The 57,671-nt window shown below is 45.5% G+C and carries 67 protein-coding genes (2 of these 67 running past the window's edge); 66 read left to right on the top strand and 1 reads right to left on the bottom strand.

Annotated elements, in window-relative coordinates; translation table 11 throughout:
• The 49 genes from ypeB to BLW49_RS07875 all read left to right on the top strand — a co-directional run.
• Positions 1 to 180, top strand: the end of a protein-coding gene (gene ypeB / locus BLW49_RS07635; RefSeq protein WP_076312909.1) for a germination protein YpeB. Its footprint begins 1,164 nt before the window's first position; 180 of the gene's 1,344 nt are visible here — the last part of the coding sequence; the start codon falls outside the window, past its left edge; the stop codon is at positions 178 to 180.
• 121 nt (positions 181 to 301) lie between these two features.
• Positions 302 to 955, top strand: a complete 654-nt coding sequence (locus BLW49_RS07640) for a flagellar brake protein (RefSeq protein WP_090723957.1) — start codon at positions 302 to 304, stop codon at positions 953 to 955.
• 75 nt (positions 956 to 1,030) lie between these two features.
• The gene (locus tag BLW49_RS07645; RefSeq protein WP_090723958.1) at positions 1,031 to 1,264 is read left to right on the top strand and encodes a hypothetical protein; all 234 of its coding nucleotides are present in this window, start codon (positions 1,031 to 1,033) and stop codon (positions 1,262 to 1,264) included.
• 97 nt (positions 1,265 to 1,361) lie between these two features.
• On the top strand, positions 1,362 to 2,066 hold the full coding sequence (cmk, locus tag BLW49_RS07650) for a (d)CMP kinase (RefSeq protein ID WP_076312906.1): 705 nt from the start codon (positions 1,362 to 1,364) through the stop codon (positions 2,064 to 2,066).
• A complete protein-coding gene (locus tag BLW49_RS07655; protein ID WP_076312905.1) occupies positions 2,063 to 2,653 on the top strand; it encodes a lysophospholipid acyltransferase family protein in 591 nt (196 codons plus the stop codon). The genes cmk and BLW49_RS07655 overlap by 4 nt, the downstream gene beginning before the upstream one ends.
• A gap of 128 nt (positions 2,654 to 2,781) precedes the next feature.
• Positions 2,782 to 4,002, top strand: coding sequence for a 30S ribosomal protein S1 (rpsA, locus tag BLW49_RS07660; protein WP_090723959.1), 1,221 nt, complete (start codon positions 2,782 to 2,784; stop codon positions 4,000 to 4,002).
• 218 nt (positions 4,003 to 4,220) lie between these two features.
• Positions 4,221 to 5,543, top strand: coding sequence for a ribosome biogenesis GTPase Der (gene der / locus BLW49_RS07665; protein ID WP_076312903.1), 1,323 nt, complete (start codon positions 4,221 to 4,223; stop codon positions 5,541 to 5,543).
• A gap of 12 nt (positions 5,544 to 5,555) precedes the next feature.
• A complete protein-coding gene (gene plsY, locus BLW49_RS07670; RefSeq protein ID WP_076312902.1) occupies positions 5,556 to 6,176 on the top strand; it encodes a glycerol-3-phosphate 1-O-acyltransferase PlsY in 621 nt (206 codons plus the stop codon).
• Complete coding sequence (locus BLW49_RS07675) at positions 6,169 to 7,209, top strand: NAD(P)H-dependent glycerol-3-phosphate dehydrogenase (protein ID WP_076312901.1); 1,041 nt, start codon at positions 6,169 to 6,171, stop codon at positions 7,207 to 7,209. The genes plsY and BLW49_RS07675 overlap by 8 nt, the downstream gene beginning before the upstream one ends.
• Before the next feature lie 118 nt (positions 7,210 to 7,327).
• Positions 7,328 to 7,603: a stage VI sporulation protein F gene (locus BLW49_RS07680; RefSeq protein WP_047911123.1), complete on the top strand. Its 276-nt coding sequence runs from the start codon at positions 7,328 to 7,330 to the stop codon at positions 7,601 to 7,603.
• Between the two features lie 153 nt (positions 7,604 to 7,756).
• Positions 7,757 to 7,936 (top strand): DUF2768 family protein, encoded by a 180-nt coding sequence (locus BLW49_RS07685; RefSeq protein WP_047911124.1) that lies wholly within the window; start codon positions 7,757 to 7,759, stop codon positions 7,934 to 7,936.
• Positions 7,937 to 8,039: 103 nt separating this feature from the next.
• On the top strand, positions 8,040 to 8,654 hold the full coding sequence (locus BLW49_RS07690; protein ID WP_076312900.1) for a hypothetical protein: 615 nt from the start codon (positions 8,040 to 8,042) through the stop codon (positions 8,652 to 8,654).
• Between the two features lie 45 nt (positions 8,655 to 8,699).
• On the top strand, positions 8,700 to 9,053 hold the full coding sequence (locus tag BLW49_RS07695; protein WP_090724513.1) for a 2Fe-2S iron-sulfur cluster-binding protein: 354 nt from the start codon (positions 8,700 to 8,702) through the stop codon (positions 9,051 to 9,053).
• 58 nt (positions 9,054 to 9,111) lie between these two features.
• On the top strand, positions 9,112 to 9,873 hold the full coding sequence (locus tag BLW49_RS07700) for a hypothetical protein (RefSeq protein ID WP_090723961.1): 762 nt from the start codon (positions 9,112 to 9,114) through the stop codon (positions 9,871 to 9,873).
• Between the two features lie 871 nt (positions 9,874 to 10,744).
• Complete coding sequence (gene spoIVA / locus BLW49_RS07705; RefSeq protein WP_047911125.1) at positions 10,745 to 12,223, top strand: stage IV sporulation protein A; 1,479 nt, start codon at positions 10,745 to 10,747, stop codon at positions 12,221 to 12,223.
• A gap of 346 nt (positions 12,224 to 12,569) precedes the next feature.
• Positions 12,570 to 12,842, top strand: coding sequence for an HU family DNA-binding protein (locus BLW49_RS07710; protein WP_047911126.1), 273 nt, complete (start codon positions 12,570 to 12,572; stop codon positions 12,840 to 12,842).
• A gap of 83 nt (positions 12,843 to 12,925) precedes the next feature.
• The gene (mtrB, locus tag BLW49_RS07715; protein ID WP_047911127.1) at positions 12,926 to 13,150 is read left to right on the top strand and encodes a trp RNA-binding attenuation protein MtrB; all 225 of its coding nucleotides are present in this window, start codon (positions 12,926 to 12,928) and stop codon (positions 13,148 to 13,150) included.
• Between the two features lie 114 nt (positions 13,151 to 13,264).
• Entirely contained in the window at positions 13,265 to 13,804 is a 540-nt protein-coding gene (locus BLW49_RS07720; protein WP_090723962.1) for a hypothetical protein, read from the top strand.
• 134 nt (positions 13,805 to 13,938) lie between these two features.
• A complete protein-coding gene (locus BLW49_RS07725; protein WP_076312897.1) occupies positions 13,939 to 14,799 on the top strand; it encodes a heptaprenyl diphosphate synthase component 1 in 861 nt (286 codons plus the stop codon).
• 25 nt (positions 14,800 to 14,824) lie between these two features.
• On the top strand, positions 14,825 to 15,553 hold the full coding sequence (locus BLW49_RS07730; RefSeq protein WP_076312896.1) for a demethylmenaquinone methyltransferase: 729 nt from the start codon (positions 14,825 to 14,827) through the stop codon (positions 15,551 to 15,553).
• The gene (locus tag BLW49_RS07735) at positions 15,546 to 16,412 is read left to right on the top strand and encodes a UbiA-like polyprenyltransferase (protein WP_076312895.1); all 867 of its coding nucleotides are present in this window, start codon (positions 15,546 to 15,548) and stop codon (positions 16,410 to 16,412) included. The genes BLW49_RS07730 and BLW49_RS07735 overlap by 8 nt, the downstream gene beginning before the upstream one ends.
• Positions 16,413 to 16,415: 3 nt before the next feature.
• Positions 16,416 to 17,018, top strand: coding sequence for a UbiX family flavin prenyltransferase (locus BLW49_RS07740; protein ID WP_076312894.1), 603 nt, complete (start codon positions 16,416 to 16,418; stop codon positions 17,016 to 17,018).
• A gap of 56 nt (positions 17,019 to 17,074) precedes the next feature.
• Complete coding sequence (locus BLW49_RS07745) at positions 17,075 to 17,878, top strand: menaquinone biosynthetic enzyme MqnA/MqnD family protein (protein WP_256209704.1); 804 nt, start codon at positions 17,075 to 17,077, stop codon at positions 17,876 to 17,878.
• Positions 17,875 to 18,849: a polyprenyl synthetase family protein gene (locus tag BLW49_RS07750; RefSeq protein ID WP_090723965.1), complete on the top strand. Its 975-nt coding sequence runs from the start codon at positions 17,875 to 17,877 to the stop codon at positions 18,847 to 18,849. The genes BLW49_RS07745 and BLW49_RS07750 overlap by 4 nt, the downstream gene beginning before the upstream one ends.
• A 141-nt stretch (positions 18,850 to 18,990) precedes the next feature.
• On the top strand, positions 18,991 to 19,434 hold the full coding sequence (gene ndk / locus BLW49_RS07755) for a nucleoside-diphosphate kinase (RefSeq protein ID WP_047911134.1): 444 nt from the start codon (positions 18,991 to 18,993) through the stop codon (positions 19,432 to 19,434).
• A 36-nt stretch (positions 19,435 to 19,470) separates the two neighbouring features.
• A complete protein-coding gene (locus BLW49_RS07760; RefSeq protein WP_090723967.1) occupies positions 19,471 to 20,271 on the top strand; it encodes a CheR family methyltransferase in 801 nt (266 codons plus the stop codon).
• A gap of 67 nt (positions 20,272 to 20,338) precedes the next feature.
• Positions 20,339 to 20,518 carry a hypothetical protein gene (locus BLW49_RS07765; RefSeq protein WP_076312890.1) on the top strand — a complete coding sequence of 60 codons (180 nt, stop codon included), beginning with the start codon at positions 20,339 to 20,341 and terminating at the stop codon, positions 20,516 to 20,518.
• 184 nt (positions 20,519 to 20,702) lie between these two features.
• Positions 20,703 to 21,872 (top strand): chorismate synthase, encoded by a 1,170-nt coding sequence (aroC, locus tag BLW49_RS07770; RefSeq protein ID WP_090723969.1) that lies wholly within the window; start codon positions 20,703 to 20,705, stop codon positions 21,870 to 21,872.
• Positions 21,873 to 21,874: 2 nt separating this feature from the next.
• Positions 21,875 to 22,978, top strand: a complete 1,104-nt coding sequence (aroB, locus tag BLW49_RS07775; protein ID WP_090723970.1) for a 3-dehydroquinate synthase — start codon at positions 21,875 to 21,877, stop codon at positions 22,976 to 22,978.
• Complete coding sequence (gene aroH / locus BLW49_RS07780; protein WP_090724514.1) at positions 22,978 to 23,355, top strand: chorismate mutase; 378 nt, start codon at positions 22,978 to 22,980, stop codon at positions 23,353 to 23,355. The genes aroB and aroH overlap by 1 nt, the downstream gene beginning before the upstream one ends.
• 462 nt (positions 23,356 to 23,817) lie before the next feature.
• Positions 23,818 to 25,368 (top strand): anthranilate synthase component I, encoded by a 1,551-nt coding sequence (trpE, locus tag BLW49_RS07785; RefSeq protein WP_090723972.1) that lies wholly within the window; start codon positions 23,818 to 23,820, stop codon positions 25,366 to 25,368.
• Between the two features lie 16 nt (positions 25,369 to 25,384).
• On the top strand, positions 25,385 to 26,434 hold the full coding sequence (gene trpD / locus BLW49_RS07790) for an anthranilate phosphoribosyltransferase (RefSeq protein WP_076312885.1): 1,050 nt from the start codon (positions 25,385 to 25,387) through the stop codon (positions 26,432 to 26,434).
• Positions 26,424 to 27,227 carry an indole-3-glycerol phosphate synthase TrpC gene (gene trpC / locus BLW49_RS07795; RefSeq protein WP_076312884.1) on the top strand — a complete coding sequence of 268 codons (804 nt, stop codon included), beginning with the start codon at positions 26,424 to 26,426 and terminating at the stop codon, positions 27,225 to 27,227. The genes trpD and trpC overlap by 11 nt, the downstream gene beginning before the upstream one ends.
• Entirely contained in the window at positions 27,224 to 27,910 is a 687-nt protein-coding gene (locus BLW49_RS07800; protein ID WP_076312883.1) for a phosphoribosylanthranilate isomerase, read from the top strand. The genes trpC and BLW49_RS07800 overlap by 4 nt, the downstream gene beginning before the upstream one ends.
• Positions 27,907 to 29,103, top strand: a complete 1,197-nt coding sequence (gene trpB / locus BLW49_RS07805) for a tryptophan synthase subunit beta (RefSeq protein WP_090723973.1) — start codon at positions 27,907 to 27,909, stop codon at positions 29,101 to 29,103. The genes BLW49_RS07800 and trpB overlap by 4 nt, the downstream gene beginning before the upstream one ends.
• Positions 29,104 to 29,111: 8 nt before the next feature.
• Positions 29,112 to 29,918, top strand: a complete 807-nt coding sequence (trpA, locus tag BLW49_RS07810; protein WP_076313517.1) for a tryptophan synthase subunit alpha — start codon at positions 29,112 to 29,114, stop codon at positions 29,916 to 29,918.
• A 49-nt stretch (positions 29,919 to 29,967) separates the two neighbouring features.
• On the top strand, positions 29,968 to 31,065 hold the full coding sequence (gene hisC, locus BLW49_RS07815; protein WP_076312881.1) for a histidinol-phosphate transaminase: 1,098 nt from the start codon (positions 29,968 to 29,970) through the stop codon (positions 31,063 to 31,065).
• A gap of 9 nt (positions 31,066 to 31,074) precedes the next feature.
• Positions 31,075 to 32,187, top strand: coding sequence for a prephenate dehydrogenase (locus BLW49_RS07820; protein ID WP_090723975.1), 1,113 nt, complete (start codon positions 31,075 to 31,077; stop codon positions 32,185 to 32,187).
• 928 nt (positions 32,188 to 33,115) lie between these two features.
• A complete protein-coding gene (locus tag BLW49_RS07825) occupies positions 33,116 to 33,709 on the top strand; it encodes an RNA polymerase sigma factor (protein ID WP_076312879.1) in 594 nt (197 codons plus the stop codon).
• Positions 33,706 to 34,329, top strand: coding sequence for an anti-sigma factor family protein (locus BLW49_RS07830; protein WP_076312878.1), 624 nt, complete (start codon positions 33,706 to 33,708; stop codon positions 34,327 to 34,329). The genes BLW49_RS07825 and BLW49_RS07830 overlap by 4 nt, the downstream gene beginning before the upstream one ends.
• The gene (locus BLW49_RS07835; RefSeq protein WP_090723976.1) at positions 34,326 to 34,925 is read left to right on the top strand and encodes a histidine phosphatase family protein; all 600 of its coding nucleotides are present in this window, start codon (positions 34,326 to 34,328) and stop codon (positions 34,923 to 34,925) included. The genes BLW49_RS07830 and BLW49_RS07835 overlap by 4 nt, the downstream gene beginning before the upstream one ends.
• Before the next feature lie 107 nt (positions 34,926 to 35,032).
• Entirely contained in the window at positions 35,033 to 36,124 is a 1,092-nt protein-coding gene (locus tag BLW49_RS07840) for a hypothetical protein (RefSeq protein WP_090723978.1), read from the top strand.
• A gap of 44 nt (positions 36,125 to 36,168) precedes the next feature.
• Positions 36,169 to 36,348, top strand: coding sequence for an IDEAL domain-containing protein (locus BLW49_RS07845; RefSeq protein WP_047911150.1), 180 nt, complete (start codon positions 36,169 to 36,171; stop codon positions 36,346 to 36,348).
• Positions 36,349 to 36,563: 215 nt separating this feature from the next.
• Complete coding sequence (locus BLW49_RS07850; RefSeq protein WP_177178678.1) at positions 36,564 to 37,016, top strand: DUF2487 family protein; 453 nt, start codon at positions 36,564 to 36,566, stop codon at positions 37,014 to 37,016.
• 185 nt (positions 37,017 to 37,201) lie between these two features.
• Positions 37,202 to 37,744, top strand: coding sequence for a QcrA and Rieske domain-containing protein (locus BLW49_RS07855; protein WP_076312874.1), 543 nt, complete (start codon positions 37,202 to 37,204; stop codon positions 37,742 to 37,744).
• Between the two features lie 15 nt (positions 37,745 to 37,759).
• Positions 37,760 to 38,431, top strand: a complete 672-nt coding sequence (gene qcrB / locus BLW49_RS07860; protein WP_047911153.1) for a menaquinol-cytochrome c reductase cytochrome b subunit — start codon at positions 37,760 to 37,762, stop codon at positions 38,429 to 38,431.
• Between the two features lie 19 nt (positions 38,432 to 38,450).
• Complete coding sequence (locus tag BLW49_RS07865) at positions 38,451 to 39,329, top strand: menaquinol-cytochrome c reductase cytochrome b/c subunit (RefSeq protein WP_090723982.1); 879 nt, start codon at positions 38,451 to 38,453, stop codon at positions 39,327 to 39,329.
• A 153-nt stretch (positions 39,330 to 39,482) separates the two neighbouring features.
• Positions 39,483 to 40,073 (top strand): DUF1405 domain-containing protein, encoded by a 591-nt coding sequence (locus BLW49_RS07870; protein WP_076313516.1) that lies wholly within the window; start codon positions 39,483 to 39,485, stop codon positions 40,071 to 40,073.
• A 48-nt stretch (positions 40,074 to 40,121) separates the two neighbouring features.
• Positions 40,122 to 40,967, top strand: a complete 846-nt coding sequence (locus BLW49_RS07875; RefSeq protein WP_177178679.1) for a sporulation protein YpjB — start codon at positions 40,122 to 40,124, stop codon at positions 40,965 to 40,967.
• 90 nt (positions 40,968 to 41,057) lie between these two features.
• Here the strand turns inward: BLW49_RS07875 and BLW49_RS07880 are convergent, their stop codons facing one another.
• On the bottom strand, positions 41,058 to 41,927 hold the full coding sequence (locus BLW49_RS07880) for a YitT family protein (RefSeq protein WP_076312871.1): 870 nt from the start codon (positions 41,925 to 41,927) through the stop codon (positions 41,058 to 41,060).
• 196 nt (positions 41,928 to 42,123) lie between these two features.
• Between BLW49_RS07880 and BLW49_RS07885 the strand changes: the two genes are divergently transcribed.
• From BLW49_RS07885 to BLW49_RS07965, 17 genes are all read left to right on the top strand, one after another.
• Entirely contained in the window at positions 42,124 to 42,453 is a 330-nt protein-coding gene (locus tag BLW49_RS07885) for a nucleotide pyrophosphohydrolase (protein WP_076312870.1), read from the top strand.
• A 50-nt stretch (positions 42,454 to 42,503) separates the two neighbouring features.
• Complete coding sequence (locus BLW49_RS07890; RefSeq protein WP_076312869.1) at positions 42,504 to 43,022, top strand: tetratricopeptide repeat protein; 519 nt, start codon at positions 42,504 to 42,506, stop codon at positions 43,020 to 43,022.
• A 40-nt stretch (positions 43,023 to 43,062) separates the two neighbouring features.
• Entirely contained in the window at positions 43,063 to 43,866 is an 804-nt protein-coding gene (gene dapB, locus BLW49_RS07895) for a 4-hydroxy-tetrahydrodipicolinate reductase (RefSeq protein ID WP_076312868.1), read from the top strand.
• A 91-nt stretch (positions 43,867 to 43,957) separates the two neighbouring features.
• Entirely contained in the window at positions 43,958 to 44,386 is a 429-nt protein-coding gene (locus tag BLW49_RS07900) for a methylglyoxal synthase (RefSeq protein ID WP_047911160.1), read from the top strand.
• Between the two features lie 72 nt (positions 44,387 to 44,458).
• Positions 44,459 to 45,625: an N-acetyl-alpha-D-glucosaminyl L-malate synthase BshA gene (gene bshA, locus BLW49_RS07905; protein WP_090723986.1), complete on the top strand. Its 1,167-nt coding sequence runs from the start codon at positions 44,459 to 44,461 to the stop codon at positions 45,623 to 45,625.
• Positions 45,626 to 45,652: 27 nt separating this feature from the next.
• Positions 45,653 to 46,966: a CCA tRNA nucleotidyltransferase gene (locus tag BLW49_RS07910; RefSeq protein ID WP_076312866.1), complete on the top strand. Its 1,314-nt coding sequence runs from the start codon at positions 45,653 to 45,655 to the stop codon at positions 46,964 to 46,966.
• The gene (locus tag BLW49_RS07915) at positions 46,953 to 47,927 is read left to right on the top strand and encodes a biotin--[acetyl-CoA-carboxylase] ligase (protein ID WP_090723988.1); all 975 of its coding nucleotides are present in this window, start codon (positions 46,953 to 46,955) and stop codon (positions 47,925 to 47,927) included. The genes BLW49_RS07910 and BLW49_RS07915 overlap by 14 nt, the downstream gene beginning before the upstream one ends.
• A 448-nt stretch (positions 47,928 to 48,375) precedes the next feature.
• Positions 48,376 to 49,254 carry a 3-methyl-2-oxobutanoate hydroxymethyltransferase gene (panB, locus tag BLW49_RS07920; RefSeq protein WP_090723989.1) on the top strand — a complete coding sequence of 293 codons (879 nt, stop codon included), beginning with the start codon at positions 48,376 to 48,378 and terminating at the stop codon, positions 49,252 to 49,254.
• Positions 49,251 to 50,147: a pantoate--beta-alanine ligase gene (panC, locus tag BLW49_RS07925; RefSeq protein ID WP_076312863.1), complete on the top strand. Its 897-nt coding sequence runs from the start codon at positions 49,251 to 49,253 to the stop codon at positions 50,145 to 50,147. The genes panB and panC overlap by 4 nt, the downstream gene beginning before the upstream one ends.
• Positions 50,140 to 50,523 carry an aspartate 1-decarboxylase gene (panD, locus tag BLW49_RS07930; protein ID WP_076312862.1) on the top strand — a complete coding sequence of 128 codons (384 nt, stop codon included), beginning with the start codon at positions 50,140 to 50,142 and terminating at the stop codon, positions 50,521 to 50,523. The genes panC and panD overlap by 8 nt, the downstream gene beginning before the upstream one ends.
• A gap of 92 nt (positions 50,524 to 50,615) precedes the next feature.
• Complete coding sequence (locus tag BLW49_RS07935) at positions 50,616 to 51,245, top strand: hypothetical protein (protein ID WP_076312861.1); 630 nt, start codon at positions 50,616 to 50,618, stop codon at positions 51,243 to 51,245.
• Positions 51,246 to 51,378: 133 nt separating this feature from the next.
• A complete protein-coding gene (gene dinG, locus BLW49_RS07940) occupies positions 51,379 to 54,249 on the top strand; it encodes an ATP-dependent DNA helicase DinG (RefSeq protein ID WP_076312860.1) in 2,871 nt (956 codons plus the stop codon).
• Between the two features lie 44 nt (positions 54,250 to 54,293).
• Positions 54,294 to 54,950, top strand: a complete 657-nt coding sequence (locus BLW49_RS07945) for a redox-sensing transcriptional repressor Rex (RefSeq protein WP_090723991.1) — start codon at positions 54,294 to 54,296, stop codon at positions 54,948 to 54,950.
• Entirely contained in the window at positions 54,940 to 56,238 is a 1,299-nt protein-coding gene (locus BLW49_RS07950; protein ID WP_090723993.1) for an amidohydrolase, read from the top strand. The genes BLW49_RS07945 and BLW49_RS07950 overlap by 11 nt, the downstream gene beginning before the upstream one ends.
• Before the next feature lie 31 nt (positions 56,239 to 56,269).
• Positions 56,270 to 56,791, top strand: a complete 522-nt coding sequence (locus BLW49_RS07955; RefSeq protein ID WP_076312857.1) for a cell wall elongation regulator TseB-like domain-containing protein — start codon at positions 56,270 to 56,272, stop codon at positions 56,789 to 56,791.
• Positions 56,792 to 56,965: 174 nt separating this feature from the next.
• Positions 56,966 to 57,493 (top strand): hypothetical protein, encoded by a 528-nt coding sequence (locus tag BLW49_RS07960; RefSeq protein WP_177178680.1) that lies wholly within the window; start codon positions 56,966 to 56,968, stop codon positions 57,491 to 57,493.
• Positions 57,486 to 57,671, top strand: the start of a protein-coding gene (locus tag BLW49_RS07965; protein ID WP_090723995.1) for an AAA family ATPase. It continues 1,317 nt past the right edge of the window; the window shows 186 of its 1,503 coding nt (coding positions 1–186); its start codon is at positions 57,486 to 57,488; the stop codon falls past the right edge of the window. The genes BLW49_RS07960 and BLW49_RS07965 overlap by 8 nt, the downstream gene beginning before the upstream one ends.

Consider the following 57,671-nt stretch of genomic DNA (forward strand, 5'->3'; position numbering starts at 1 on the left):
CCTGACTTCAAAGTCAGCATGGTTCGTAAGGCGCTCATTAAAAATGAGTTCAGCGATGAAGTGATGTGCTATCAGTTTGTAGGCAAAATTAATGGTTCGCAGTATCGGATCTATCTGAACAGCGATACAGGTATAGAAGAAGCGGTAGAGGTTGTGCCAGGACAAACCAACCGTTTATAGTGTTACTAAGGTAAGCTTCTCTCTTGATAAGAGAGGAGCTTATTTGCATATACGTATGATCTTCATCACATGGTATAATATCCCTTAGTGTTATGAATAAGCTCTAAGGTGGAGATTGGCATTGAATCCGAAAGTAAATGAAGTTTTATATGTTCAAATTCCTTCAACAGAGGACAAAGAGAAGAAGCTGGAATACAAGTCAAGAGTAGCCGAGGTTGAAGAAGATTCGATTAGTATAGAAGTGCCCATGCTTGAGGGTAAGTATTTGCACCGATTGAGACTAGGAGATGAACTGGCGGCTAGTTTTGTGTCGGAAGGCGGAGTTAAGCATTTTTTTAATACATATGTCACAGGATTTAAAGAGGATGTTATTCGACTAATCAAGATACGCAGACCTTCTAAAGATGAAATATCTCAAGTTCAGCGCCGCAATTATTTACGCGTTCAGGCGAAGCTGGAGCTCGCTGTCAAATTCAAGCATGACTTCACAAGATTCTTAGCCTATACAGATGATGTAAGCGGGGGAGGACTTTCATTCTTTGAACACAACAGTTACAGTTTGGAACAAGGACAGAGCCTGTCGTGCTGGTTATTGCTTCCCTACAAAAATGGTGAGATTGAGCATGTCCCCTTTGAAGCTTCTGTCGTAAGAATTCAAGAGCTGGAAAGCGGAAGACGCTTAGTTATGTTAGAGTTTATAAGTATCACAGATATGGAGCGCCAAAAAGTAATTAAATACTGTTTTGAGCGTCAGTTGGATTTTCGCGGAAGATAAAAGAAGCCACAGAACAGAATAAGCTAGTCTCTCCCAGGGCATAATTTACCAAACTCTAAGTCGGAGGGACTGCAGATGAGCCGCGATCAGGAAGCAAGTCAGGAATATGAGAAGTTGTTCGCCGAATTCAGCAACAAAATAGAGCATGTTATCAAGCGGATCATAATCGGCCTAATAACCCTGCTGGTTATTATTCAAATACTGCTCCATATACCCGGGCTTGCCCCTTTATTATCCCCTGTATTCAACATGGAAGGAATTCCTCTTCAGCCCGCTTTACGATCTGAAATTAGGGGTAATGAAGAGTGAACGCTTTTGCATCAGCGTAGGTTGTGTGGTATAATTTTCACGTCGCAGGCAATGCCTGCTTTTTTCTTGAGGCTTAAGTTTGAGGAGGAATGGCCCGTTGACAAGCCAGAAAGCAGCAGAGAACGGGAAGTTGAATGTGGCTATTGACGGTCCGGCAGGTGCGGGAAAGAGCACAGTGGCCAGACGTGTGGCGAGTGAACTCTCATACATATACGTAGATACCGGAGCCATGTATCGAGCGGTTACCTACTATATGCTTCGCCATGAAATTGAACCGGAAGATGTAGATTCAGTTCTTAAGCACTTACGGGAGCTCAGCATAGAGCTTGTCCCGGATGCGAATGGGCAGAAAGTACTCCTTAACGGTGAAGATGTGTCGGGACCTATACGATCAAGAGAAGTAACCGGGATTGTGTCTCTATATTCTCAGATTGAAGATTTGAGAGCACATCTTGTTGAACTGCAGAGAGTTATGGCGCTCCGTAAAGGAGTGGTTATGGATGGCAGAGATATTGGTACTACCGTGTTGCCAGATGCAGAAGTGAAGATTTTTATGACTGCCAGCGTTAAGGAACGTGCACTTCGGAGGTTCAATGAATTGGAGAAGACCGATGACCTGACATTGGAACAGCTTGAATCAGATATTGCTGCTCGGGACAAGCTTGACCAGGAACGGGAGATTTCTCCACTCCGTCAAGCAGATGATGCCATCGTACTAGATACGACTTCGATGAGTATTGATGAAGTTGTTGAGCATATTGTGTCACGCTGTTACGAAGTCGGGAGAGAGGTCGATTTATGATTTATTCAATCGGTCGGGGTTTGCTGAGATTCATTTATACAGTATTATTCCGTTTAGAAGCTGTAGGAAGAGAAAATATTCCCCGTGACGGTGGAGTGGTGTTATGCTGTAATCACATCAGTAATTACGATCCGCCTACACTTGGGATTAAGATTGAACGCAAGGTAAGGTTTATGGCGAAGAGCGAGCTTTTTGATATTCCGGTCCTTGGCCCTGTCCTGAAGGCTGTTGGTGCTTTTCCTGTAAAGCGGGGAGGCGTCAGCAAGGAATCGATCAAGACGGCCCTTAACATACTGCGAGACGGACAAGTGCTCGGTATTTTTCCACAAGGCAGCCGCAACAACGATGGAGGAATTGGCAAGAAGGGGGCAGCGAGCTTCGCTTTGCGCAGCGGCTCAGCAGTGGTGCCGGCGGCAATCATCGGTGAATATAAGCTGTTCCGCAAGATGAAAATTGTCTATGGCAAGCCTGTAAATCTTGATGAGTTTAAAGATGATCCTTCAGGTGATGCGCTTGAAAGGGCTACAGAGAAGATTATGTCCAAGATTGACGAGATGACCAAGACGGGAGTACCTTCTCAGCCATAATAAACGCAGATGCATGATTCATTATATTTTATGGAAAGCTACGATTAACAGGTTTATGCAGTAATGTTTTGAACTCTGCCTTGGCAGGTTTAAATAAATGGGGTTTTTGAATTGAGGAGGGTATTGATATGTCGGAAGAGATTAAAAATCAAGAAGTAACAGAAGCAGCAACCCAAGATGAGCTGGATTCATTCGTATCTTTGAAAAAAGGGGATACTGTTAAAGGAACCATTGTCAAATTGGAGGATAACCAGGCTTATGTAAGCATTGGATATAAATATGACGGTGTGATTCCAGTTCGCGAGCTTTCTTCCCTGCAAGTGGACAACATTGGCGATGCTGTACAAGTAGGCCAAGAGGTAGAGTGCAAGGTAGTAAGCATCGATGATGAAAAAGAAAGACTGGTTCTTTCCAAACGCGCTATCGACAGCGAAAATGCTTGGGAGCAGCTTGAGAAACATTTCGAATCTGGTGAAGTATTTGAAGTTACCGTTTCTGATGTTGTAAAAGGCGGCGTGGTAGCAGACGTAGGCGTACGCGGATTTATCCCTGCTTCTATGGTAGAACGCCATTTCGTTGAAGATTTCAGCGACTACAAAGGACGTACACTTCGCGTTAAAGTTAAAGAGCTTGATCGTGAAGCGAATAAAGTCATTCTTTCTCAAAAAGATGTACTGGAAGCTGAGTTCGAAGCGAACAAACAAAAAGTGATCGCTGAGCTGAAAGAAGGCCAAGAAATCGAAGGAACCGTACAGCGTTTGACTCAATTCGGCGCATTTGTTGATGTAGGCGGCGTTGATGGTCTGGTTCACGTTTCCGAGATTGCTTGGAATCATGTGGATAAACCAGCTGATGTCCTTTCCGAAGGCGATAAAGTCAATGTTAAGGTTCTGAAAGTGGATCCTGAGAAAGGCAAGATCAGCCTTAGTATCAAGGCAGCTCAACCGGGTCCATGGGAAACGGCTTCTACGCAATTTAACACGGGTGACATCGTGTCTGGTGTTGTTAAACGTCTCGTGCAATTCGGTGCGTTTGTAGAGATCGCTCCAGGTGTAGAGGGTCTTGTTCATATTTCCCAGATCTCTCATAAGCATATCGGGACTCCAAATGAAGTGCTAAAAGAAGGTCAAGAAGTGCAAGTGAAAATTTTGGAACTCAGCACTGCTGAACAGCGTGCTAGCCTGAGCATCAAGGAGACAGAAGAAGCTCCGGCTCCAGCTGCTCGGGCAGAGAAGTCCAAAAATGCACCTCGTGAGGAAATCGACAACCCTAACGTTTCATTGAGCAACCAAGGACTTAGCATTACACTTGGTGAGCGTTTTGGCGACAAGCTTAGCAAATTTAAATGATCATCACTTTAACATAAGATTTATATCTGGCAGTGTATAGTGGCTAATGGAATTGGCGAACCCTCCGGGGTTCGCCGATTGTCGTTCGAAACGTGTTTTTTAGGATAACAAGGTCACAAAATATATACGTTTTGTTTTTGAATCTTTAGTTCTATGTATATAAATGAACTATTTTTTGCTATGATATGAGCGTAAGATGTGACAGGAGGAGTGTATTTATGGCAAGACCCGTTGTGGCTATAGTTGGGCGACCGAATGTGGGGAAGTCAACAATCTTTAACCGTATCATCGGCGACCGGCTGGCCATTGTGGAAGACAAGCCGGGCATCACCCGTGATCGGCTATATGGTGTTGCAGAATGGAACGGCAAGCCTTTCAGCGTCATCGATACCGGAGGTATTGAAATTGACGGTGAGGATGTTATTATCAAATCCATCCGTATGCAGGCTGAACTCGCCATCGAAGAAGCGGATGTTATTGTATTTATGTGTGACGCGAAGACAGGTGTTACGCAATCAGATGAAGAAGTAGCTCAAATGCTGTATCGCTCAGGCAAGCCGGTAATTGTAGCTGTTAACAAAGTGGATAATATCGGTCGAAGCGATCTGATTTATGAGTTCTACTCTTTAGGTTTCGGGGATCCAATTGGTGTATCAGGAAGTCATGGTACCGGGATTGGCGACCTGCTGGACGCCATTACGAACAATCTGCCTGAACTTGAAGAGGACCAATATGATGAGGATGTTATTCGGGTTGCTCTGATTGGACGTCCGAATGTAGGAAAATCCTCATTGGTTAATGCGATTTTGGGCGAGGAACGAGTGATTGTCAGTGACATTGCGGGTACGACCCGGGATGCCATCGATACTCCGTTTGAAAAAGATGGACAACGTTATGTATTAATTGATACGGCGGGTATGCGTAAACGCGGTAAGGTATATGAAACGACCGAGAAATACAGCGTAATGCGTGCGATGCGTGCGATTGAACGAGCAGATGTTGTTCTCATCGTGATTAATGGTGAAGAAGGCATTATCGAGCAGGACAAGCATATTGCAGGGTATGCGTATGAGGCGGGTAAAGCCTCCTTGTTTGTTGTGAACAAATGGGATGTTGTAGACAAGGATGACAAAACAATGCATGAGTTTGAGAAGAAGATCCGTGATCATTTCCTATTCATGACGTATGCTCCTATCGTATTTTTGTCTGCAAAAACGAAACAGCGTTTACAAAAATTGCTTCCTGTTGTGCAGCATGTATCTCAGCAGCATGTTATGCGTGTACAAACACATCTGCTTAACGATGTTGTATCCGATGCAGTTGCAATTAATCCGCCACCAACGGATAAAGGAAGAAGGCTGCGGATTAATTATGTAACACAAGTAGCCGTCAAGCCTCCGACAATCGTTGTATTCGTGAATGATCCAGAATTAATGCATTTCTCATATGAGCGCTACTTGGAGAACAAAATTCGTGCTGCCTTTAATTTTGAAGGTACACCGATCAGAATATTTACTCGGCGCAAGTCTGATGAGAGTTAGGAGAGAATCAATGTGGTTTGGTCAATCACAGCTGTAATCGTCAGCTATCTTCTGGGATCGGTAAGCTTTAGCTTTTTATTTGGCAAGCTGATGAAGGGTATTGATATTCGGGATCATGGAAGTGGAAATGCAGGTGCCACGAATACGCTGAGAACGCTTGGCAAAGGGCCGGCCATACTTGTACTGGCCCTCGATATTGCCAAGGGGATTGCAGCCGTATGGATCGGTAAATGGCTGGGAGGCGATTCGGCCTGGGTTCCCGCACTTTCCGGTATCAGTGCCATTATAGGTCATAACTGGCCCGTATTCTTCCGATTTCGTGGTGGAAAGGGGATCGCGACCGCTATTGGTGTATTAGCGACCCTCTGTTTTCTGCCTGCTTTGTATGCAGGAATTATCGCGATTCTATCGATTTTCATCACAAGATATGTATCGCTCGGCTCTTTAATATTCGTCTTTTTGACGCCATTATTTTTGCTTATTCTTCTATATCCATGGCCTCTCTTTTGGTCAAGCTTAATCATTTGTATCTTTGCATTTTGGAGACATCGTACAAATATTACGAAGTTGATTCAGGGTAAGGAGAATAAGTTAGGATCGAGTTCTTCGAAGGGAGGAAACCGGGTTGTCTAAAAAAGTAACGCTCTTGGTAGCTGGAAGCTGGGGAACTGCACTTGCAAGCGTGCTCGCTGACAATGGACATGATGTATTTGTGTGGACGAGAAGTGAACAGCAGGCGGCAGAAATTAATCTGCAGCACACAAACAGCCGTTACCTGCCCGGCATCACTCTGTCAGATCGTATTGTAGCCTCCAGTGACATGGAAGAAGCCGTAAAGGGCACGAGCGCTATAATTATTGTGGCTCCTTCTTCTGCGATGCGGACTGTGGTTCAGCAATTGAAACCGCACTATACTAAGGGTACGCTCATAATTCATGCAACCAAGGGTTTTGAGCTTCCCAGCTTAAAAAGGATGTCCGCAGTAATAGCGGAAGAATTGGATTCCGCCGAAGGCGATATTGTTGTCTTGTCAGGGCCAAGTCATGCCGAAGAAGTGGTGAAACGGAATCCTACAACGATTGTTGTGGCGGCATTAAACGATGAGAAGGCAAACTATGCAAGAGATCTATTCATGAATGTTAACTTCAGGGTCTATACCAACCGGGATCAAGTGGGTGTTGAACTGGCTGGAGCACTTAAGAACATCATTGCTCTCGGTGCAGGAATGTCGGATGGGCTTGGCTTTGGAGATAATGCTAAAGCGGCGATTATAACGAGAGGGCTTGCCGAGATTTCGAGAGTCGGTGTCCAAATGGGAGCGAATCCGCTCACCTTCTCTGGACTCGCGGGTGTTGGGGATCTTGTCGTAACTGCGACGAGTAAACATAGCCGGAACTGGCGGGCTGGATATGCGCTCGGTCAGGGCAAACCGCTGAATGAAGTGCTTGAAGCAATGGGGATGGTGGTGGAAGGTATCCGTACTACGGAGGCCGCTCACGCCATATCGATCAAATTCAATGTACAGATGCCGATTGCCGATCAGCTCTATCAAGTGCTGTTCACAGGCAAGGACAGTCGTACGGCAGTAGAAGCACTTATGGGTCGAGATCCGAAGACGGAGATGGAAGTTATGAAGCTTGAGACCTGGGAGCAATGGCATAAATAAAGAATTTAAGCTCGCTCGTTCTCATCGTAGGCTGGAGCCCTAGAATTGTGGAGTCCATCACCTTTCCCTAAGACAGCTCATATGATATTGTGAGTTTTTGTCTTGAGGAGGGGAATAAATGGGAGATTTTTCTAAGGATGCTTTGGATGCGATTAACAAGAAGACCGGTAAGAAAATATCCGAAGGGGCCGTCAAAAAATTGGCCAACACGGTTAAGCCTTCTACAATGCAAAATGAAGCACAGCTGCGGACATTAATCAAGCAGGTCTCTGCCATGGCCAATATACCGGTCAGTGAAGAAACGATTAAAGAAATCGTAAATGCTGTCAAAAAGAGCGGTATGAATCCAAGCAACATGGAAGCAATCATGAAAATGATGATGAAAAAGAAATAAGGTCTGATCTAGAACAAAGAGCGAGGCAGCAGCCTGTGATCTTTGTTCTTTTTTTCTTTTATTTGGAAGTTCAGTACTGTTTTTCATGATATAATAGGTCATGTTTATGGACAAACGTACCTAAAATAATGTTGCAGCGAAAGGGAGCAAATCATGAGTGCAATGGATAAAATGTGGCTTTCCATTATCGCAATTTTGATTATGGGAGTGTCTGTTTTTCTCATTACTTTTGCCAGAGCCAAAACTAAGGGTATAATAAAAGGGATTTTATCCGTCATTGCTTTTATTATCATGTTAGTTGGTTTCTTCAGCGGCGTAGTGTCAATCATGTAGCAACGATGAATGATATTGATGAATCCCTGCTATAACATATATGCGGCGAGCTTACTGAAGCATCAAGATATATACTTAAAGGATAAAAGGGAAGGTGAGCCGATTGGCAGGGCTATTTTCACCAAATGAATGGAGTCATGATGAGGTGCTGGATCGATCTTTGAAATTATTAATCAACATGTGGAATACAAATGACTATCTCTGGTTATTGGGAGGAAGCAGCAGTTTAATGCTCCAAGGTGTTGGACTCTCTAAGCCTCCGAATGATATTGATATCTATGCGGATCTTCGGGTTGCCAAATTACTGCATAGGCTCGCTCTAGACAAGCAAATAGACGAACAGGTCTTGGACAGGAGCGGCACCTACACTTCTCTGTTAAGCCATTATCGAGTTGAGGATTCCGCTGTTGAGCTGTCCGGTGGGTTTGAGATATGTACTGAGGGGTCATTTTATCGCACAGAAGTCGAGCTATTAAGCTCATATGCAATACCATACAGCGTACGGGGAGCTGCAGGCATGGTGAAGTTAACTCCACTGAGTCATGAGCTGCTATTCAATGTACTGCGTCAAAGAGAGGATCGTTACATTCCCATCGCTACAAAAATCAGTGAGAGCTTGGAGCAGCATTTGCCCCTTATTCAAGAGCTCATTGCCAGGAATGTTTGGTCAGATCAAGATTTAAGAAGGATAGAGGGGCTGCTAAATACTAGAATTTAAACACTAGCTTCAGCAGTGAAAATGCTTGCAGGAAGGAAGTTAATGATGAGTGTGAAGGTAACGTTTTTGCCGATGCGCAAGGAAATTACGGTCAAGCAGGGCACAACGTTGCTTCAAGCTGGGCGAAGAGCAGGAGTCCATATTCCTACTCGCTGCGGGGGGAAGGCGGGCTGCCTGATGTGCAAGGTAACTGTTCAAGAGCAGGAGCGCAAGAACTTGAGTGATCCAAGTACGGCTGAGATAAACAAGCTCGGAACTTGGCTGAATGAAGGAACCCGGCTTGCTTGTCAGGCGGTGATCCGTGATTCAGTCGTCGTAGAGCTTCCAGAGGACAAATTAAAGGCCGCAATCCGCAAGCAGCTTGAGAAACAGCAGGCTGAACGTGATGAATTGTGGTAATTTGGATATGCTTTTTTAACGTATTCACATATTGATTTAGAATAGGACGGACTTTGCGATGTCACATAATCAAGTACGATTCGCTAAGGGGAAGCTTCGGGTTGTTGTTCTCGGCGTACTTCTTCTGACCCTGGTCATGCTGACAGGCTGTATGTATCCGGGGACAAGCAGTGAATCAGAGGCTGTAATTGTGAACTATGACGACAGTGTTAACAGAATTCAGAATGCGATTGATTCCTTCCAGTCAGACCAGCATATTTTACCTATGATTACGGCTGGTAACGAGACTCCAAGATACGAAAAGTTTCGAATTGACCTGAACAAGCTGGAGCAGCAGGGATACCTGGATGATATACCGAATACTGCATTCGAAAAAGGAGGCAGCGTATATTATCTGCTTCAGAACGAAGAAACAGACCCGGTTGTAAAGGTGATGGACCTTACAACGGTTCAGCGTGTAAACGATGTTCAGCGTTCTGTTCAGACATATAAATCTGCACATGATGAATGGCCAGTCTCAGAGGAGGTATCACCCGGTATATTTCGGGTGGATCTGGACAAGCTGCAGAGCGGGGCCAATCAATTGCAGGAATTAAAGAGTGTATACTCTGGAGAAGTTCTTCCCTATCTGCTCGATGATCACGGAAATGTATATGCCGATTATGCTGTGGACATCATGCAGGTGATTGAGCGGGAGCAGCTTGCCCCTTCCGAAACTGAGGATCTTAGAGAACTGCTAACGGAGCGTTCACATCATGTGCCAGTAAAATCATTGCCGTATCATTGGGATGGCTCTGCCCCACTTGCAGTACTAGAATAAATATATCCAAAGCCGCCAGATTGGCGGTTTTTTTTGTGCCTAGAAATGGCAGCGCCTTGTGCCCTTGAGCGAAGTATCTCTTTAAGCAAAGTCCCCCCTCGAGCTACCTACAAAAAACCTCAGTGGAATTTTTAGATCCCAAACGACTTTTGCGAAGCAACCGGAGAGAGGGAGATAAAAATGGAACGCCTGAGAGGAACTAAAAATGGAACGTCGCGAGGAGCTAAAGAAGGAATGCGTTTAGTCCTTTAAGCGAACGACCACCTCGAACTACCTACAAAAAAACTTGAGTGGAATTTTTAGATCCTGAACGACTTTTGCGAAGCAACCGGAGAGAGGGAGATAAAAATGGAACGCCTGAGAGGAACTAAAGAAGGATGCGTTTAGTCCTTTAAGCGAACGACCACTTTCGAGCTACCTACAAAAAACCTCAGTGGAATTTTTAGATCCTGAACGACTTTTGCGAAGCAACCGGAGAGAAGGAGATAAAAATGGAACGCCTGAGAGGGAGGTAAAAATGGAACGCCAATAGCCGAACGTTCTAAAAAGCTCCTGAGAGTCATATGTTTAGTGTGGATGGACTGCAGAGGGTGACGTCTATCATCAGAAAAATCCGGTCTGGTGATAGAAATTTTAGAAAAGGCGTCATACCGCAGTGGTCATGTACATACTATGATACTAGTCCAAAAGCATGTACGAGTTACGCCGCTCATCTTCTCTCTTTGATCAGAATGTGATTGTCGGCGGCGGACGACTTCCGGGCAATTTTTATAAGCTGTTCTACCGCTTACAGGGTTTAACGTCTGATTGAAAACGAAGCGGATGCTCTTTAGCATTTTTCCTTCGGAGTATTTTTAGGAGGGGATTTCACTTGGAAAAAGTAGACATTTTCAAAGACATTGCCGAACGCACTGGCGGGGACATTTATCTCGGTGTTGTCGGCGCAGTTCGCACAGGAAAATCCACATTCATTAAACGCTTCATGGAAACGATCGTATTGCCAAACATTACGAGTGATTCCGATCGTGTCCGCGCAGTAGACGAATTGCCGCAGAGCGCTGCAGGTAAAACCATCATGACCACAGAGCCCAAATTTGTGCCAAATACGGCAGTGCAGATCAAGGTAGCCGACGGTCTTGATGTCAATGTGAGACTGGTAGACTGTGTAGGCTACGCGGTAGAAGGAGCAAAAGGCTACGAGGATGAGAATGGACCACGGATGATATCGACGCCATGGTTCGAGGAGCCAATTCCTTTTCAGGAAGCAGCTGAGATTGGAACACGTAAGGTAATTCAAGAGCATTCGACGCTAGGTGTTGTCGTAACGACAGATGGAACGATTGCCGAAATTCCGCGGGAGTCCTATGTGGAGTCCGAGGAGCGAGTCATCGCTGAGCTCAAAGAGGTCGGCAAGCCATTTGTTCTGATCATCAACTCCATCAAGCCAAAAAGTGAAGAAGCACAGCAGCTTCGTGCCGAGCTCGCAGAGAAATATGATATTCCAGTAATGACCGTAAGCGCAGCGACCATGACAGAAGATGATGTAACCGGCGTACTGAGAGAAGTACTCTATGAGTTCCCGGTTCATGAAGTGAACGTCAACTTGCCGAGCTGGGTCATGGTGTTGAATGAAAATCACTGGCTGCGTTCGAATTATGAAAATTCCGTGCGCGATACAGTCAAAGACATTCGCCGGTTGAGAGATGTCGATCGTGTGGTGTCTCAGTTCATGGAATATGAATTCATTGACCGCGCTGGACTCAGCGGGATGAATATGGGGCAGGGCGTTGCAGAGATTGATCTCTACGCACCCGATGAATTGTATGATCAGATTCTGTATGAAGTGGTGGGTATTGAAATTCGGGGCAAAGACCATCTGTTACAGCTCATGCAGGACTTTGCTCATGCAAAAAAAGAATATGATCGCTTTGCCGAAGCGCTCGAGATGGTAAAAACGACAGGCTACGGCATCGCCGCACCTTCGCTTGCTGAAATGGCGCTTGATGAGCCGGAGCTGATCCGTCAAGGAACCAGATTTGGTGTCAGACTGAAAGCGACTGCGCCTTCGATCCATATGATTCGGGTGGATGTCGAGTCTGAGTTCGCGCCGATTATAGGCACAGAGAAGCAGAGTGAGGAGCTTGTACGATACCTCATGCAGGACTTTGAGAATGATCCGATTAAGGTATGGGATTCAGATATGTTTGGCCGTTCGCTTCATTCCATCGTACGTGAGGGCATTCAAGGCAAGATTGCCATGATGCCGGATAATGCAAGATACAAGCTGCAGGAAACACTCGGACGCATTATTAATGAAGGCTCTGGCGGACTGATCGCCATCATTCTGTAACTTCAGGCTAGTCACTAAAATAACCGAAAGGATATATCCTTTTCGGTTATTTTGCTTGTCCATAAACGGTGTAATGGACCATTAGCTCATAAAACGACGAAGAATCTATCAATTTTAACTATATATAGCGCTGAATTCACTTGAAATTGTATTCTGACTGTATTACTATAAAGTTTGTCCGTTCAAGAGAAATATAGTCCTGTGACTAGATATTTCCCCTTCTTGGCGCGGATGTAATGAGCCGGGCATATGAACCTATTAGTATAAAAATAGCCTAGCCACGTATATTTTGCGGTAAAACGGAAACACAGTATAACACTTAAGATATTTCAGGAGGTGAATACACTTGAATAAATCTGATCTGATTGCACAAGTTACAGAGGCAACTGAATTGTCGAAGAAGGATGTTACGAAAGCAGTGGATGCTGTATTCGAAGCCATTTCCGAAGCTCTGCAAAATGGAGATAAAGTACAACTCGTTGGTTTCGGTAACTTTGAAGTACGCGAGCGTTCTGCACGTAAAGGACGTAATCCGCAGACAGGTGAAGAAATCGAAATTCCTGCGAGCAAAATTCCTGCTTTCAAACCAGGCAAAGCGCTCAAAGATGGAATCAAATAAGATTTCTACATACGACCAGGTAACCAAAAAGACCGTGAATACGTTCACGGCTTTTTTCATTTAATTGAAAAGGGGCAGTGGGCATGGAAATTCCATTAGGCGGCGATTATATCGTGATTAAGGCAAAAGAGAACGGTGTGCACGTCATTGGACTGACCCGAGGACATGATACAAGATTTCATCACACGGAGAAGCTCGATAAAGGTGAAGTCATGATCGCCCAATTCACAGATCATACTTCAGCAATCAAAGTGCGGGGCAAAGCAGAAGTGATGACCAAGCATGGGAAGATCGAAACAGATCAATAACCGCTTATTTTTACGCGACTTCAAAATGCAGGCATAGCCTGCTTTTTTTCTTTGTACAATGAGGTATGGGCCTTGTCTTACGAGCTCACAATAGGAAATGGGAGGCGAATCTTTTTGAAGAAGAAAAAAGTCATTCTCATAGTCCTTTCCATCTCATTAAGTACACTCATGCTGCTAGCTACATTTGTTTCCATTCAAAAAGACTCCTTTCTTCAGGATGCCCGCGAGGTTCTGCAGAGCAGGGATCCGATTAGACTGGAGGACCACAATCTGGTCGATTACTTGCATGAATTGAAGCTTGAGGCACAGATCAGCAAAGTGAATTGGAACAGCAATGTTCTCACTATTGATTTGAGAGCAGCAGATGAATCAAGTGATCCATCTGATATTTACGAAGATATAGCGACTGTCGCATCCTTTTCTTTTGAGGAGACCGCTAATGTGCAGCAGCTGATGCTGCGGGTTCTGGCTCAGGATGATTGGACGGGAAGCCGTCATCTGCTGTTATCGGCAGATATCAGGCGGAGCGAGTGGAGTCTTGAAGCACTGCAATTGCTTGAAACCTGGAAGAGCGCTGAGCTCCCTGAGGAGCTTAAAATATGGTTTCATATGTCGGAGACGAATTTATGGCGCAGACAGTTCATTTTACGTTGAAAAGGGTTAATGATGCTTGTGCGATCATTTCGATCGTATGCTATAATAGATAAGATTGTGAATATATGCTATTTGAATTAATTTCTTATTTATGCAATTGATACGTTACTTATTTAATGGCTCGGAGGATCAGGATGACTACATACCGCGTACCTAATCTTGCAAAAAAATATACAAACTATGATATGATTCAGCGGCATACGGAAATTCCGAATTTTCCTGATGGCCGTGTACGGCTGCTTGCGTTTTTTTTGAATCGTGGACCGGTTCGATCAGCGGAGCATAGTGAGTTATATTCCCTCGTTACTGCACTTGTACAAATGGGTCTTGATACACATGAGATGATCGATGTTCATGAGGAGGATCTGAAGGAACAGGAGATGCGATCTCGTCAGCTAAAAGTACTTGGTGGCGATTATTTCAGCGCGAGGTTCTATCAACTTCTGGCTGCAGCAGGTCAAATCTCCGTTGTAGCATCCCTCAGTGAAGGAATCTGCATCGTGAACGAGCGGAAAATGAATCTGTACAATCGAATGAGACGACAGCTGGTTACAGCAGAGGAATACGTTAACGAATCCGTGCAGCTGAAGAAGCAGCTGTTTCTTTCTTTTCAGAGCATGATCTCAGCTGAAGAAGTCTCGTTGTTCGATCGAGTCCTCAGCGCATTTAGTTTGTTCGATATGCTCATTGAGGAGATTGAACATGTGAGAGATATGGAACGCTCTCGTTATCGTCTCGCTTATTATCAGATTCTAGGCCATACGGATTCCAATGTTAAGGGAGCCCTTAACAGGAATGAGCTTGAGCCTAATGAATGGATTCAGCTCACGCTTAAGCACAGAACACAGGAATTTTTAACGGACAAGCTTCGTCATTCGGTGAATGATACTGAACGATTTATTGAGAATGAAATAAGCGATCAGGTGGTTGTACAGGAAATCTTGAAGATGATGGAATCGTACCGTACATACAGAGCACCTGGCAAAGTTGTTTGATAAGTGAATAAAAGGTGGTTCGAACATGCAGCATGAAGGGGAGAATCCGAAGGAGCAGCACGTTCATTCGGTGTTTCAAAGCATTGCTACTAAATACGATTTTATGAACGACACGCTCAGCTTCAGGCGTCACAAGGCTTGGCGAAAGTTCACCATGAAGAAGATGAATGTGCAGCGTGGGCAAACGGCGCTGGATGTATGCTGCGGGACCTGCGACTGGACGATCAGCCTTGCAGAAGCAAGTGAAACAGGTCACATCAATGGACTGGATTTCAGCAGCAATATGCTTGCAGTCGGACGGGAGAAGGTGGCACAGCAGGGTCGAGATCAGCAAATTACGCTTGTTCAAGGAAATGCCATGCAGCTTCCTTATGAAGATCATTCGTTTGATTATGTAACCATTGGCTTTGGTCTTCGCAATGTCCCGGACCTAAGACAAGTGCTGTCAGAGATGCAGCGGGTCGTCAAGCCGGGTGGAATGGTCGTATGTTTGGAGCTGTCAAAGCCGACGTGGCAGCCTTTTAAGGGGATTTATTATTTTTATTTTAGACGTATTTTGCCTTTTATGGGTAAGCTTCTTGCTAAACGCTACGAACAGTACAAATGGCTGCCTGACTCTCTAGCGATGTTTCCTGGAAGAGAAGAGCTTGAACACATCTTCAGGGAAACGGGACTCAAGGATGTGAGGTCCTATCCGCTGACAGGCGGAATCGCAGCATTACATATTGGGAGCAAGGAGAGTCAGCATGTTTAAAAAGATCGGTGTTTTTCTGGAAATGATTAAAATAGAGCATACCTTATTTGCTCTGCCATTTGCTTTTATGGGAGCCATCCTTGGTTCTACAGAAATAAATGAAAGGCTGCCATTCTGGGCTGAGATTGGATGGATTCTGCTCGCCATGGTGGGAGCTCGGAGTGCAGCCTTCGGCTTAAACCGAATGATAGACCGGGTGATCGATGGCAAAAATCCGCGCACAGCCGGAAGAGCCATACCTGCAGGACTGCTCAAGATAAGTGAAGTTGTTATTTTTGTAATCATATCGTTTATTCTGTTATTCTGGGCCGCATCACAGCTTAATCCCTTATCGATGAAGCTGCTGCCTATTGCGGTGTTTATGCTCGTAATATACTCGTATACTAAACGGTTTACATGGCTGTGCCATGTTGTGCTTGGATTGACGATTGGACTAGCCCCGCTCGGCGGGTGGGTTGCTGTGACGGGGGAAATAAATCTTGCTGCAATTGTGCTATATCTCTCTGCCGCCTTTTGGACGGCTGGCTTTGATATAATATATGCTTGTCAGGATATCGATTTTGACCAGAAGGAAGGCGTGTATTCCATCCCTTCCCGATTTGGAACCCAAGGTGCATTGAATATCGCAAAATATTTTCATATCATAACGGCAATCGGATTTATTTCCTTATTTTTCATGACCGATTTGAGCTGGATATATGCAATAGGTATACTAATATCATGCGGACTTCTAATATACGAGCATATGATTGTGTCACCAAACGATATGAGCCGGGTACAGACCGCATTCTTTACGCTGAACAGCTGGGTCAGCATGGTCATTCTATTGTTTACTCTTATCGACGCGGTGGTGATCTGACCTATGAATAGATTAAAAAGACTCGCTGTCGGCATAACGGGCGCGAGTGGCAGTATTTACGGAGTCAGGCTGATCGAGACATTGCTTGATCAGGATTATGAGATACATCTTGTCGTTTCGAATGCAGGCTGGCGTGTGTTAAAAGAAGAACTAGGCTGGAATGTTTCGGACCGGGAAGGGATTTTGAACGAGAAGTTCGGGAACCGACCCGGTTCTCTTATATATCATCCTGTTAGCGATATAGGGGCTTCTATTGCAAGCGGATCCTTCTTAATGGATGGCATGATTATAATGCCGTGCTCAATGGGGACGTTATCAGCGATAGCGCATGGAGCCTCGGACAACTTGATGGCCAGGGCGGCTGATGTCATGATGAAAGAAGGACGTCCACTCGTACTGGTGCCCCGGGAAACTCCGCTTCATGCGATTCACCTGGAAAATATGCTGAAGCTGAGCCGGCTTGGTGTGAAAATGATTCCAGCGATGCCGGCATTCTATTATCATCCTAAAACGATGGATGACCTTATCCATTTCTTGGTGGGTAAAGTACTGGATGTTCTTCACATCGAGCATAACTTATTTAAGAGATGGGGGGAGGAGAATTGAAGGAATTACATCAAGTAACCACCATCGGAAAAATAAGCTACACCAATGCATGGCCTATGTATCACTACTTCGAGCCGGCTGGGCTTACGAATCCGGCAGAGCTGGTCACTGAGGTGCCTGCCAGATTGAATGAACGAATACATGAAGGATCACTGGATTTAAGTGCGATGTCTTCCTTTGCATACGGCATGGCATCGGATCGATTATTCCTGTTACCGGATATTTCAGTCAGCAGCCGGGGAGAAGTGAAATCCATTCTGCTATTCAGCAAGGAACCCATTGAATCTATCGTAAACCGTACGATTGCACTGACCAATACTTCAGCAACCTCAGTAAATTTGCTCAAAGTGATTATGACGAAGTTCTATGAGGGTAATCCTGATTATATTACGATGGAGCCTGAACTTGAGAGTATGATGGAGAATGCAGATGCTGCTCTGCTTATTGGAGACCATGCCATCAAAGCTTCCTGGGCAGACCATGATTATTATGTTTACGATCTGGGTGAGTTATGGTATCGGTATACTGGGCACCGGATGACTTATGCCGTGTGGGCAGTAAATCGAAGTTACGCGGACAACAATGGAGATGCTGTAAAAGAGATTGCTGATGCGTTTTATAGCAGCAAGACTGCAAGCCTGCGTGATCTTGCACCCGTTGTTAAGCATGCAGTACAGCACATTGGCGGTTCTGAGGCATATTGGTATGCGTATTTTAGAAATTTGGTTTATGATTTTGGCGAAAATGAGTTGCAAGGGCTGCAACTGTATTTCCGTTATGCACATGAGCTTGGTCTCATGGAGCATGAGGTCCAGGTGGATCTCTGGAATGAGAATAAGCTGATACGGGTGACGGAATGAAACTACTTGATATTTTGACAGCACTAAAAAAGGATATAAGTTATATAGAGAAAGAGTTATACCGCGGTGTAGAAACGAGTGAGCCTCTGCTTGCCGAAACGTCACTGCACTTGCTTAAAGCAGGCGGCAAACGGCTTAGACCGGTCTTTGTCCTGCTTGGGGGGAAGTTTGGGAACTATGACATCGAGGTATTGAAGCACGTGGCAGTTCCGCTAGAGCTGATCCATTCCTCGTCGCTTGTTCATGATGATGTAATTGACAATGCGGAAACAAGACGAGGACAGCTTACCGTCAAATCGAAATGGGACAACCGGATCGCGATGTATACGGGTGACTATATCTATGCACGTGCCATGTCGATTATAGCGGAGCTGCCTAATCCGCTGATCCATCAGACGATGGCGAAGGCTATGGTGCAAATGACGATTGGCGAAATGGAACAGATCAGGGACTTCTTTAACACCGATCAAAGTGTACGTAACTATTTGCTGCGGATACGGCGCAAAACAGCACTCCTTATCGCGATCAGCTGTCAGCTTGGGGCTGTGGCAGCCGGTGCCGATAAAGAGGTGTGCAGAAGACTCTACAGCTATGGCTACAATGTAGGCATGGCCTTTCAGATTCAGGATGATCTGCTTGATCTGAGAGGCACAGAGAAGCAGCTCGGCAAACCGCCCGGTAGTGACATGCTTCAGGGCAATATTACGATACCTGTTATTTTCGCGTTGCAGGAAGAGCGTATTCGGGAGGACCTGCTCCAGCTTATTCATCGGATTCATGAAGATGGAGACAAGGGGTCCGTGCAAGCTGCAGTAGGCATGATTCGTGAAAGCGATGGAATGGCTAAAGCTGAGGCGCTCGCTGACCGATATATGAATAAAGCTCTTGATGCACTGGAAGGACTTCCTGACATTAAGACGAAGAAAAATCTACGGGATATCGCTCATTTTGTTGTAAAACGTTCATATTAACCTGGCAGGAACATCAAGAAAGCAAGTCGAAAGTCATTATGCAGCTAGCTGGGGCGTGTCTTATAACTCACTGGAGTGGAATTTGTTTTTTGTGTTTAAGATACGCCCTGATTCTTAAACAAAGCCTGGAGGGAATAGACGATGGAGCGTACTTTTTTAATGGTGAAACCAGATGGGGTTCAGCGTGGATTGATTGGACGTATTATTAGCCGGTTTGAGGACAAGGGGTTTAAGCTGGTGGCAGGGAAATTTGTACAGGTCACAGATGAACAAGCTAAACGTCACTACGCCGAGCATGATGGCAAGCCTTTCTTTGATGACTTGGTGTCCTTCATTACTTCCGGACCTGTATTTGCGATGGTATGGGAAGGTGAAGACATTATCACTCTATCACGGATGCTCATCGGCAAGACAAATGTGAAAGAAGCGCTTCCTGGCACGATTCGGGGAGACTTTGCGGCGATCACTCCACATAATTTGATTCATGGCTCTGATTCCCCAGAGAGTGCGGCCAGAGAACTCCGTAATTTCTTTGCAGAAGAAGAACTGGTTGCTTATGATAAAACGATTGCTGTCTGGACATAAAATGTGCGGTTCTTTTCCTAAGAAAGAAGGTTTCATGTGTCCAATCTAGAGATGGAAACTACGCAATCCGATTACTTGCTATTTGTTCGTAATGTAAAACAGGCCACGGGTATTGATCTTTCGCAATACAAAGAAGCCCAAATGAAACGAAGACTTACGACGCTTCGTAACAAGCACGGGCATGAGGGCTTTGCATCCTTTTTTGATGAAATGACCCGCAACAAAGCTTTATTTCTTGAATTTCTGGATCGAATGACCATCAATGTCTCTGAATTTTGGCGGAACCGGAACAGATGGGAAGTACTTAAGGATCGCATTCTGCCCAGCCTGACCCGGGATCAACAGAAGCTCAAGATCTGGAGTGCCGCTTGTTCTACAGGCGAAGAGCCGTATACATTGGCTATGATTGTTGATATGTTGGGCTTGTTAAGTCAGACGGAATTGCTCGCAACTGATATTGATGAAGGGGCTCTGGCCAGAGCCAGCAAGGGTACATATCTGGAGCGTTCACTGAGAGAAGTGCCTGAGTCCGTGTGCAGACGTTACTTTACAGAGGATGGGCTTCAGTTTCATATTGATCGCAGGCTGAAACAGGCGGTGCGCTTTAGCAAGCAGAACTTGCTGTCTGATACATTTGAGGAAGGTTTTGATCTCATCGTTTGCCGAAATGTCATGATTTATTTTACGGAAGAGGCGAAGCATTTACTGTATCAAAAGTTCGCCAAGGCGCTTAGACCGGGCGGGGTATTGTTCGTGGGAAGCACAGAGCAGATCTTTTCTCCCGCTCAATATAACTTGGTTTCGGCAGACACCTTTTTTTACCAAAAGTCTATTTAAGTATAGTTCTAGTATGAATTGCCCAATACTGGAACTATCTGCGTAAAGACTTTTTGGGGGTAAAAGAATGGACAAAAGAACGGTAATCACTGCATATAGACAAGGGTTAATCAATATCCGGGAGTGTGCCCAGATCATCGGGCTGGACACGACTCAAATGGAGCGGATGCTTGGTGAGATCAAGTCTCAGTCTGATGCTGATCGTCATGAGCTGTCATGGCGGGCTGGACTAACGACTGGCAAGTAATGGAGCATATAAAGAAACGCCTGTCCCGTTATGAGGATAGGCGTTTCTTCATATCCCCATTCGAATAACTGGAATGGGGCGAAAACAGATCCATTCTTGTCAAACATAACATGCTATACTATAATGATCAAAGATTAAACATTTTAGCAGTTTAAAGCTTAACAGTATAAAGGGGGAACGTATTATGAGTCTTCGTTATTTAACCGCAGGGGAAACGCACGGACCCCAATTGACAGCAATCGTAGAGGGACTTCCAAGTAATATGAAAGTAGATTTTGAGGAGCTGAATTTTCAGCTGCATCGCCGCCAGAAGGGGTACGGACGCGGGCGTCGGATGCAAATAGAGAAGGACACAGCTGAATTTGTTGGCGGTATACGCCATGGATATACAACAGGAGCGCCGGTAGCACTGGTCGTTGAGAATAAGGACTGGACGCACTGGCGTAATATTATGAACATTGAGCCGATTGAAGGCACTGATGAAGAGAAGCGTAGAATCCATCGTCCAAGGCCAGGACATGCAGATCTGAATGGAGGACTTAAATACAATCTGAAGGATCTCAGAAATGTGCTTGAGCGCTCCAGTGCTCGGGAAACGACGGTACGAGTGGCGGTGGGAGCCATTGCACGTCAGCTTCTGGCTGAGTTCGGGATACAAATTGCCGGCCGCGTGCTGCGAATCGGTGAGATCGAAGCTCCGTATGAGGAACTCCCGATCGAAGAGCTGCGCAGCCGTACAGAAGCTTCCTCAGTTCGTGTAACCGATCCTGAAACAGAGAAGAAGATGGAAGCTTACATTGATCAGATCAAGAAAGATGGGGACTCCATTGGCGGCATTGTAGAATGTATCGTGGAAGGTGTTCCTGTCGGGCTTGGAAGCTATGTACAGTATGATCGTAAGCTTGATGGACGTATTGCACAGGCCGTCATGTCAATTAATGCCTTCAAGGGTGTCGAGATCGGTATTGGATTTGAAGCGGGTACGATTCCGGGATCACAGGTTCATGATGAAATCCTGTACAGTGAGGATAAGGGATACCATCGTGCATCCAATCGCCTGGGCGGGTTTGAGGGCGGTGTGACGAACGGCATGCCTGTTGTAGTACGCGGTGTAATGAAGCCGATTCCTACGTTATACAAGCCACTGCAAAGTGTGGATATTGATACGAAAGAGCCGTTCACGGCTCAAGTGGAACGTTCGGATGCTTGCGCAGTTCCTGCTGCGAGTGTAGTCATGGAGCATGTGGTTGCCTGGGAGATTGCCAAGGCGTTTCTGGAGAAATTCGGCGGAGATTCCATTGAGGAGATCAGAGCCAATCTGGATAACTATAATGCACAATTGGAGCGTTACTAACCATGAAGACGCTGAATGTTGACCTGGGCGAGCGTTCATACCCTATTTATATTGGAAGCGGGCTGCTTGCTAAGACAGGCAGCCAACTGGCTCAGCACGGAGTAAGCAGCAAGAGTCCGATCATGGTTATTACGGATGATCAAATAGCACCGTATTATTTGCAGATTGTGAAGGATTCCTTAGAGCAAGAAGGCTACAAGGTTGTATCCGCCGTGGTTCAGAGCGGAGAGACGTCCAAGTCTCTCTCCGTTTACACGGAAATGATGACCCTTGCGATCGAAGGAGGTCTTGATCGAAGCTCGGCTATTCTAGCCCTTGGCGGAGGAGTCGTCGGTGATCTGGCTGGCTTCGTAGCCGCTACATATATGCGTGGGGTTCGATTTGTGCAGATTCCGACAACAATCCTTGCTCATGACAGCAGTGTAGGGGGTAAGGTAGCGGTCAACCATCCGCTTGCCAAAAATATTATCGGTGCATTCCACCAACCTGAGTTTGTTCTGTATGATGTGGATACGCTGAAGACGCTGCCTCCACGGGAAGTTTCGGCAGGTCTTGCAGAAATGCTGAAGCACGGACTGATTCAAGACGAGGATTTTGCCTACTGGTGTGAAGAGCATGCGAATAAGCTGCTCTCCTTAGATAAGGACTCACTTGTGTATGGGTTGCTGCGCGGCTGTTCGATCAAGGCAGATATCGTATCCCAGGACGAAAGAGAAAATGGGATTCGGGCAACGCTTAACTTGGGTCACACAATTGGTCATGCGATTGAAGCGATCGCAGGTTATGGCAAATTTCTTCATGGTGAGGCGATCTCGATCGGGATGGTTGGTGCCGCACAGCTCGGAGTATTAAGAGGAGCTGATCCGGCGCTATACACTACGACCAAGCGCATGCTTGAAGCATTGAATCTGCCGACTTCACTTCCGGCAGACATCAGTACAGATGATATTCTGGCTGCCATGATGCATGACAAAAAATTTAGAGAAGGCCTAATGGTCTTTATCATCCCGACCAAGATCGGTGAAGTTGTCGTTGCGAATGATGTTCGGGTACAGGACGTCAGGGATGTTATAGATGGGCTGAAGGAAAGAGGCGTAAACGTATGATGTACACAAGAGGTATACGTGGGGCAACGACGGTAACGAGCAACACGGAAGTTGAAATCATGAAGGAAACTTCGAAGCTGCTTGAAGAGATCGTAGAACGTAATCAGCTTGAGCCGGAAGCAATCTGCAGTGTATGGATTACACTTACGCAAGATCTTGATGCTGCATTTCCAGCCAAAGCGATCCGTGAGCTGGATGGATGGGAGCTTGTGCCCTTAATGTGCTCCCTGGAGGTTCCTGTCAAAGGGGCACTGGAGAAGTGCATTCGCTTTATGATCCATGTGAATACAGCGAAATCACAGAAGGAAATTCAGCATGTTTATTTAAACGGTGCGAAGGCACTGCGTCCAGATTTGGCTGCTTCCGCTGAAAGCTAAAGGGTAAATAGAACCTTGCCAAAACGAGTTAAACTATGTATAGTGAACTGTAGCAGAGATGAGAAGAGTTTAGACGTTTGATGAGTAGAGCAGAGCTTAGCCATTATCAGAAGGCTGTGGCCGGCAGTGCATAAGGCATGACGGTAGCATGGCTGATGAAATGGGAGAAGTCCTTGGCCTTTAAGCATAAGGCAAGGCCTTTGAAGAGTTGAGAAACAGGAAGAATAAGAATATAGATACCCTGATTAGCTGTAAGTACAGGATTATTAATAATAGATTCTGCTACTGATGTTATTGGCGTAATCACTATAGGGTAAGTATATTTTCTTTGGGTTTCTTATGCTTACATACTCATATATTCGTTAATGAACCTCTACAGTCTCGTAGAGGTTTTTTTGCATACACGCATACTTCTTGAACTTCATCTTTCGCCCATCTTAAGCTCAAGGGAGTGTTTTAAGGATGTTGAATATAGAAGCACAAGAGGTACTTAGACAAGCCAGGGAATATAATCTGATTCCTGTCGTTAAGCGAATTCTTGCTGATATGGAGACACCCATCCGATTATTCAGCCGGTTCGCAGAGCAGGAATACGCATTTTTGCTAGAGAGTGTGGAAGGCGGGAGCAATTGGGCGAGATATTCATTTATCGGCACCGATCCATTCATTACGATCTCCGGTAAGAACGGAGTTATTACTGTAGAGCACGATGGACGAAGACAACAAATGGAAGGCAAGCCGATAGAAGAGCTAAAGGCGCTGCTCAGGCAGTACCGAAGTCCTATGGTGGACGGATTGCCGCCGTTTACGGGCGGAGCGATCGGTTTTTTCGGATATGACCTGCTGCAGTATTACGAGAAGCTGCCGAAGCATGCGGTTGATGATCTTCAGATGGATGATATTCAGTTTATGTTCTGCGACCAGGTCATTGTATTTGACCATGTGAAGCAGCAGCTGCTGTTAATAGGCAACGTTCATGTAGCACCAGGGGATCGGGATGAGGATATTCTGCGTAATTATCAGCTAGTGGATCAGAAGCTGGAGAAGCTCGCAAGGATATTAGCGGATGAAGGACCGAAGGAAAATGCCAATCGTCATTCTATGCCAAATGGGGTGGAACTTGGTGATGTGAAGTCAAATCTGACAAAAGATCAGTTTATTTCCAATGTTGAACAGGCTAAGGAATATATCCGTGCAGGGGATATTTTTCAAGTAGTGCTGTCCCAGCGCTTTCATATTGAGACCGAGGTATCTCCGCTTCAGGTATACCGGGTGCTTAGAACACTGAATCCATCACCGTATATGTATTATTTAAAGCTTGGAGAAGAAGTAATCGTGGGCACCTCGCCAGAAGCGCTTGTCAAGGTCGACGGCGGAAGGGTTCAAACTAGGCCAATCGCTGGCACGAGACCGAGAGGAGCAACAGCTGCGGAAGATGAGCGTCTAGCTCAAGACCTGCTTCAGGACGAGAAGGAATGTGCAGAGCACCTGATGCTCGTTGATCTCGGCCGTAATGATATCGGAAAGGTCAGTCAGTTTGGAACCGTAAAATGCGATTCATTTATGGAGATTGAGAAATACTCGCACGTCATGCATATGGTGACGAATGTATCCGGTACGATAAGGGAGGATAAGGATTTCTTTGATGCTTTTCTATCCTGTCTACCGGCAGGTACTGTATCCGGTGCACCGAAGCTGAGAGCCATGCAGATCATTGCAGAGCTGGAGCGTGAAGCACGTGGTGCCTATGCTGGAGCGATCGGATACTTAGGCTTCAGCGGGAATATGGACTCCTGTATCACGATTCGCACGATTATATTCAAGGAAGGCAAGGCCTATGTTCAGGCAGGGGCTGGCATCGTCTGGGATTCGGTTCCCGAGATGGAATATGAAGAGACAGTAAACAAAGCGAAGGCACTTCTAACGGCAATTCGATATGCTGAACAAATGTTTCCAAAAGCAGCTGTGCCACAGAACTACGCGAATCAAGACTATATTTATACATCTAACTGATAAGGAGGAGATCACGATGAGCACCATCATCACAGGAAATGCTGTTCAGCAAGGCCTCATGAGCATCATGGAAGGCAAAGATCTAACGCAGATTGAAGCAAGGAATGTCATGGGTCACATTATGAGCGGAGAAGCGACTGCAGCACAAATCGGCGGACTGCTGACGGCTCTGCGGCTAAAAGGAGAAACGGTTGATGAAATTACTGGATTTGCTGAAGCAATGCGAGAATCCTGTTCGAGAGTCCACACAGAGCAGAACAATCTGCTGGATACCTGTGGAACCGGGGGATCAGGGATCAGCAAATTCAATATTTCAACGGCTTCCGCCATCATCGCCTCCTCTTTATCCGTACGGGTTGCGAAGCACGGGAACCGTTCTGCAAGCGGAAGAGCAGGGAGTGCGGATGTACTCGAAGCACTAGGAGTTAACATTCATCTGAATCAAGAGCAGGCGAGAGACTGCCTGGATGCGATCAATATTTGTTTTTTATTCGCTCAGGTATATCATCCTTCCATGAAGTATGCGGCTGCACCGCGTAAGGAACTGGGGGTAAGGACGATCTTTAATCTGCTTGGGCCGCTTACCAATCCAGCTGGAGCAGACCGGCAAGTACTCGGGGTATATGACGTAACCAGAACAGAAGCCATTGCGGAATCGCTCGGCAGACTTGGACTGAAACGGGCACTCGTCGTAGCAAGCTATGATGGACTTGATGAGATTAGTATTTCAGACCGGACGAAGATATCGGAATTAAAGGATGGAGCTGTTCAAACCTATGATATTCACCCTGATGATCTGGGACTTAAGGTATATCCTTTGCAGCAGGTCCTTGGAGGAACAGCTACTGAGAATGCAGACATTATTAAACGTGTGCTCTCCGGCGAGCAGGGAGGATATCGGGATATCGTTCTTGCAAACGCAGGGGCTTCCATCTATGTAGCAGGACTTGCAGGAAGTATCGCAGAAGGGGTTCACTTGGCCAAAAATGCCATTGATTCCGGTAAAGCATCCGATAAATTGACACAGCTTATACAGAAGACGGGAGAGTATGAATATGTATCTTGATCGAATTGTCGCAACGAAGAAGGAAGAAGTCGCAGCATTATCCAGTGTATTCGACATGAACGAGGCAGAAAAAAGGATTGCGGCACTGTCGGCTACGAGAGGCTTCGAAAGAGCATTGTCCAAGGAGCATGCGAGGGGAATGGGGCTGATTGCTGAAGTAAAGAAGGCCTCTCCGTCAAAAGGATTAATTCGGAGTAATTTCGATCCTGTCGACATAGCCCAGGCATATGAGGCCGCAGGTGCAGATTGTATGTCGGTGCTGACAGATATCCATTACTTTCAAGGGAAGCCCGAATATTTGACAGCAATCCGTCAGCAGGTTAACGTTCCGCTGCTGCGCAAAGATTTTATTATTGATGAGAAGCAAATTGCGGAAGCCCGGATCATCGGTGCGGATGCGGTTCTGCTTATTGCAAGCATACTGGATTCAGCCCAGCTGTCTAAATATATAAGCTATGCACGGGATTTGGGCCTGGATGCACTCGTAGAAGTTCATGATAAGGAAGAGTTACTACGTGTTCTGGATATTGGCAGCGCAACTCTAATCGGGATTAACAACCGCAATCTTCGTACATTTGAAACTCGACTTGAAACGACCGCTGAACTTGCAGACCTTGTGCCTGAGCATGTCACCTTAATCAGTGAGAGCGGCATTCGCACACCGGAAGATGTGGAATATGTGAAGCAGGCAGGTGCCAAAGGCATCCTTGTCGGCGAGCAGTTTATGCGCCAGGATAATGTGAGTCAGGCTGTTCTTGAGCTTATGGGTGCAGGGGAACAGGTGAGGAAATGACGGTACAGAAGGATCAACCACTTCTAAAAATTTGTGGACTTCAGGACGTTGAAGTGCTAAAATCAATGAAGCACTTAACTGTTGATTTTATTGGGTTTGTATTCGCGAAGTCAAGACGCCAAGTATCTGCGGAACATGCAGCGCAGCTCTGTAAGGTACTGAATGAATGGGAAGCCATACCTTCTCCCAGATCAGCAGGGGTGTTTGTTAATCCTGATTGGGAAGAGCTTACAGACGTACTCGATCAAGCTCCACTGGACGTGATTCAGCTGCACGGACAGGAATCCCCGGATTTTTGCCAGAAGGTCAGAGAAGTGCTTGGGGTACAGGTGTTTAAAGCTTTCTCCATTCACGAGAATCAGACTCCAGGCATGAGTGCCCATGATCAGCTGAACCCGTATAAAGGTAAAGTAGATGCCATTCTGCTCGATACTTACGATGGAGTATATGGCGGGGGATCCGGTAAGACCTTTGCTTGGGAGAAGAGCCTGCCCTATCAGCAGTGGGCTGATCGTACGGGAATTCCGCTGTTTGTAGCCGGCGGACTTGATGCGGAGAACGTAACCGGGCTTGTGCGTCGTTATGCTCCGGACGGAGTAGATGTTTCAAGCGGCGTTGAGACAGATGGACATAAAGACATCGTTAAAATGACAGCTTTTGTGGAGAGGGTGAAGAAGGCATGACGCAATTACCGGATGAATATGGTCGTTTTGGTCCTTTTGGAGGGCGGTATGTGCCGGAAACGTTAATGAATGCCCTGATCGAATTAGAGCAGGAGTATAAGCGTTTTTCAGAGGATCCTGAGTTTAATGAGGAATTGAACTATTTGCTGAAGCAGTATTCGGGCAGGGAAACTCCTCTTTATTATGCAGAACATTTAACCCAGCAGCTTGGCGGGGCCAAAATATATTTGAAGCGTGAGGATCTAAACCATACGGGTGCTCATAAAATTAACAACGCACTGGGACAAGGACTGCTTGCTAAGCGCATGGGTAAGAAAAAGGTCATCGCTGAAACAGGGGCAGGACAGCATGGGGTGGCAACAGCAACGGTTGCAGCACTGCTGGGCTTGGAATGCAAGGTGTTCATGGGAGAAGAGGATACGAAGCGTCAGCAGCTAAATGTATTTCGGATGAATATGCTGGGAGCTGAAGTTGTTCCCGTCACATCGGGCACCCGGACGCTGAAGGATGCAGGGAATGAAGCTCTTAGGTACTGGGTGAGTAATGTAGAGGACACCTTCTATATTCTCGGTTCAGCAGTCGGACCCCATCCATATCCGCTGATGGTTCGTAATTTTCAGCGCGTCATCGGAGACGAAACGAGAAGACAGATTATTGAAGCAGAAGGAAGACTGCCTGATAAGATTGTAGCAGCTGTCGGTGGAGGCTCTAATGCAATCGGCATGTTCTACCCATTTTTAAATGACGACTCCGTAGAGCTTATTGGCTGTGAAGCTGCAGGCAAAGGCGTCGATACGGAATTTCACGCGGCTACGATGAGCAAGGGAACACATGGCGTATTCCAAGGTTCAATGAGTCTCTTACTCCAGGATAAATTCGGACAAGTTCAGGAAGCACACTCAATTTCAGCCGGGCTGGATTATCCAGGGGTCGGACCCGAGCATTCCTATCTCAAAGAGATCAAGCGTGCTCAGTATGTTCCGATTACAGACAAGGAAGCGCTGGATGCACTTCAATTACTCAGCCGTACAGAGGGAATTATTCCTGCGCTCGAATCCGCTCACGCAGTGGCAGAGGTGGCCAAGATTGCACCAGCCATGGAGAAGGATCAGATTGTGGTCATCTGTCTATCCGGCCGGGGAGACAAGGATGTTGAATCCATCATGAAATACACGGGAGGTCAACTCTCATGAGCATACAGTTGAATCTAATGGATCTTACGTTTGAGAGGCTCAAATCTGAGGACAAAACGGCACTGATTCCTTTTCTTACGATTGGTGATCCCGACATCGAGACAAGTATTGAAATTATACTCGAGCTGGAAGCAGCAGGAGCTGACGTCATCGAGCTTGGTGTTCCATATTCGGATCCTCTTGCAGATGGACCTGTTATCCAGCGGGCTTCTGAGCGTGCATTGAAGCAGCATATTACCATTCGCACATGCATGGAGGCAGCAAGAAGAGCCAGAGAAGCAGGGGCGAAGCTGCCGTTTGTACTGTTTACTTATTATAATCCTGTTCTACAAACCGGACTGGAGACTTTCTTTGAATTACTGAAAGCTCACGATATCAGTGGAATCATTATACCTGATCTGCCAATTGAGGAGTCGGAAGAAATTAGAGCCTATGCAGACAAAGCTAATATCCACCTTATACCTCTGGTGGCTCCGACATCAAAGACAAGAATAGAGAACATTGTTAAAAAAGCAAGAGGATTCATCTACTGCGTATCATCGCTCGGTGTGACAGGAGAAAGATCCTCGTTCCACCGGGAAGTTGAAGAGTTTATTGACACGGTAAAATCGTACACTTCTCTTCCCGTTGCTGTTGGCTTTGGCATTTCAAGCCGTGAGCAAGTGGAGCGGTTCTCTAAGCTATGTGACGGGGTTGTCGTAGGGAGCGCGATCGTTAGACAGATTGAGACAAGCATTCCATTACTGTCAGATCCGGCAACCAAGCAAGAGGGGCTTTTGCAAATCCGGAATTTTGTGGCACAATTAAAGCTGTAGCGAATGCTGCAGCTATTCTTATTAAGTATACAGAGGAGGGGCTTTAACAATGAAACCTAAATCACAGATCGTTAACATACCCGTCTATAAACCAGGGAAGCCCATTGAAGAAGTCAAACGTGAACTGGGGTTAAGCGAAGTGATCAAGCTTGCCTCCAATGAGAACCCTTATGGCAGCTCGCCAAAAGCAAGAGAAGCGATTCAGGCTGAGCTGATGAATTTAAGTATTTATCCTGATGGAAGTGCCGGAGATCTGACAGCTGATCTAGCTGAGCATCTTCACGTAGGCAGAGAGCAGATTATCTTCGGAGCAGGCTCGGATGAAGTCATTGCCCTCATTACCAGAGCGTTCCTTGTGAGCGGGGATGAGACAATCATGGCCGACCAAACATTCTCCGTTTATAAGAGCAATGCTGATATTGAAGGCGCAGTTAGCATAGAGGTTCCGCTGGTTGATGGCAAGCATGATCTTGAAGGAATGCTGGAGAAAGTCACCTCAAAGACGAAGATTATCTGGGTATGTAACCCAAACAATCCAACGGGAACGATCGTATCGGAAGCTGAGCTCGTATCCTTCCTGGACCGAGTGCCACAGGATATCATGGTAGTGCTTGATGAAGCATATTATGAGTACGTAACGGATGCAGCATATCCGCAAACGATTCCTCTTCTCGCTAAATACGCTAATCTTGTGGTGCTGCGCACATTCTCTAAAATATATGGACTTGCTGCGCTTCGCATTGGCTACGGTGTTGCACAGCCTGAGGTTATCTCGCTGATCAATAAGGTAAGAGAACCGTTCAATACGAATCGATTGGGGCAGTCCGCGGCCCGCGCAGCTCTGAGTGATCAGGCTTTTATTACACAATGCCGTGATCTAAACCGTGAAGGAGTAACGTATTTGCAGGGCGAATTCGAGCGTCTTGGAATCCACTACTTTGCTACGCATGGCAACTTTATTATGGTGGATACAGGCAGACCGGCCGGAGAGATGTTTGATGCTTTGCTTAGACAAGGGATTATTGTTCGTCCAGGTTTCCAAGTCTATCCAACCTATATCCGAGTATCTGTCGGTGCCAAAGAACAGAACGAGGCTTTCATCAAGGCACTGGAGCAAGTGCTGAAGGCTGAAACAACTGGAGTGTAACGGCTGCTTATGAATGGATCAGAGAATCATACACAAAAAATAGCCATTTTCGGGGTGGGACTCATTGGTGGGTCCCTTGCCTTGTGTTTCAGAGGAAAACCCGGAATTACCGTCGTAGGATATGCTCACGAGCCTGCCCTCCAAGAACGATACATGCAGAGCGGCGTATTGGATGAAGTAACGTTGTCAATTGAGGAAGCCGCTATGGATGCGGATTATATATTTTTAAGTGTACCGGTTGGAATGCTAAATTATTATCTTGAACATCTCAGCAAGCTTCCGCTTAAGAAAGGCTGCGTCATTACGGATGTGGGGAGCACCAAAGCTTCAATTACCTCGGCTGCAAAATCCCTTGATTTCCAGGATGCTTATTTTATCGGTGGCCACCCCATGGCTGGGTCCGAGAGGTCGGGTGTTGAGGCGGCTTCTGCCTTGCTGTTTGAGAATGCATATTATGTATTAACTCCTTTGGAAGGGGTTCCTGAGCATGTGTATAATGCACTGAAGGAGCTGCTTGCCCATACGAAAGCACAGGTCATTCGAGTTGATCCGAAGCATCATGATGATATCGTTGGAGCGATCAGTCATTTGCCGCATATCATCGCGGTAGCTCTGGTCAATCAGGTCAGCGGGTATAACGAGGCAGAGCCGCTGTATCAGCTGCTTGCAGCCGGAGGCTTCAGGGATATAACCCGGATTGCATCCAGTGATCCTCTTGTATGGAGAGATATATTATTAAGTAATCGGGAAGTGCTTCTGCGATTGTTCAAAGATTGGAATATGCAGATTCAGCGGTTTACTGATATGATAGAGCATCAAAATGGGGAAGCGATTGAAGAGGCATTTCGGTCTGCAGGCGCGTTTCGTAATCAGCTTCCAGAGCGAAGAAAAGGCGTTATTACCTCATTGTTTGATATTTATATTGATGTACCGGATACGCCAGGAATTATTGGCAGGATTGCAACAGAGCTTGGAACAGCGGCCATCAATTTGAGCAACATGCAAATTATCGAAAGCCGGGAGGACGTGCCGGGGATCTTAAGGCTGTCATTCAGGCAGGAAGAGGACATGGAACGTGCGGCACAGCTGCTGATCTCCCAGAATTACACCGTTAGAAGCTAGGAAGCGTGCAAGCGGCTTTCTGGCTTTTTATATTGCCTTCAACATGATTCTCAAACCTAATAAAATCGCTTTAACTGAGCAAATGAACAAGATAATAAATTAATGTATAATAATGGTTGACAAAATGAAAACGTATACATATAATAAAAGTACAGTATGGTTTCTCTCCACTCCTATCCAATAACTGAGTTGCTCTGAAAATGGGCAACGGGTCGTGAACTCGGTTCACGGCCTCTTTTTTTTATGAAGAGGAGGAGCTGTTCCAGCAGTAAAATATTATCTTCATGCGTCAATCACTTCAGTGAACCTCTCACTTATATCGTTTAAATCACAGAGGAATTCTCCCGCTATATAATTGATTTCTTTATTATGGGAAAGTCGCTCCTAACGAGCGGCTTTTTTTTGCATTTTAATATATTTCTTCTTTGCGATTTAAGCATAATTCAAAAATTAAATTCCAATTTACCTGCAACTATTTCCAGTTCAATTCCGTCTTTAATTTAGTAGTCGTTTAAGGTATGGATATGAAGAAAAAGGCTGGCCTAGGCTGAAAGTAACGATGTATATGAAGTTTACAAAAATTTAACTATTTTATTGGGAAACTATGGTCTGTTATATGGTATAATGTTCCTTGGTCATAAAGTCATGTTTAGGAAAGTGTTACTACATATGGGATGGAAATATGCAGCAAGTACAATCTGCACCTCCTTTCTACCATTACATTTTTGTCATTTATTTATAAATTTTCAATTTGGATGAAGATTCAAAATTCCTTTCAACGAAATTTGTCTGCCGTTTCTATACGGTCTGTCTTTATAACGGATTGTTAGACGTAATTATAGAAAGCGTGATCCCAATACTTATAAGTTGTTCTTAGATGCCTTGCATGGGAGCAGGCTAAGGATAGGCAAGGAGGAGTATAGGCCTAATGGATGATTCAGAGCTGATCAAGGAGATTAAAGAGGGGAATATTGATTTATACTCAGAATTAATGAAGCGCTATGAGCGTAAGATGTATGCTTTCGTATATCACATGTTGAGAAGTTCAGGACTTGAACATTTAGCTGAAGATCTAGTATCTGAAACTTTTTACAAAGCCTACCGGAGCTTGCATTCTTTCCGTGAAATTGATGCATCCTTCTCTACATGGGTGTATACTATTGCTAGAAATACGGTTCTTAGTGAGCTTCGCAAACAACGAACTGCAAATATTCCACTTGAAGAGAGCGGCTTTATGCCAATTGCTTCTGCAGACACAGTCCCTGAACAGGCGATGCTTACGAGTGAACGTGTTGTGAAGGTGCGCGAAGCAATTAACAATCTGCCTGACAAGCAGCGTACTGCAATCATTTTAAGAGAGTATGACCAACTAGACTATCAAGAAATATCTAATATTCTAGGACAGACGGTAAGTTCTGTTAAATCCTTGTTGTTTCGTGCTCGAATGAGTGTCAAGAATCAATTGCAGTCTTATTTCTTTGAACCGATTTACGAGGAATACGAGGGGATGAAGAATCAATGAATTGCAGCGATGCCCGAGAGCATATGGCAATGATTTGGGATCTGCCTGCACATCACCCAATAAGGCTTGAATTTATGCAGCATATTCAGGGATGTAAGGCATGCAGGACAGAGTATGAGGAATGGACTGAATTGTATGAGCTGATCCCTATGACTGCTGAACCAATACCCGAGAAGAAGATCCAATCTATGCATACCAAAGTCATGGATCGGATCTATAAGGATAATCCGAATATTCAGAAGAGCGATGTGAGAACCTATCCATTGTTGCCACAGCCAGTGAACCATCGGTTATCGATTTGGATATCTGCATGCCTGGCATTGTTTCTGTGCAGTGTTGTCTTTATGACTTCAAGTCTGGGCTCTGGCATGGGGGAAGTTGCCAAGCAGCAATCGGGTATTGTTCCGACGGCTGTAGCGAGTTCCTCTACATCGTTATCTTTTTGGCATCAAGATGAAATTAGAACAAGCGGTATAATGGAACCATTAGTCGTTGGAATGAAGGCGTACCCTGAACATTGGATGATTCTGTCTCTAATTGCTTTGGGAGTGGCGTTATTCTCTCTTCGACGCATCCATCATGGTCGGGCGATCACTTCTCGAGAAGGGAGCAAGCAATGAGAATAGGTCTTATTCGTCATGGATTGACTGACTGGAATGTATTAGGTCGTATACAAGGTCAAAGTGATATTCCGCTGAACGAGGAAGGAAGGCAGCAAGCAAGACTGCTGGCTAACAGACTTCTTGAGGAAGCTTACAAGTGGGATTACATCATTACCAGCGGATTGTCACGTGCGCAGGAGACAGGTGAGATTATTTCCGGCATTTTGAATACACCTATGCTGCCTCCAGATGAGCGTCTTAAAGAAAGATCCTTTGGTCAGGCTGAAGGACTTACTGCTCTGGAACGTGAAGAGAAGTGGGGAGTGGATTGGAACCTGCAGGATCTGGGTCAAGAGAAAGAACCTGCAATGCAGGCGAGAATCTTGTCCTTCATGAATGACTTAGCAGAGCAATACCCTGATCAGCATATTCTAGTGATATCCCATGGTGCACTGCTTGCTCAGTTGTACAGGGCTTTGTATGAAGACCAGTATTCGGAGCGGATCGGCAATTTGTCACTAACGATTCTGGAGAAGGCCGAGTCGGATTGGAATCCACTATTATATAATTGTACGAAGCATTTACTAGCAGCAGATTCTGTTCACGAGAAGTAGCTTTAAGCGGTAACCCGATAATATTTCGGGTTATTTTTTTTTGCGAATTTGGAATAAATGTTGTAATAATTCCCATAATGGTAGTAAAACGGCGAGGCGATGGAACAATGAATTTAGCGGATCTTCTCACATATGCCGATATCGGTCAGCTGAACCGCATTGCGGACCATTATGAGTGCTCAAGTAAAACCAATTCAAAACATGAATTGATTCAAAGCATCTTAATTACGTTAGGCAGCAAATCCTTCGTTGAAGAACAGGTGGAGAAGCTTCCGATCGGACATCTTTGTTTTTTGAATGCTTTGTTATTTGACCCAAGAGCCAGCTTCAGCATGGAAGAGCTGACTGCGCTTGCCAGACAAGCCATTGATCCGAAGGGCGGACAACCCGTCTCATTTTTCAGAGATATCATTGTCCATTTCACCAAGTCCGGATGGCTATTTAATGGCTCGACTCATCAGACGCGGTATTTGTATCAAGTACCTAATGATTTAAAGGTTAAATTTCTCCGCATATTGCAGGAAAGATTTTTACACTCGATGGTAAACATAAATGAACCTTCTGCTTATCGGGATGAACACCACCTGTTGGCCGAGGATCTCAGACAGATGTTAAAGTACATTGATCAATATGAGATTCCTTTGAACCAGGAAGGTTTTATGTACAGGCGTACTCAACAACAGCTGATGGAATTTCTGAACATTCAGGAATCTCTTCTCGGAAAGGGAGGGTGGCGCTTTGGATATGGCCGCACTTATAAAGAATACCCGGACCGATTAGCTCTCCTGTACGACTATGCGTACCATCATCGATATGTAACTGAACATGATGGACTGCTTGAACTGACTTCAGAGGGCAGAGCCTCGATGGAAAAAGCACTGGAAGAAGAGATGATACAGCTATTCCGCTTTTGGTTAAGACAGTATAAAGGGGCTATACCCAATGTAGCATCCGTCGTTTATTGGATTGGCAGGTGTGCTGAGAGGTGGGTCACAGTATCATCGCTGTTGGAAAGCATAGGGGATTTGGTACATCCGTTCTACTATGATTCCAAGGAAGTCGTTTTTACGCAGCGTATATTACAGATGCTCTTGCATTTAGGAATGATAAGGTGCGGAGATTCCGAACAGGAAGGTCAGGCTATACAAATGACGGCCTGGGGGAGCAAAATATCCAGCTCCAATGTCATCCTTCCTTGATTTCGGAGAAAATTGGATAAAACAATTGGTTGGAGGTGCATCCTATGGATAAAATGAAAGTTACTTACGAGGTCATGTTAGGACTGGCTGCTGAGATGGTGTGGGACGAGGCATTAAAGAAACATCGAAGTGAAAAGCTCTTGGATGAAATTGATAAAGCACTGGCATCGGGGGATGAAGTGGCTTTTCGTAACCTGACGGATGAACTGAGATTAATTAACTAACGAATAAAGGTCATGTTTTGCCTATAGACCCTAGTCAATTTCATAACTCATTTAGTTCAACCCCGCTTATATATATGGCTGGAGTCTCACCATATAATAAGTGGGGTTTTTGTGTTTTGTAAATATCATTCAATTCCTTGAATCTCTTTCCATCTGGTAGAAACAACCATTATAATAGAGACAGAATAACAAGCATGATAGGGAGGAATATACGTTTGAAATTCAGCGAGATCAGACCAGAAGAATGGGTGGAATGGAAGCCTTACTTGGATACATGTATTATTCCCTATACAGGCCTAACGGGACAGGAATCTCCTATTGAAGCTGTAAGCGCTTTAGAAAATCTAAGAGATTTTCTTGATATCGTTGAAACTCCATTCAAAGGACGGGTAGTCACGTATCCGGCATTTCATTATACGGCGGAGGAGCATTTGAACTCCTTAAATGATGTATGCAGACAATTGAAATCGAGCGGATTTAAGTTTGTCATCATCATGAGCACAGGACAAGAGATAAATCCCACCGAGGTTTCTGCTTCAGATTTGATATTTACATGCCCTAAATGTGAAATTTCGGTGAGAAGCAGCAAGGAAGAATCAGCAGAAAAAATCAATCAACTGTCACAAAAAATACATCGTGAGGTGTATCGATTATGGGGATTACAATAGATTGAAATAAATTGTGACAAAATACCAACATTTTCAATATAACGCTTCCATTCTTTATTTTAAAATGTGTGACAAATTCTTGACGGTCAATGGAGGCTAATATATGATTATGTATGTCCTAGTAATTTGTGGAATATTTTAAAAGAACAATGAAATAATTGGATGAAAAAGGGGGTTGGAAGAGGATGAGCAATCATAAAGACAAAGAGCACCAACTGCCAAAACCACCCGGTCGTAAAGAGATGTCACGCAGACAGTTTCTAACTTACACTTTGGGCGGTGCGACGGCTTATATGGCTGCGGGTGCAGCTCTGCCGATGATCCGTTTTGCTGTAGACCCGATACTGCAGAAGGATGACGAAGGCGATTTTGTAAAAGTCATTGAAGTGAGCAAGGTCACGGATGAGCCTCAGGAAGTGACTTTTGAGCTTAAGCAGCAAGATGGCTGGTATCTAAGCAATTCGTCCTTGGTTGCCTGGATCAGGAGGGGTGAGGATGGAGTCATTTACGCCTTATCGCCGATCTGCAAGCATCTGGGTTGTACCGTGCGATACAATAATAACCCGACATTCCCAGACGAATATTTCTGCCCATGTCATGGTGCGCATTATACGAAGGAAGGCAAGCAGCTGGAGGTTGCTTCAGCGCCGCTTGATGAATACACCGTTAAGGAAGAGGAAGGCTGGGTGTATCTCGGAAGCATTGTTCCAAATACTAGAGTCCAATAGGGAGGGCGTGAGTAGATGTTTAAGAATATTTACAACTGGGTCGACGAACGTCTGGACATTACCCCGATTTGGCGTGACGTTGCTGACCATGAAGTACCTGAACACGTGAATCCCGCTCATCACTTCTCGGCTTTTGTTTACTGTTTCGGCGGACTTACGTTTTTCATTACGGTAATACAGATTCTATCCGGCATGTTCCTCACGATGTATTATGTACCGGATATCATTAACGCTTATGCGAGCGTAGAGTTCTTACAGACCCAGGTTGCATTCGGTCAAATTGTACGGGGCATGCACCACTGGGGAGCTAGTTTGGTTATAGTTATGATGTTTCTACATACGATGCGGGTGTTCTTTACTGGTTCGTACAAAGCGCCTCGCGAAATGAACTGGGTAGTCGGGATGCTGATCTTCTTTGTCATGCTTGGCTTGGGATTAACAGGATATCTGCTGCCCTGGGACAACAAAGCGTATTTTGCGACTAAGGTTACACTTGAAATTGCAAACACGGTGCCTGTACTTGGCCCGGTTATCAAGGAACTTTTACAAGGCGGGTCCATTGTTGGAGCGGAAACTTTAACTAGATTCTTTGCTCTGCATGTATTCTTCCTTCCGGCTGTTCTGCTCATTCTGCTTGTTGGGCATTTTATCATGATTCGCAGACAAGGTATCTCCGGACCACTATAATCGAAGGGAGGATAAGCCTATGGCACACGGGAAGAAATCAGATGAGAAGGTTGTATTTGTTGGTGATTCTCGGGTTCGCAAGGGAGAGGGCTTTATTACTCCGCCTGACTATACGTCATATCCGGGTAAATCCGAAGCATTCATTCCTAATTTCTTATTGAAAGAATGGATGGTAGGTGTCGTCGTTCTGGTTGGTTTTTTAGTACTGACCATTTCGGAGCCTGCTCCACTCGGATATCCAGCTGATCCAAGTGCTAACGTCATACCGATGCCGGACTGGTACTTCTTATTCTTATATCAATACTTGAAATATCCATACGCATCAGGAGATTATGTCGTACTCGGTACACTCGGTGTTTCTGGGGTCGCGTTCGGTGCACTGCTCCTGGCTCCTTTTCTTGACACGGGTAAGGAACGCCGCTTCTATAGAAGACCGATTGCCTCCTCGCTCATGCTGTTGTCGATAGTTTCGGTTATCTACTTAACGAATGTTGCCTGGACACACTACAAGCATGAGCTTGAAGCTACGGGACAGGAGCCGGAGCATATTCAGCGGGAGAAGGAAGCAGAGGAGAGGCACGCGGCAGGCGAGTCCACATCATTTGCTCCGTCTCAGCAGGAGGATGAGATCGCGATTGTCGAGCCCGATGCTGCGGGAGCTGAGATTTATAAGAAAGCGACCTGTGTAAGCTGTCATGCCGTGGACTTGAAAGGGCAGGGTGCTCCGGCGCTGCTAGGCACCGGTGATAAGCACAGCCAGGAAGAAATTCTCACGATCATCAAAGAAGGTGTAGGTGGAATGCCGGCTCAATATGATAATAATATTGCCCAAGGTCTCACGGATGAAGATATTAACACCTTGGCAGAGTGGCTTGCACTTCAGAAAGCAGGACAGTAAAATAAAGGTTATAGCTGAAAGCCTGACTGCAGCCGCAGTCAGGTTTTTTTTCAGAATGTAGACATAATGTACATACTCTACTTCATATTGCAATTTTGTCAGAGGGGGATACAGGTGTTTTCGATTTCTTTTTTATGGAGCCGGGCCTTTCTCATGCATCGCGGTTTTCTCTGGTTATTATTTTTGTGTAACCTACTGGGAACGGTCTATGGTTATATATGGTATGGAGGGCAGCTGGAGTCCACGCTGGACAATTATCCTGTATGGCTCATTGTATTTGTTCCTGACAGCCCGACAGCAAGTCTGTTTTTTACCATATCACTTCTGTTCTTAATGTATCCTGCATCATCGTCTTGGTTGAAGAAAACAGGACATGTGATTCAAGCTTTGGCTTTTGTCACTTCATTAAAATACGGTATATGGGCAGTTGTAATGATTGTTGCAGGCTGGTCTCTTGGAGTAGACATGATCTGGTCGGATTTTATGCTGATTGCCTCTCACCTGGCGATGGCTGTCGAGGTGTTACTGTATGCTCGATTCTTCGGATTTAGACTGGGCAGTCTTGTGTTTGCTGGTGTATGGACGTTACTCAATGATACGCTAGATTACACGAAAGGCATCTATCCAGGTCTTCCGGATGCTGTTGACGTCTACATAAACCGTGTACGAAATTTCACAGTAGTGCTCTCACTGGCCTCCATCCTTACCGGCTTCATCGCGCTCAGACAAACCAAACGATTATAGTACTAGGCTCTCACATCCCCTCATACGATAAGGTAGGAGGGGATGTCCATGTTTTCGCTTATCAAACGATCTTCCTGTGTAATTACAGCTGTGCTCTGCTGTACGCTGCTCAGTGGTGCGATTGTTTCCAATGTGTCTGCTGCAAGTGTTCAGGAGACACAAGCTGATTCAGAGCTTATGAAGCAGCTGAACGATACAGCAACTTCATTGTACCGGAAATCCCTCGAGAACAATCTTGTCGGTGTTCGGGAGGATGTTCAGTTAATAACTACTCAGGTTGGGCAGATGTCCTATGATGGGGTAACGAGTGTAGAAGGGATGCATGCACTGACCGAAACCATCGTTGAAGTCAAGGAGGCATCCGCAAGTACGGATGCAGCTGCCGATTCTCTGCAGCATGCTTCTGCGAAATTAAGGCTGGCTGTGGATAGTCTTGCTCATCCCGAGAAGCCGCTGTGGCTGCAATATTATAAAATATTGAAAGAGGATATTGCCGCTGTTCAAGAAGGGGCGCTGAATCATCGAGCGGATTCACTCATGGTTACATATGGAGAGTTTGAGCAGCATTATGAAACCATTCGTCCTGCGGCAATCATCAAGAAGCAGCCTTATGAAATTGAACGTTTTGATTCGTGGATGTCCTATTTAAAGGGGCTGACGATGCGTTCAGAGCCGAACTATGAAGCGGTGGGTGAAGCCTTGCAGCAAGGAGATGAATTTGTAAATGCCCTGTTTGGCAAGGAAAAGGATGAAACGGCCTTCACTCCGTTTGCGAGTGGTCCTGAGCCTTGGGCTGCCGAGCTGTTCATAGGCTCCACCATTATGGCAGTATTGGCTTATGTAGGGTATCGTAAATTTCAAGGCACAGAAACGGCTCCATTTACAAGAAGATAGGTTATTGAAGATTGTGAATCAACGATAATTATTGGTAATCGATGTTAGTCTCATGTCATTCCGTATCGAAAAAAAGCCCGGTGATCCGGGCTATTCCTCTTTAAAACCCTCGCCATATACATCCTGCACCTCCGAGATAATCACAAACGCTTTGGCATCTGCCAATTTAATGATCTCCTGCAGCTGTCTAATCTCCTGTCTTGCAACCACACAATAGGCAACATGCTTTGCTTGTTTCGAATAAGCCCCGACAGCCGGCACTAATGTGACCCCTCTATCCATTTCAGCCGTAATTTTCTCTGCAATCTGCTCCGCATGATCACTTATTATAGTAAAGGATTTAAGGGAGTAGGCGCCTTCCTGAATAAAATCAATTACCTTAGAGCTGATAAAGACGGACACGAGTGTATATAAGACCTTATCCAGAGGAATGAAAAAAAGGGAAGATCCAATAATGATAATATCAATGCCGAGCATCACTTTACCGATACTGATTCCTGATCTGCGGGATAAGATTCTTGCGATGATATCGGAACCGCCTGTTGTGCCTCCGGCGCGAAAGACGATGCCAAGTCCTGTCCCAATCGTTACCCCTGCGTATAGAGCAGCGAGCAAAAAATCATGTTCTGTCTTAAACGGTACAATATAGCCTGCTTCAATCAGTCTCTCAAACAGGCCAAGAAAGACAGTGAGCAGAGCAATACCGATGCCAGTGTAAAGAATTTGTCTTCCACCGAGTACCTTCCATCCCAGGATGAACAGCGGGATATTGATGACTAAGGTCGATAAGGAGGGAGAGATACCAAACGCATAATTAAGCAGAACGGTGATTCCGGTTACTCCACCTTCCATCAGCTGATTCGGAATGATGAAGTACAGCAGACCAAAAGCAAAAACGGCGGTGCCGAGCATAATAGGAAGGATGATTTTTAATTGGGCAATCCATTTATTTTTTATCATCAATATACCTCACTGAGCTGATTGTTCTTTTACATGCATTTTATAACCCGTGATTTTACTCGTTAAAGTAGTCTGAGGGGTGTACAAACGTAGTATGCCTGTTTCCTCCCCAGATTAAAAAAATGATTTGTTTTCACTATCTCAATACGTTAACATTGGAATAAAGCAAATTTATCGGTAAGGAGCTACAACTGGTATGGAGAAAAGTCTTGCTGAAATTCAACGGGAAGTGGACCGTTACATTTCACAGTTCAAGGAAGGGTACTTCAGCCCGATGACGATGCTTGCGAGAATGACAGAGGAAGTAGGCGAGCTTGCCCGTGAGGTCAATCACGAATACGGGGAGAAGCCCAAGAAATCTACGGAGGCTGACAACTCCATTGAGCTTGAACTTGGGGACATTTTATTTATTACCCTTTGTTTTGCGAACTCACTCGGCATTGATCTGACGGAGGCTCACAACAAAGTGATGCATAAATTTAATACGAGGGATGCGAATCGCTGGACCAAAAAGGACACCGAATAATCCATCCTTACATATGCTGTACTAACCCATATCCGGGAGGTACAGCAAGCATGAAATCTTATCCTTATATCCAAGAAGCATACAAGGCTATTTTGCATGGTGATTACGAGCTTGCGGTTTATTGGTTCGAGACGGCCATTGAGAAGGAACCAGACAATGCCGAAATCCATTATCGCTGCTCCATTACCTATGCACGCAATGGGAAGCTGGAGCAAGCTTTGCTTCATGCTCAAAAAGCAGCAGAACTTGCTCCAGACCATGGTGAATATATGATGCATCTAGGGAGTCTTGAGGCGAAGAAGCTGACTGCAGGTGCACGGCTGCTCATTGAAGCTTCCGCGTCTGATTTGTCTAAGGCCAGAGAGGATATACTCGCACAGCTGAAGAAGTCGATCGAGCTCGATCCGCTATATACGGATGCATACGTGTGGCTAGCCATTGCCTATGCCGAAATGGATGAGTACATCCTAGCTATCGCGGTGCTCAAAGAAGCGATATCGCTGGAGCCGCAGAATGATCAATTAACACAGTTATTGCAGGATTTCCACAAGCGAATGAAGTCTAAATAAGAATAATTCATCAAGCTAGAATATAAGGAGTGTTTCTAAAGTGGCAGAGAAGTTGAAGGTTGTTGTTGTAGGCGCGGGAGGGCGCATGGGACGTGAAGTCGTCAAGCTAGTTCTGCAGGATGAGGAACTTGAACTGGCTGCAGCCGTTAATCGTTCCGGAGCAGGCGAGGATGCTGGCAGGCTGGTTGGTCTAGAGCCTTGCGGTGTCCTGGTTACGGATCAGCTGGAGGATGCGCTGAGAGAATCTAATGCGGATGTTATGGTTGATTTTACTACACCCCAATATGCTTATGAGCATACCTCCCTCGCTATTTCATACGGTGTAAGACCTGTTATGGGGACAACTGGATTTACCCCAGAACAAATTCAAGATTTGGACAAGCAATGTCAAGATAAAGGCATTGGAGGGCTGATTGCACCCAACTTCTCAATCGGGGCTATTCTAATGATGAAATTTGCAGCGCAGGCTGCTAAATATATGCCTAATCTCGAAATTATTGAGTATCATGGCGATCAGAAGCTGGATGCACCATCAGGAACGGCGATCAAAACTGCCGAGATGATTGCGCAGAACCGAGAGGAACTTCGTCAAGGTAACCCGAATGAAGAGGAGACGATTGAAGGGTCACGAGGCGGGTATTACAACGGATTCCGCATACATAGTGTGAGGCTGCCCGGTGTATTTGCACAGCAGGAAGTCATTTTTGGTGATTTTGGACAAACCTTGAAGATTAGACATGATTCTTATGAACGGGCTGGATATATGCCTGGTGTTAAGATCGGTATTCAGAAGGTGATGGAGTACTCCGGCATGATTTACGGTTTTGATCATTTTATTGACTAAACGGAATTGTTCATCATACCATCAGTGCTTCAACTCAAGTGATCAATCAAATTAAACTGCTTATACAGATATCAAAAGGGAGAGAACATATATGCTTAATATCGCTTTTATTGCTCATGATCGTAAAAAAGATGAAATGGTTAACTTTGTAACGGCTTATGAAAAAGCATTTGAAGGCAATAACTTGTTTTCTACAGGAACGACCGGTCAACGTATCATGGAAGGAACGAACCTTAAGATTCATCGGTTTATGTCCGGACCTTTAGGCGGCGATCAGCAGATTGGAGCGCTTGTGGCTAAGAACGAAATGGATTTAATTATCTTCCTTCGTGATCCGCTTATGGCACAGCCGCATGAACCGGATATCAATGCGCTGCTGAGACTGTGTGATGTGCAGGGAATACCACTGGCTACCAATGTAGCAACGGCTGAAATCCTTGTTAAGGCTTTGGAACGTGGTGATTTTGGCTGGCGCGAGCTTGTACATAAATATAAGCCAGGATCCGATATGGAAGTATAGGTCCATACAACGCTCGATTTAATATATGATCAGCATGGTTTATCGACATCATTATAAAGGAGGCCCTTCCCTTTGAATCAAGCGGGCAAACATTTAAAAATCGGGATTACCTGTTATCCGTCACTGGGCGGTTCTGGAGTCGTGGCAACGGAGCTTGGAAAGCGACTCGCCGAAAAAGGGCACCAAGTTCATTTTATTGCGAACAGTATCCCTTTCAGACTAGGCAAATTTCATCGTAATATCTTTTACCATGAGGTGGAAGTGAATGATTATTATGTGTTTCGATATCCACCCTATGATTTATCACTAGCGACCAAAATGGCGCAGGTTGCCAAGACACAACAGCTGGATTTGCTTCATGTTCACTATGCAGTTCCTCATGCCGTGTGTGCCTACCTGGCAAAGCAAATGCTGCCTGATGATCTGAAGGTAGTTACAACACTGCATGGTACAGATATTACGGTGCTGGCTCAGGATGAGTCACTGAAGGACTTGATTGAGCTTGCTATTAATAAGAGCGATGCAGTGACAGCGGTATCGCAGGATCTCATCCGTGAGACACATGAGCTGCTGGATGTTAAACAGAAGATTGATCTGACCTACAATTTTATAGATAACAAAATTTATTATCCACGTAACAGCGCATCACTTCGGGCAGAGTACGCTTCCAAGGATGAGAAGGTGCTGATGCATATCTCGAACTTCCGTCCCGTTAAACGAACGCTGGATGTCGTCGATATCTTTGCCCGGGTGAACAGAGAGCTCCCGACAAAGCTCATACTCGTCGGTGAAGGTCCTGATCTGCCCAAGATTCAGTGTAAAATACAGGAAATGGGATTGACAGATCGAGTACACTTGTTAGGCAAACAAGACGATGTCGCACAGGTTATCTCCATGGCCGATCTGCTGCTCCTTCCCTCGGAAAAAGAGAGCTTTGGCCTTGTAGCCTTGGAAGCCATGGCCTGTGGAGTTCCTACAATCGGCTCAACGGCTGGAGGAATTCCGGAGCTTGTTACGCATGGAAGTACAGGTCTGCTTGCCGGTATTGGAGATACGAAGCAAATGGCAGAATATGCATTAATGCTGCTGCGTAATGAAGAAATGATGAAGAGCTACAAGCAGGCTTGTCTTGACAGATCGAGTGATCATTTTGATATCGATAAAATTACAGCTCAGTATGAGCAAGTATATAGCCGCGTACTTACTCAGCAAAATGTTGGGGTTGGGCTGGAGCATTGATCGGAGATTTATAAAGGAGTTTAGGAAATGAACAATTGGAAGCATGTCGATCCTGCCATGGCAATTCAGGGCGAAGAGGTGCTTAAAAGGCTTAATGATCATGGCCATCAGGCCTTTTTCGTAGGTGGTTGTGTTCGAGATGAGATAATGAATAGGCCCGTAACGGATATGGATATAACGACTTCGGCCAAGCCTGAAGAGGTGATGGCATTATTTGAGGGCTCCATACCGACAGGGCTGCAGCATGGAACAGTAACCGTTCGAATGAACGGTTATCATTTTGAGGTGACGACTTTTCGTACGGAGAGCGGTTATGAAGATTACCGCAGGCCATCCGAGGTTCAATTTGTAGACCAGGTGGAAGAGGATCTTAAGCGTAGAGACTTCACCATGAATGCCATTGCACGAGATTATGTAGGACAGCTCATCGATCCCTTTAATGGAGTGACTGATATTGAACAGCGGATTGTTCGCTCTGTCGGCCTTGCAGAAGAACGATTTAGAGAAGACGCCCTTCGGATGCTAAGAGGCGTTCGTTTTGCATCCATTTTTGATTTCGACATCGACTCCTTAACCTGGGATGGAATTCTAGCGGAACGAGACAAGCTCCCTCACATCGCAATGGAACGAGTACGGACCGAAATGGACAAAATGCTGGCAGGACCATATCCTGCAAGAGGAGTCTGTTTACTTATGGATAGCGAGCTGCTCCATTATGTAAAGGTGCCAGTCGAATTATCCGGGCTGGATCGTACGGCTCTCAGCTTGTTAGATAAGCTGCCACAGGCTACAGAATTCAGATTGGGACTTCTGTTGTTGCTGCTGGGTGCAAATTCCTCTGATGCAGATCAAAAGCTTAGAGCGTGGACCTATTCGGGTAAAGTAAAGGATAGAATGACAAAACTTCTTGAACTTCATGAAGCTGTTCTGAACTCTATTTCAAAGATTGTGAAGGATGTTCAGGTGGGACAGTATAGAAGACATTTACAAGAAGAATGGAAACAATCCGTTCTTCGCTACGGTGTTTTGGCAAGTGAAGACTGGCATGTCATTCATACTCTGCTTCCTCAGTCATTCTATGATATGACCGGGGAGGAGTATCTGCTGCTGAAGGAACTGGTGGAGCATGCAGCGGAATGGATCGAGGAGATGGGAATTTACAGCTTGAAGGAGCTTGAGCTGTCAGGTTCTGATCTGCTTCGTGTCACTGGCCGTAAGGGTGGTCCTTGGCTCGGTGAAACGATGAATTGGCTGCTGCAGCAGGTGGTAACAGGACAACTCGTCAACAAACATGACATATTGCTTGAGGCAGCGAAGAAGGTGACATCTGATGAAAAATAAATTGCTGCTTGATTTGTTTTTGCAATCATCCCAAACCTTTATTTCAGGTGAGGAGATTAGCAGAAGACTCAACATCAGCAGAACAGCAGTCTGGAAACAAATCAATCAATTGAGAGACATGGGCTATGAATTTGAGGCGGTATCGCGGAAGGGATATCGAATGACATTTATCCCCGATTTTTATAAAGTGACTGATATTGAAGCGAAGTTAAACACCAAAGTATTGGGCAGGAAGATCCAGATTATGGAAACCACGACCTCTACTCAAGTGGATGCCATGACCCAAGCGGAGAGCGGTACAGAGGAAGGAGCACTGTTCATTGCTGAGCAGCAGAGCTCGGGAAGAGGAAGGCTTGGCAGAAAGTGGTTCTCTCCAGCAGGTAAAGGCATCTGGATGAGTCTGGTGCTTCGGCCGGAGCTTCCTATCCGATATATGCCTCAGCTTACGCTTCTGACGGGAGTTGCTGTCTGCAAAGCGATTCGCAGCGTGACAGGCGCAGAAGCAGCGATCAAGTGGCCTAACGATATATTGATTCATGGGAAGAAGGTATGCGGGATTCTTCTGGAATCGGCAACGGAAGATAATAAAGTAAAATACTGTATTGCGGGAATCGGAATCGATGTCAATCTATCCGCTGAGGATTATCCAGAGGAATTAACGGAGATTGCCACGTCGCTCAAGCTGGAAACAGGACATACTATAGACCGAGCGCTCCTCATAGCAGAAATCCTGAACGAAATGGAGCTTCTCTATAATCGTTATACCAGTGAAGGGTTCACCCCTATTCAAGTGGAATGGGAAGAGCATTCTGTATCGATCGGTCAAGCGGTACGGACTGAGACTTTGACGGAGACCATACAAGGAGTCGCGAAACGACTTGATCCGAGCGGGGGGCTAGTTATTGCTGCACCCAGTGGTGAGGAGAGAGTGGTGTATTCCGGTGAGGTTGAAATTATATAGCAGCAGTAAGCGTTTAGCTTGCTGCTGTGTCCTTTTTTGTAATGGATTGGCTGATGCACGATTTGGGTTATTTAATTAGAGAGAACCAATTTTTTAACTTTTTATAAGTAGACAATTACTTTATTTTTGGTATACTTTCTTGGTGAGGCGGTATTGATTATGTATCGAACTGCACTCATCAGTCAGTTATCATGAGTTTCAATACAATTGAATCGTATGCCAAGTTGTTGGATTCTGCTCTGAGCCGAAGAGGACCGAGACAGAAGGGACGATCGCGAGTGACTCTTTTTTGACTTATGGGACCTTTTTAGTTTGATACTAAAAGGTTTTTTGTGCGTCTGGATTGGGCGCCATCCCCGTTAGATCGGCTGAAGCACATCCGTAGGACACAGCTTTAGACATGGCATCAAAAATCTACGGTATTTCAGAAAAGAAGGGAGCCACTTGTATGGCAGCAACCAAAAAACCGCTTAATATTGTGAAAATGAAAAAAATGAAAGAAAATAAAGAGCCCATTACGATGCTCACTGCATATGATTATCCTTCTGCTGTGCTGGCTGAAGAAGCTGGTGTAGATATGATCCTGGTAGGGGATTCTCTTGGAAATGCAGTGCTCGGATATAATTCCACCATCCCGGTTACGATTGATGATATGGTATACCACTCCCGTGCCGTTGCTAGAGGTGCACAGAGTACATTTATCGTAACGGATATGCCCTTTATGACGTATCACGGCGGAATAGATGAGACCCTGAAGGGTGTGCGCCGCATTATGCAGGAAGGCCACGCCCATGCGGTGAAGCTTGAGGGCGGGGCTGAAATAGCAGACACGGTTAGAGCTGTTGTGAAGGCAGGCGTGCCCGTGCTGGGACACATCGGACTTACACCTCAATCTGTGAATCAAATCGGTGGTTTCAGGGTGCAGGGGAAGGACGCTGCGGACGCCAAACGACTGCTTGAGGATGCGAAGGCACTTGAAGAAGCCGGTGCATTTGCCATCGTACTGGAGCTGGTTACCGAGGCAGTTGCCGAGGCAATTTCCAATGAGCTGTCGATTCCAACAATCGGAATTGGTGCTGGGCGTGGTACGGATGGTCAAGTGCTCGTCTTCCACGATGTTCTGCAATATGCATCTCCATATATGCCTAAAAGATTTGTGAAGACTTATGCAGATGTAGGAACCATTATTCGTGACAGTATCGGAAATTATGTACAGGATGTCAAAAATAAATCCTTTCCTGCTGAGGAGCATGTGTTCACTGCTGAAGATGGTGTAGTTGAATCCTTATATGGAAGCAGTAAAGCAAAGGTGGAGAACAGATCATGATAACAGTTCGGAATATTGAAGAGCTGCGGGCACATATAGCCTCCATGAAAAAGAATGTTTGCGGAAAAGAACCGGCAGTTGGACTCGTCCCAACGATGGGATTCCTGCATGAAGGACATGCAAGCTTGATGCGCGAAGCTCGAAAGAATAATGATATCGTTGTTCTGAGCATCTTCGTGAATCCTATTCAGTTTGGTCCGAATGAAGACTTTGAAACGTATCCACGGGATGAGCAGCGGGATTTGGGGATTGCTAACAAAGAAGGAATAGACATCGTATTTATTCCAACTGTAGAAGTCATGTATCCTCATCCTACCAAGACTAAGATTAGAGTGGCTGATATTACAGACCGCCTGTGCGGCGCATCACGCCCTGGTCACTTCGATGGTGTAACGACCGTGGTCGCGAAGCTGTTCAACATTGTACAGCCTAACAACGCTTATTTTGGGATGAAGGATGCGCAGCAAGTAGCTGTTCTATCGCAGATGGTATCAGACCTTAATATGCCGATCAATATTGTGCCTTGCCCGATTGTTCGCGAAGCAGATGGGCTTGCACTCAGTTCACGTAACGTGTATCTGAACGCTAAGGAGCGCAATGAAGCACTTGTCTTGTCCCGCTCACTAAGAATGGCTCAATTGAAGTCTGAGGAGCAGGAAGATGCGACTGTGGGTCAAATTCGCAAGCTTATTATAGATGAGATCAACACGTCCGAAACGGCTGTTATTGATTATGTGGATATTTTAACCTTCCCAGGACTTGAGCCGATTGAAGATCGTGTGCAGATTACAGAGCCGGATGATGTAATTATTGCTCTGGCTGTTAAATTCGGAAAAACAAGGCTGATCGACAATCATCGGCTGCAGAAAGCAGAGGTGCTCTCCCGTGTTTAGAACATTGATGAAATCTAAAATTCACCGTGCAACGGTAACGGAAGCAAACTTAAATTATGTAGGCAGTATTACCATTGATCGTAACTTGATGGAAGCTGCAGATATTCTGGAAAATGAAAAGGTTCAAATTGTCAATAACAACAATGGAGCAAGACTGGAGACTTATGTCATTCCTGGGCCGCGCGGAACAGGTACAATTTGCCTTAATGGTGCTGCTGCACGGTTGGTTCAGCCTGGAGATACAGTTATTATTATTGCTTATGCAATGATGTCCAATGAAGAAGCAGTTCAACATAAGCCGACCGTTGTATTTGTGGACGGGGGGAATAAGCCGGTTCAAACCATGCATGAAGAAGTTCATGCGACCATTTTGTAATCCATGGAATGAAGAATGAAAAGTGCCCAAAGAGCAAAAAATGTGATTAGGTTACTGCACTAATCCATTTTGCTAAGGGTGGGATGCATGCCATGTTTCAACATCTATTTGCGGAAATGAATCAATCGCTTGATGAGATTGCCAATTACTACACCGCCGCACCCGTCGAGAAGAAACAGGAAATGCTGCAGCGATGGAACCTGCTTAAGAAAATGAGCGACGGCATTATCGACGAATGGATGTCATTTGAAGAGAAAATGGCCAAGATTCGCGAAAGTGGAATTTTCCGAGGGACAGATCCTTTTACATCGATTCCGGAGCTGGAGCTTCATACCTTTGTTAAAGGACTTGGTTATTTCAAGCTGCTCATGTATCAGCATGCTGCCGAGGAGTTTGGCAAAGTGGTGGAAGTATATCCCGATAGCCTGTTATCGAGGCTGTACCTCGCGATGTGCTACCTTCACCTGGAACAAATGCATACCGCATCTGCGGAGCTGAATCGGATCATTCTTAGCTGTGATCAGCCCAGAATGAAAGCCATGGCATACAATGCACTAGGTTGTATTCATGCGAAGCAAATGGAGCTCAAGCAGGCCCAGTCCTGCTTTGCACTTGCATTAGAACATGATCCATCCCTGCCGGAGCCGCTCTACAATCTGGAAGCATGCCGTTCCAAAAATGCCGTACTCCAGTATGGAACACAGCTGCTCTCCCTCTCCTAAGCACCTATTGAAACAGCGCAATCGCAAAAGGCGATGTCCTGACAAGACATCGCCTTTTTGTCTGTTTCATGTTCAAAAGTCTTTTTTTTTGCTATGCTACTAAAGAGACTGTAGAAGGGAACGTTTACTCATCATGAAATTTGCTGTGCTTGATTTTGAAACAACAGGTACTCAGTCCCTTGGTGAAATTATCCAGGTTGGACTTGCCATCATAGATCATGATTATACAATTAAAGACACTTTCAGCTCCTATGTGAATCCCGGCGTTCCCATTCCTCCATTTATTACGGGGTTAACGGGAATTACGGACAATGATGTGAAGGATGCTCCGGAGCTTGAGGAAATGATGATGGAGCTCGTTCCATTGCTGGATGATGTCGTACTCGTAGGGCATAATGTGAGCTTTGATTTTCATTTTTTACAAAATGCGCTTGACCGATGCGGGTACTTGCCATTTACAGGCCGCATTTTGGACACTATGGATTTCCTGAAAATTTGCTTTCCGTCCTTATCCTCCTATCAGCTGGGTTACGTAGCAGGCGAATTTGGATTCACCCATGACCGTCCACATCAGGCAGATAGTGATGCTCTGGCAACAGCACACATTTTCTTAAAGAGTCTTGAGGAGCTTAAGAGCCTGCCATTGATCACTTTACAGCGGCTTACCGATTTGTTTGCTGCGGAAGATAGTGATTTGGGCTGGTTTTTTGATGGGATTCTTTCAGAGAAAGAAATGGAGCCTATTCACGATCTGGATAATCAGACCTATTATAGACAGCTCGCGCTTAAGATTGACGATTGGTCACAGATCGCTCCGCCCAGGGATGAACATGAACCCAATCCATTAGAAAAATTAACTTTTCAAGAATATATGGATGAGGTTCAGCTGCGCCTGAAGCAAACACTGCCTCATTATGAGGAACGCGAATCCCAGAATATGATGTTCACAGAAGTGACGAAGGCGATGGATGAGGACAAGCATTTACTCATTGAAGCCGGGACAGGCACGGGGAAGTCACTGGGTTATTTGCTGCCTTCGATTTATCATAGTGTCAGACAGGAGACGAAGGTAACGGTAAGCACACATACGATCAATCTTCAGGAGCAGCTTCGTGAGCGGGATATTCCGCTACTCACGGAGGTGGTTCCTTTTCCGTTCAAAGCTGCTGTGTTCAAAGGAAGAGGGCATTACCTGTGTCTGCGTAAATTTGAACAGAAGCTGAACAACAAGGAGTTTGTAACCCCGAAGGAGGACGTATTTACTGCTGCACAGATGCTGGTATGGCTGACTCAAACCGAAACCGGTGATGATGAGGAGCTCAATCTAAGTTATCGCGGCGGTGATTTTTGGGAAACGGTACAAAGCGATTCGGATTCCTGCCTGGGCCGAAGCTGCCCTTGGTTTAAGAAATGCTTTTACCATCGTGCAAGACATGAGGCCGGCATTGCTGATGTAGTGATTACCAATCATTCCAAGCTGTTTACGGACGTTAAGGCTAGTCACCAATTGCTTCCTGCTTATGAGCATCTCGTCATAGATGAGGCGCATCAATTCGAGGAGGTCGCCGGTAAGCATCTTGGAATGCATATGAAATATTTTACGGTGGTTCATGCGCTTACCCGATTATTTAAAGATAGTCGGAACGGACAATTCCCTGCTCTGCGTCAAAAAATAGCGCAGTCCAGCCATGAGCAGATGGTGGAGTGGACCTCTGCTATTGATCAGCTGTTCCCATCCGCTCTAGAAGCGAAGGAAACTTGGGATCAGCTCAGTGAAATGCTGTTCAGCTTACTGCCAGAACGAAGTGATGCAGCCCCTGGAGAAGCAGGACAGTTCACATTAAGACTGAAGCCGCAGAACAAACCGAAGAAGTGGGATAAGCTTGCAGCAGTTGAGAATCAGTTCTATGTGACGGTTTCAGAATTGGTTCGTAAGGCAGATAAGGTTCTTAGTGAAGTAAGAGAAGATCTCGACGATTATACGGCCGACAGCCTTATTACAGACGTTACCGGGCTCGTTAAGGATCTGGCTGGCTTCAAAGATCAATTAAGACATTTCATGCGCCTTGATGATGCAGGGACCGTATATTGGCTGGAGGCCAGCGGACAATTCAAGAGCAAGTCGCTTCAGCTGTATGCAGTTCCTGTAGATGTAAGTCCTCAGCTGAAGGAAATGTTCTTTGATAAGAAGCGAAGCGTTATTTTAACCTCGGCTACTTTATCGGTAGATAAATCGTTCCAGTTTATGATCGATCAGCTTGGACTGACCGAAGCACAGGAGCAGCAGAGATTGCTCACATCACAGCTGCCGTCTCCGTTTAATTACCGGGAACAAGCTCTTCTTGTGGTTCCGCGTGATTTTCCAAGTGTGAAGGGCAGTGTGGGTGATGATCATTTTGTCAGTATGCTCGTCAAATCTTTGTCAGAGGCCGCACAGGCAACGAAGGGCAGAATGCTTGTCCTGTTTACCTCTTACAAGATGTTGAGACAAGTACATGAGCCGCTGAAGGAAGCTCTCGCCTCAAGTGATATTTCCGTGTTTGGACAAGGGGTAGACAGTGGGAGCCGGACCAAGCTGACGAGAAGATTCCAGGAGGCCAAAGCTTCTGTATTGCTTGGAACGAGCAGCTTCTGGGAAGGTGTCGATATTCCAGGAGAAGCTTTATCCTGTTTGGCTATTGTACGGCTGCCTTTCCAGCCTCCTAACCATCCTGTTGTAGAAGCCAAGAGCGAACTGCTGCAGCAGGAGAAGAAAAATCCGTTTATGAAGCTCTCGGTACCTCAGGCGGTTATTCGGTTTAAACAAGGTTTCGGAAGACTGGTGCGAACCGCTAAGGACCGAGGCATCGTTATCGTGTATGATACAAGAGTCATTGAATCGTATTATGGCAAGTACTTTTTATATTCCCTGCCAGGTCCTAAAATGGAGCATATGACAACGGACAAGATGGTTCCGCGTATCAGCGAGTGGCTAGAGGAACATGTAACGAATGAAGAGAAGTAATAGAAAGCACGGACACTGCTTGCAGTTGTGAGGGGGAATTGTAATTGAAGTCGGACAAAATTTCAGAGGCTGTCGTAAGAAGACTGCCAGTATATCTGCGTTATTTACAAGAGCTGTACAAAAGAGAAGTGACCACTGTATCTTCACAGGAGCTTGGTCTCAGACTGGATTTGAATCCAGCGCAAATCCGTAAGGATCTCGCTTATTTCGGGGATTTTGGACGCAAAGGCATCGGCTATGATGTAGCTTATCTCATCGATAAAATCAGACAAATCTTGAAGCTGGATCAACAGATTAATGTGGCACTTGTCGGTGCTGGTAATCTCGGACATGCCTTGTCGAACTATAATCGATATGTAAAAGACAATATGAAGATTGTCGCCGTATTTGATTCCCAGCCCTCGAAGATTGGCTCCAATATCAATACGCTCACGGTTCAGCCTATGGAAGAGCTGGTGAAAACAGTAAAGGATCTGAACATTAGAATCGGCATTATAACGGTTCCGGATTCGGAAGCTCAGCGTGTGGCGGATTATCTGGTGGAGGCGGGAGTTGAAGCGATCCTTAATTTTGCCCCGATTATTATCAAGGCTCCTGCTCATATCCGGATTCATACAGCGGACTTCACTACAGATCTGCTTAGTCTGGCTTATTATCTAGAGAACGAAGCAGGGAAAGAGGAGGAAGAGGATGTCAAATAAGTGGCTCATCAAGAACGGCAAATTTGCAGTAAGTGATCCTGAATGGCGAATCGTCAGCGGTTATATGCTGATTGAGGATGACCGCATCTCATATATAGGTGAAGATCTACCTGAAGGGACAGAAGGTCTTCCGGTTCATGACGGCAAGCACCAGCTGTTTATTCCTGGCCTTATCAATACACATGGTCATGCAGCGATGTCACTTCTACGCGGCTATGGCGATGATCTTGCTCTTCAGGTCTGGCTTCAAGAAAAAATGTGGCCGATGGAGGAAAAGTTCACAGCTGAGGATGTCTACTGGGGGACCTCGCTATCTGTTCTGGAAATGCTGAGAGGTGGAACTACCGCCTTCCTTGATATGTATGATCAGATGAATCAGGTGGCGAAAGTGGCACAGGAGTCGGGCATTCGCGCAAGTCTGATGCGGGGAGCGATTGGCTTCGGTTCAGATGAGCTGCGTGCATTTAAGCTGAAGGAAGCAACGACCTTTGCCCGGGAATGGCATAATCAGGCAGACGGACGTATCACGACGATGCTGTCCCCACATTCACCATATACTTGCGGACCAGAGTTTATTGAGAAATTTGTAGAAGCGGCACATGAGCTGAATTTACCCCTGCATACACATATGTCCGAAACGGCCGCTGAAGTAGAACAGAATGTAAAAGAGTATGGGCTGCGTCCAGTAGCACATCTGGAGAAGCTTGGCTTCTTCTCTAGACCTTCTCTCGTGGCACATGCTGTACATTTAACGGATGAAGAAATAGAGGTGCTCGCCAAATACAATGTGGCTGTTGCTCATAATCCTGGAAGCAACCTGAAGCTGGCGAGCGGTGTTGCGCGAGTACCTGAGCTGTTAAAAGCAGGGGTTGTTGTATCGCTTGCTACAGATGGTGCAGCAAGCAACAATAATTTGGATATGTTTGAAGAGATGCGCCTAGCTGCTCTGATTCACAAAGGAGTCAGCGGTGATCCAACCGCCGTACCTGCCACAGAAGCACTGCGTATGGGAACTGAATATGGAGCGAAGTCCATCTACATCAAGGATACGGGAGTGCTGGCACCAGGCAAAAAAGCTGATTTTGTTGCCATTGACCTGGATCAGGCTCATTTCCTGCCCTACACCGATTTGATATCACATGTCATCTATTCTGCAAGCAGCAAGGACGTTCAGCATGTCTGGGTGGATGGCAAGCAGTTAGTTAAGAACGGTGAGATGCTCACGATGGATGAAGAACGGATTAAACGCGAAGCACAAGCTGCTTTCGAAGGACTGACGTCCCGCTGATTGATGCTGGGGGCAAGAAGGGAGTTCAGCCTTGAGAAAAAAAAGAAAGTGGATACTCATCAGCATTGTGGCTTTCTTACTCGTGCTCTTAGGTATTTATTTATTTTATGAATATGTAATGAAGGATACATGGGCAGAGGAAGAAGCTGCAATCGCTATTGCAAAGGAAAAAGAAGAACTGGTTACGGTAACAAAGACACAAAAATCGGTCTGGTCTGAGGATGCCATATATTGGACAATTGAAGGTGTAAATGCCGACAATGAGCCTGTTATGGTGTGGGTACAATACGGTACTGACAAGAAGCCAAAGACAGATGAAAATAGTGTGCACAGTGAGAAGATTGAAGAAGGAACGTCGGAGGAAGAAATGCGGTCCAAGATCAGCTCACAGCTGCCTGGCATTGAAATCGTCAGACTGCAGCCGGCAGTTTATGATGAGACTTACGTCTGGCAGTTATTTTATAAAGAGAAGGACCGGTACTACTATCGTTTCTATCGTTTCAGTGATGGAACCGAGTTAGAGGAAGGATTTCAGCTTCCGATCACAGAATAAAGCACACAAAATATACCCTGAAGTGGTCGCAATTGGCCATTTCGGGGTTATTTGGATTGGAAACTGTGAAAAATAATTCATAGTTTAGATTTGGACGTCTGTATATGGTATGCTATATCTATATCCCATATCAATAATAAATAGAGTGGGTAAAATAGATGAGGAGGTTGTCACTTGAAATTACGTCCTATTCGGATAGCAATAACGGTTATGGTTACGGCTACGCTGCTGTTTGGAGGATGGTTTGTGTACCGTCAGGTGGCCCTTGAGAAGCCAATAGAGAAGTTGGTTGCCGACTATGACGGCGTAAACGATGTTCAACTAGATATTAACCAGAATCAAGTTGTTTTGAATCTCGATCTCGAGCCGAATACCAATATAAGAGGTCTTGTTGATTATATCCGCACAGATGGCAAGGAGCTTCTGAACGGAAGAACGATGAAGCTGGAGGTAAAGGATCATTCGACGGAAACGCTGGATGATTTCTGGTCCAATGCGTTATTTACCGTTGCTGAAGCAATGGAGACTAGACAATACACGCAAATTCCTGAGAAGCTCAAGGAAATGAGCGAAGGCAGCATCCAGGTTGACTATGATATTGATAATGAGAACGTATATGTAAGCCTGTCAGATGGAGAAGCAAGCAAGTATATTATTCTGCCGAGACAGCCGGCTACGATGGGAGTGTGGCCTAATGCCTAATTGGTTAAAGGAGATTTTAATCGGGGTCGTTCCGGTCGTGCTTCTATTTCTTGTCTTTATAGGAGTTAATATTATTCCAGTACTGCTTATTGCCCTGCTCGCAGGCGGTGTAGTCTTCCTGATGCAGACACGCGGCGGACTCGCCGTAGGAGCAAGCAGTGAGAAGAAGCGCAAGAAA

It is taken from the genome of Paenibacillus sp. PDC88 (assembly GCF_900106725.1).
GTDB lineage: Bacteria > Bacillota > Bacilli > Paenibacillales > Paenibacillaceae > Paenibacillus > Paenibacillus shunpengii.

Coding starts and splice junctions, on each gene's coding strand:
- BLW49_RS07645 (WP_090723958.1), top strand. CDS start 1,031: ATGAGCCGCGATCAGGAAGCAAGTCAGGAATATGAGAAGTTGTTCGCC.
- BLW49_RS07655 (WP_076312905.1), top strand. CDS start 2,063: ATGATTTATTCAATCGGTCGGGGTTTGCTGAGATTCATTTATACAGTA.
- rpsA (WP_090723959.1), top strand. CDS start 2,782: ATGTCGGAAGAGATTAAAAATCAAGAAGTAACAGAAGCAGCAACCCAA.
- der (WP_076312903.1), top strand. CDS start 4,221: ATGGCAAGACCCGTTGTGGCTATAGTTGGGCGACCGAATGTGGGGAAG.
- BLW49_RS07680 (WP_047911123.1), top strand. CDS start 7,328: ATGGGAGATTTTTCTAAGGATGCTTTGGATGCGATTAACAAGAAGACC.
- BLW49_RS07685 (WP_047911124.1), top strand. CDS start 7,757: ATGAGTGCAATGGATAAAATGTGGCTTTCCATTATCGCAATTTTGATT.
- BLW49_RS07695 (WP_090724513.1), top strand. CDS start 8,700: ATGAGTGTGAAGGTAACGTTTTTGCCGATGCGCAAGGAAATTACGGTC.
- BLW49_RS07700 (WP_090723961.1), top strand. CDS start 9,112: ATGTCACATAATCAAGTACGATTCGCTAAGGGGAAGCTTCGGGTTGTT.
- mtrB (WP_047911127.1), top strand. CDS start 12,926: ATGGAAATTCCATTAGGCGGCGATTATATCGTGATTAAGGCAAAAGAG.
- BLW49_RS07725 (WP_076312897.1), top strand. CDS start 13,939: ATGACTACATACCGCGTACCTAATCTTGCAAAAAAATATACAAACTAT.
- BLW49_RS07730 (WP_076312896.1), top strand. CDS start 14,825: ATGCAGCATGAAGGGGAGAATCCGAAGGAGCAGCACGTTCATTCGGTG.
- BLW49_RS07735 (WP_076312895.1), top strand. CDS start 15,546: ATGTTTAAAAAGATCGGTGTTTTTCTGGAAATGATTAAAATAGAGCAT.
- BLW49_RS07740 (WP_076312894.1), top strand. CDS start 16,416: ATGAATAGATTAAAAAGACTCGCTGTCGGCATAACGGGCGCGAGTGGC.
- BLW49_RS07745 (WP_256209704.1), top strand. CDS start 17,075: ATGTATCACTACTTCGAGCCGGCTGGGCTTACGAATCCGGCAGAGCTG.
- BLW49_RS07750 (WP_090723965.1), top strand. CDS start 17,875: ATGAAACTACTTGATATTTTGACAGCACTAAAAAAGGATATAAGTTAT.
- ndk (WP_047911134.1), top strand. CDS start 18,991: ATGGAGCGTACTTTTTTAATGGTGAAACCAGATGGGGTTCAGCGTGGA.
- BLW49_RS07765 (WP_076312890.1), top strand. CDS start 20,339: ATGGACAAAAGAACGGTAATCACTGCATATAGACAAGGGTTAATCAAT.
- aroC (WP_090723969.1), top strand. CDS start 20,703: ATGAGTCTTCGTTATTTAACCGCAGGGGAAACGCACGGACCCCAATTG.
- aroB (WP_090723970.1), top strand. CDS start 21,875: ATGAAGACGCTGAATGTTGACCTGGGCGAGCGTTCATACCCTATTTAT.
- aroH (WP_090724514.1), top strand. CDS start 22,978: ATGTACACAAGAGGTATACGTGGGGCAACGACGGTAACGAGCAACACG.
- trpE (WP_090723972.1), top strand. CDS start 23,818: ATGTTGAATATAGAAGCACAAGAGGTACTTAGACAAGCCAGGGAATAT.
- trpD (WP_076312885.1), top strand. CDS start 25,385: ATGAGCACCATCATCACAGGAAATGCTGTTCAGCAAGGCCTCATGAGC.
- trpC (WP_076312884.1), top strand. CDS start 26,424: ATGTATCTTGATCGAATTGTCGCAACGAAGAAGGAAGAAGTCGCAGCA.
- BLW49_RS07800 (WP_076312883.1), top strand. CDS start 27,224: ATGACGGTACAGAAGGATCAACCACTTCTAAAAATTTGTGGACTTCAG.
- trpB (WP_090723973.1), top strand. CDS start 27,907: ATGACGCAATTACCGGATGAATATGGTCGTTTTGGTCCTTTTGGAGGG.
- hisC (WP_076312881.1), top strand. CDS start 29,968: ATGAAACCTAAATCACAGATCGTTAACATACCCGTCTATAAACCAGGG.
- BLW49_RS07820 (WP_090723975.1), top strand. CDS start 31,075: ATGAATGGATCAGAGAATCATACACAAAAAATAGCCATTTTCGGGGTG.
- BLW49_RS07825 (WP_076312879.1), top strand. CDS start 33,116: ATGGATGATTCAGAGCTGATCAAGGAGATTAAAGAGGGGAATATTGAT.
- BLW49_RS07830 (WP_076312878.1), top strand. CDS start 33,706: ATGAATTGCAGCGATGCCCGAGAGCATATGGCAATGATTTGGGATCTG.
- BLW49_RS07835 (WP_090723976.1), top strand. CDS start 34,326: ATGAGAATAGGTCTTATTCGTCATGGATTGACTGACTGGAATGTATTA.
- BLW49_RS07840 (WP_090723978.1), top strand. CDS start 35,033: ATGAATTTAGCGGATCTTCTCACATATGCCGATATCGGTCAGCTGAAC.
- BLW49_RS07845 (WP_047911150.1), top strand. CDS start 36,169: ATGGATAAAATGAAAGTTACTTACGAGGTCATGTTAGGACTGGCTGCT.
- BLW49_RS07855 (WP_076312874.1), top strand. CDS start 37,202: ATGAGCAATCATAAAGACAAAGAGCACCAACTGCCAAAACCACCCGGT.
- qcrB (WP_047911153.1), top strand. CDS start 37,760: ATGTTTAAGAATATTTACAACTGGGTCGACGAACGTCTGGACATTACC.
- BLW49_RS07865 (WP_090723982.1), top strand. CDS start 38,451: ATGGCACACGGGAAGAAATCAGATGAGAAGGTTGTATTTGTTGGTGAT.
- BLW49_RS07870 (WP_076313516.1), top strand. CDS start 39,483: ATGCATCGCGGTTTTCTCTGGTTATTATTTTTGTGTAACCTACTGGGA.
- BLW49_RS07875 (WP_177178679.1), top strand. CDS start 40,122: ATGTTTTCGCTTATCAAACGATCTTCCTGTGTAATTACAGCTGTGCTC.
- BLW49_RS07880 (WP_076312871.1), bottom strand. CDS start 41,927: ATGATAAAAAATAAATGGATTGCCCAATTAAAAATCATCCTTCCTATT.
- BLW49_RS07885 (WP_076312870.1), top strand. CDS start 42,124: ATGGAGAAAAGTCTTGCTGAAATTCAACGGGAAGTGGACCGTTACATT.
- BLW49_RS07890 (WP_076312869.1), top strand. CDS start 42,504: ATGAAATCTTATCCTTATATCCAAGAAGCATACAAGGCTATTTTGCAT.
- BLW49_RS07900 (WP_047911160.1), top strand. CDS start 43,958: ATGCTTAATATCGCTTTTATTGCTCATGATCGTAAAAAAGATGAAATG.
- BLW49_RS07910 (WP_076312866.1), top strand. CDS start 45,653: ATGAACAATTGGAAGCATGTCGATCCTGCCATGGCAATTCAGGGCGAA.
- panB (WP_090723989.1), top strand. CDS start 48,376: ATGGCAGCAACCAAAAAACCGCTTAATATTGTGAAAATGAAAAAAATG.
- panC (WP_076312863.1), top strand. CDS start 49,251: ATGATAACAGTTCGGAATATTGAAGAGCTGCGGGCACATATAGCCTCC.
- BLW49_RS07935 (WP_076312861.1), top strand. CDS start 50,616: ATGTTTCAACATCTATTTGCGGAAATGAATCAATCGCTTGATGAGATT.
- dinG (WP_076312860.1), top strand. CDS start 51,379: ATGAAATTTGCTGTGCTTGATTTTGAAACAACAGGTACTCAGTCCCTT.
- BLW49_RS07950 (WP_090723993.1), top strand. CDS start 54,940: ATGTCAAATAAGTGGCTCATCAAGAACGGCAAATTTGCAGTAAGTGAT.